This window comes from Arthrobacter sulfonylureivorans (genome assembly GCF_047607445.1).
GTDB lineage: Bacteria > Actinomycetota > Actinomycetes > Actinomycetales > Micrococcaceae > Crystallibacter > Crystallibacter sulfonylureivorans_A.
The window spans coordinates 1-57,671 of the sequence record NZ_JBLKRT010000012.1 but is presented as its reverse complement, the minus strand read 5'-3'; the positions used below and the strand labels follow the sequence as shown (position 1 = coordinate 57,671).

Sequence of the window (57,671 nt, the reverse complement as noted above, 5' to 3'; positions counted from 1 at the left end):
CACGCCGCGGACGGCGAAGTCGCCGTCCAGATGCACGCGCGGTCCGCGTGCCCAACTGGTGCGCAGCCGGAAGTAGGCCTGCTGCGGTGCGGTGCCGAGGACGGGCCGCACATCCAGCACGGCCCCGACGGTTCGGGAGCGGAGGCGGTACAGCCTCCCGTCCAGCTGGGATTCGGTGCTCAGCGGTGTGCCCGAGGTCAGCGGCAGTTCGGCCTCCCGGCCACCGGCCGCCAGCTTTAGCCGCAGCTCGTACGTTCCGGCAGACAGCCCGGCCAAATCAATGCCGCGCTTGTTTGGGGAGGTGAATTTCGCCAGTTTGTAGTCGCAGGCTGCTTCCTCGTAGTACCTGAAAGGAATCGCCGGATCACCGGCCCCGACCAACTGGTGCTCCTGTCGGAACTCATGGCCGGACAGGACCAGCGCGGCGGCCTGCGAGGAGCGGCTTTTGATCTCCTGTCCGCGCATGAACCCCACGCCCTCCGGAAACAACACCGCACCGGCCAGCCGCACACCGGTGAGGCTTGCGACGGCGGCGCCGGCCTGCCGCTGCCGCGAGAGAACCTCGCTGCGCAGAAGGGACGGCATCCGGTTGCCGTTGCGCACCCGGCCGAACCGCGGCGGGGTATTGTCGGCCACCGCCGCCATGATGGAGAGCATCAGCGGCAGGTTGTAGCGGATTTCCCCGGCATGGTCCCAGACCAGGTCCGAGTCCGTCTCGATGTAATTGAAGTTCGGATACTTGGCGAACAGCGGCAGCGCCCGGCCGGCCTGCGCGGCATGGGACTGGTCCTGCAGCGAACTGAAGAGATAGATGTTCTTGTCCGTGCCCTGGTCCGCGGCCACGGCGACCGGAATCAGCGCGTCAAGCACCTCTTGCTCCCGGTCCCCGCCGTCCCCGGTCATGTGCGCAAAGGTTTTGGGGCGGTTCCGCCGGGTGTGCGTGCCGACGTAAACCTGCGGGGCGCAGGCGATGATGTTGCCGAAGTTGTACTTGATCCCGTAGTACAGGGCGGGGAAGCCGCCCTTGGAAATTCCCGCCAGCGTGCATTCATTCCGGCTCAGGCCCAGCCGCTGCAGCTCCGCGTCGATCAGTGCAATCACTGCGTCCTCGATGGCAAAGTCCATGTTCCGGCACAGCGTATAGGCAGGCTGGGGCCCGAACTTGTCCTTGATCCACAGCCAGTTGGCCTGGTTCTCCTGCGTAGACTGACCGTCGAAGTCGTAGGTGTCCCGCGGGCGAAGCCCGGTGAACATGACAATCAGGTGGCGCCGGTCCTGCTTGGCTTCGCGCGTCTTGTATTCCACCAGGACGCCGTTGTGCAGAAAATCCTGTTCGCGTTGGGGCATGCCTGCGAAGCTACTGCGCCCGAATGAACGCCCGGGAAACACCTGCCAATCAAGGGGTGGCCCAGTTACCGCCGGGCCAGTCGATGTTCGATGTGTCGTTTGATCCGCCGCCGGAGCGCCGAGGGGGTCAGGCGGACGATCCCGCGCTGCAGGTCGCCCGGCCGGAATGCTGCCGGTCCGGCCGCGGCGTCGGTCATGGTGGCGGTGGTGCCCGCGGTGGGCTTGCCGGCCGCGTCTGCGGTAGTTCGGATTTGGACGGTTTTGCCGGTGGGGAGGGTGTAGAGTCCGCCGGCGCTGCTGAGGCTGATGGAGGCGTGGTAGGTGCCCGGCGGGAGCTGGGAGACGTCGACGCCGGTGCCTTTGCGGGTGCCGAAGTGTGCGCCGGAGTAGTCGCTGAGTGCGTCGCCGAAGACGTTGGGGTCTGCGCGGAAGCCTCCGGCGGCCAGGGTGAAGGCGTGGATGCCGGCGGGTCCGTGCAGCACCAGGTAGTAGCGGCCGGCTTTGCTATCGGGGATTTCCACGCCGCGGACGGCGAAGTCGCCGTCCAGATGCACGCGCGGTCCGCGTGCCCAGCCGGTGCGCAGCCGGAAGTAGGCTTCCTGCGGCGCGGTGCCGAGGACCGGCCGCACATCCAGCACCGCCCCGGAAAGCCGGGAGTGGAGGCGGTACAGCCGTCCGTCCAGCTGGGATTCGGTGCTCAGCGGTGTGCCCGAGGTCAGCGGCAGCTCGGCCTCCCGGCCACCGGCCGCCAGCTTCAGCCGCAGCTCATACGTTCCGGCAGGTAACCCGGCCAGATCGATGCCCTGATGCTTCCGCGAGGAAAACCTAGCCAGCCGATAACTGCAGTACGCCTCCTGGAAGTACCGGAAGGAGATGCCTGCGTCCTCGTTCCCGCCCAGCACGAACTCGTATCGGCCATCGCCGGCCAGCACCAGCGAACTGGCCACGTCCGCCCACTGTTCGGTGGGGTACCCGCGCAGGAAACCCACGCCCTCCGGAAACAACACCGCACCGGCCAGTCGCACACCGGTGAGATTGGCGACGGCGGTGCCCGCTTCCCGCTGCCGCGCGAGCACATCCTTGCCCAGTTGGGCTTCCATCGGGTTGCCATTGCGCACCGTGCCGTAACGCGGCGCAACGTTCTCCGCCAGTGCGTAGAGCGTGGCCAGGATCAACGGCACGTTGTAGCGGGTCACATCCGTGTGCTCGTTGACCAGATCCGAATCGGTCTCGATGTAATTGAAGTTCGGGTACTTCGCGAACATCGGTAGTGCGGGCACTATCTGCGCCGCGTGGAACTGGTCCCGCGGGGAGCTGAACAGGTAGATGTTCTTCTCCGTCTGGGTATCCGCTGCCACGGCGTCGGGCAGCAGCCGGTCCAGCTCCTGCAGCTCGGCCTGCCCGCCGCCACCGGTCAGATGCGCGAAAATCTTGGGCCGGTTCCCGCGGGTATGCGTGCCAACGTACACCTGCGGGGCGCTGGCCAGGATATTGCCGAAGCCGTACTTGATGCCTAGATACAGCGCAGAGAAGCCGCCCTTGGAGAAGCCAGCCAGGGTACATTCATTCCGGCTCAGCCCTAGCCGCTCCAGCTCGGCATCGATCAACGCGAGCACGGCCTGCTCAATGGAAAAGTCCATGTTCCGGCACAGATAGTACACGTGCTGTCCGTCGAACTTGTCCTTGATCCAGAGCCAGTGCGCCTGGCTGTCGCTGGAAGCCCTGCCATCGAACTCGTAGCTGTCCAAACGCCCGACGCCCGCAAACATGACGATCAGGTGTCGGCGATCCAGCTTCGCCGCACGCCGTTTGTACTGCACCAGCACGCCGCCATGGACAAAATCCAACTCTTGTTCGGACATGCGCCCCCAACGCCTCCATCAATGCTCAAGTACCCGGACGCACCGAAACTACGTGGCCTTGGTGAACGTCAGGCAAACTCGCACCAACCCGGTGATCGACCAAGGGCCGCCAGGCAAGTAATCCGGTGATCGACCAAGGGCCGCCAGGCCCAGCTTCCTCGGTAATCGCCCAAGGGCCGTTTGGCAAGTGACCCGGTGATCGACCAAGGGCCGCCAGGCCCGCGTGGAGATCTACTCGCCTAGAACAATGTTCAGCGCGTGCGCCTTGCGCGCGTAGCCGTCCACCATTTCGGCCTGCCAGACTTCCTGCGCCGCCTTCAACAGCGCGGCCGGCGTCTCCGGAGCCTTGCCGCGGCGGGTCAGCAGGTGCCGGGCCAGTTCGCCGCGGGTGTGCTTGGCAAAGTGGGAGACGACCGTGCGCTTGCCGTTCCGCTCCTGGAACACGTTGACCACCACGGTGCGGGCCGGTTCCGGTGTCCGGGCCGCGGCATAGGTGCTGGATCGGCAGTCCACCAGCAAATGTCCCTCGGCGTGCGCATCCAAGGCTACGGGGAGCCGCTTCTTCCAGTAGGAGGCCAGCTTCCCGGTTTCCGGGAGCCCTACGGACATGGACAGGCGGTAGGCGGGAATGCTGTCCGCAAAGCCGATCGCGCCCCAGAGCGCTGAGATAACGACGACGGTGGCGTCCGCCTTGCGTTTCTGCGTGGCCGTCATGGTGCGGTAGCCCAGGGCGTCGTACAGCACTCCGGAGTAGACGGTGTGCGCCGGGGCGGACGGTTCGTCGCGCAGCCGAGTGTTGCGCTCTACCTCCGCAGCCAACGATGCGCCGACGCCTAGCTGCGCCAGGGCGTCCGGACTGTTGCTGATGTGGGCGAGCGCCGTCAGTACTTCCTCACGCGCCGGGTTCAGTTCCGGGAACTGGAGTTCCTGCAGATCGAAGGGATGTCCCTTGGCGGCAGCGGTCTTTCCTTCGGAAGGCGGAAGCAGAATCAGCACCGTAGCAGCCTACCGTCGGACGGCAGCGCCGCACGAAAAGGGGAGCACCGCCGTCGTCATGCTCTCAAACGGACAGAAGCGGGCAGATTACGGGCTGCGGGGGAGCAGGCCGTATCCTGAAGGCGGGACGGGTTGGCTGGGCGATCGCGTCGGGCGGGTCTGCGAAGATGCGTCCGCCGAGGAAAGTCCGGGCTCCGCAGAGCAGGGTGGTGGGTAACGCCCACTCGGGGAAACCCGCAGGCTAGTGCCACAGAAAACAGACCGCCAGGGCTGCCTTGTGCAGGATCTGGTAAGGGTGAAACGGCGGTGTAAGAGACCACCAGCGCGCCGGGCGACCGGAGCGGCTAGGTAAACCCCACCCGGAGCAAGGCCAGACAGGGCACGTTCGAGGGCTGCTCGCCCGAGTGTCCGGGTAGGCCGCTTGAGGGCACCGGCAACGGTGCTCCTAGATGGATGATCGCCACCCGGCGGCGGGCAACTGCCGCAGGTGACAGAACCCGGCTCATAGGCCAACCCGTCCCACTGATATTGGCCATGGATCATTCAACGCGGAGCGCGTCTGCAAGCATCCACGGATCATCTGTGAAGACACCGTCAGCGCCAGCCTCCAACAGCAAGACTGCCTCCACGGGATCGTTGACGGTCCACGGCCAGACGGTCAGTCCAGCTTCCTTCATCGCAGCGATGCTGGCTCCGCCTACGTCCTTGTTCGGACCGACATAGGAAATGCCGTCGCTTACGACCTCGGGCGGATCAATCTCCTGGTCGGGGCTTAGCAAGTAAAGGACATTCAAACCTGCGTCAGCCAGATCTTTGGCCACCGTGTAGTCGAAGGACTGAGCGATGACGTTGCCTTCGATCTTGCGGTCAAGAATGGACTTGGCAAAACTGTCTAAATCGATGTTCGAGTCTTTAATTTCGGGTACGAGCACGTGGTCGCGGCCGTACTTGGCAGCGATCTCATCCCAAGTAATCGGTGTGCCGTGTGCTCCATCTACCGGGTGCTGAACTGTCGCGCTTCGCCACTCGGCGATACTGATATCCTCCGGCTCTCCAGCGATCCCGGTCATCGTCCTGTCGACGGTCGCATCGTGAAGCGGTACGAGGGTCCCGTCTTCGAGAGCCCGTAGATCCATTTCAATGGGAAAATCGGTCTTGGCTACAGCTTCGAATGCTTCGGCTGATGATTCGGGATAGACCAAAGCACCGCCGCGGTGGGCTACCATCGTGGGTCCTTCGGGTACTGAGCATCCGGTTAGAGCAACCATGAAACCGCTCAGAAGAGGAATAACTCGTTTCACCAGCCAATCGTAAGGTGATCGCGAAATCCCACGAAGCAGCCCCGCCGTGTTGGGCGCCGACGGGGCCGCTTCACCTGCCAAACGCAACCCCTGTGTGGGGGCAATGGCTGCGTTCGATAATGCACAGTTTCGCAGTGCCCCGGTGAGCCTGGTATCCCCAAAGTCAGCGTCGGACACCCCCAAAGTTGGTCAGTCCACATTGGCCGTTCAGTGGCCGCAGCCCACCATGGTGCCACCAGAGAGCTGCCGCGCTGAAGCTGCGCCCGGTGAACGGCTTCCGCTGCACGCTCAAGGACAACGGCTGCGTCCGTACCTACGCCCCTGGCCCCGAGCAGTAAGCGCGTCGGCGTTTTGCTGGACGCCCAGAACTGGGCACGCAGCATGGACCTTCAGTACCAGATCTACAAGAAGTTCAACGCTATCTGGGCATGAGCGGGGGACGATGGGCTACCCGATCGCGGATATGAAGTGTGGCCTAAAGGCGAAGGGATGGTCTTCCAGAACGGAACTATCGCCTATCATCCGTCACCGGCGCACGGACTCTGACGGCACAGACAACATGTGGTTCTATATGCGGCTGCCCACGGGCGACTATCGCCAGGCGCGGTGATCGACTATAGGTGATCGACTACAACAGCGGTGAGTATCTACAACAGGGGGACCGGGGCAAAAATTAAGCAGGGGCAAGGATTCGCCATCTTCCTGCATGCCGACCCCCGGCGACCGCATCGTCATGGGCGTCCGTAAAGACATCTTTTTTAAGGCCTGACCGATTCAGCGGCGACGGCGGCGCTCCGCAGGATAAGGAGCGTCGCCGTCTGTGCGTCCACCTCGCAATCGCAGGTTACGTGGCGACGGGTCGACGCCCGATAAACGTGAGGCAGTTCACCCGCAGACGTACCTCGATGCTCCCGGCAGTCCCTAGAATGGTTAGCAGGTAGGCGTGATCGGCGTCGCTTGGGTAACCAGCGGCCAGACAACGCAGATCTCTAAGCTTCCCGCCGGCAGTTGGCGGTGGCGTGCCGCTGGAACCAGACTGTCTGGCGAAAGCGGCGTCGTCGTGAAAATCCACGGCGGTGACAACCGGGCTCGAGGGAGAACCCGGCTGATGTAGGAAGGTAATTCTGTGAACCAGATGTCAGAGTCGGCCCTGGATGCGTGGAGCAACCGCCAGGCCCTTGCCGAAGCGATGATCCCGATGATCGGCCGGTTGTACCGGGAAAACAACGTGGTCACCTCCATCCACGGGCGCAGCCTGATCAACCAGTCCGTGGTGGGCATCCTGAAGGCGCACCGGTTCGCCCGCCAGATTGACGACGCCGAACTGCCGCTGGAAGAAACCTTCCCGGTGGTCCAGGCGCTGAGCGAGTTGGAACTCGGCGCCGGCTCGGTCGATCTGGCCCGCTTGCTGGTGAAGTTCAAGAGCGAGGCTGCCGGCATGGACCTGAAGGACTTCGTCCGTGCTGAACTGGCAGATATCGTCGGCAAGCACGGCGCGGACGAGCGCACCAGCACCGATGTGGTGCTCTACGGCTTCGGTCGCATTGGCCGCCTGCTGGCCCGCATTCTGGTGGGCCACGCCGGCGGTGGCCACGGACTGCGCCTGCGCGCCGTGGTGGTCCGCAAGGGCAGCGACGACGACCTGATCAAGCGTGCCAGCCTGTTGCGTCGCGACTCGGTGCACGGCCCGTTCGAGGGCACGATCTCCGTGGACGAAGAGAACAACACCATCCAGGCCAATGGCACGTTGATCCAGTTCATCTACTCCAACGACCCGGCCTCGGTGGACTACACCCAGTACGGCATCGAGGACGCCATCGTGGTGGACAACACCGGCAAGTGGCGCGATGAAGCAGGCCTGTCCCAGCACCTGCAGTGCCCGGGTGTCTCGCGTGTGGTGCTGACCGCACCGGGCAAGGGCGGCTTGAAGAACATCGTGCACGGCGTGAACCACACGGACATCACGGACGACGACAAGATCGTCTCCGCCGCTTCCTGCACCACGAACGCCATTACACCGGTGCTCAAGGCCCTCAACGACAAGTACGGCATCGCGCACGGCCACGTCGAGACGGTGCACTCCTACACCAATGACCAGAACCTGATCGACAACTTCCACAAGGGCACCCGCCGCGGCCGCTCGGCGGCGCTGAACATGGTGCTGACCGAGACCGGCGCCGCCAAGGCGGTGGCCAAGGCCCTGCCGGAGCTGGAGGGCAAGCTGACCGGCAACGCCATCCGCGTTCCCACCCCGGACGTCTCGATGGCCATCCTGAACCTGAACCTGGAACAGGACGCCACCAAGGAAGGCCTGAACGAGTACCTGCGCGGCATGTCGCTGAACTCGGACCTGCGCAAGCAGATCGACTACGTCAACTCGCCGGAGATTGTCTCCACCGACTTCGTCGGCTCGCGCCGTGCCGGCGTGGTGGACGGCCTGGCGACCATCGCCAACGGCAAGAACGCCGTGCTCTACGTCTGGTACGACAACGAGTTCGGTTACAGCTGCCAGGTCGTCCGCGTGCTGGAGGAGATCGCCGGGGTCAACCCGAAGATCTTCCCGGCCGTTATGGAGCCGGTCGCGGAAACTGTCTGACCGGACGCATCCAACAATAATGACGGCGAAGGCCGGCGGCATGAATGCCGCCGGCCTTCGCTATGGCTTTAGCCGGACGGCGTTCCTACAATTGCGGCATGGTAGAGATGACGCGATGGGAACAGGCGCAAGCCAACCACAAGGAAGCCGAGCGGCTGCTGCATGCGGCGGAGGACGCGTATGCCCGCGGCAGCGTCCCGGAGAAGCGCGTTGATGAGCTCAAACGATTGCGCGACATAACTTTGGAGGACTTGCGCCGCTGCGAAAAGGACCACAAGTCCGGTCTCACTGACAGTTAGCGGTCCCGGCTGCTGCCGCTGATCGGCAGTGCCGTGGCGGTGATAAGAGGCCGGCTGGCAGTCCAGGGTCAGTGGCCGAACGGGTCCGGGTCGACGCCCGGCAGCCAGGTGTTGCCGGGGACGCCCCAGCCTTCTTTCCTGATGTTTTTGCGGGCGCGTTTGCTCCACCGGTCGTTGAGCCGGTCGATGTACAGCTTGCCGTCCAGATGGTCGTATTCGTGCTGCATCACGCGGGCGAACCAACCCGTTGCCTCGAAGTCCACGGGGGTGCCGTCCGCATCGAAACCGCGGACTCGGGCCCATTCGGCCCGCTTCAGCGGGTAGCTGTGGCCGGGGACGGACAAGCAGCCTTCGGTTTCCTCGTCAGGGTCCGGTTCCGCGCCGGAGACCTTGCCCAGAACCAGCGTCGGGTTGACCAGCACGCCGCGGGAGGGGACGTCGTCGTCGTTGGCAAACTCATAGGTGAAGATCCGCAGGCCCACGCCTACTTGGGGAGCAGCCAGGCCCACTCCGTTCGCTTCGTCCATCGTCTCGAACATGTCCGCTATCAAGGCCCGGAGTTCGTCGTCGAACGCCTCCACCTCGACGGCACGGCGGTGCAGCACCGGCTCGCCGGTGACGGTGACTGGGCGGACAGTCATTCTTCTCCTTCATTGGGATGGCTTCAGTGGGTGTTGCCACCGCTACGTCAATCGAGGCTATGGAACGATACAGCTACATATATGCGAAGAGCCGTCCCGACGTGCGGGACGGCTCTTCTTGCCGGCTGCTGCCGGACCTTCGGGGTGAGTAACGGGGATTGAACCCGCGACCTCCTGGACCACAACCAGGCGCTCTGCCAGCTGAGCTATACCCACCATGTGCCCTCTTGTTCCTCCCGACGGGCCCCGCTCAAGCGGTTCCTGCCGGTCTCCAACCAGTAAGGCAACGCAGACCAGTTTACATGCTTTTCATCTGGCTTTTGCCACTTTAGACCATTCCCGGCGGGAAAGTGGCGCACCTAACAATCTAGGGCGTCTGAGTGGCATTGATGCCGGCTGCGATCTTCTTGGCAGTAGCGGAATCCGGGCCGGGGGAGGGGACGAAGACTGCCTCACGGTAGTACCGAAGTTCGTTGATGGAGTCCTTGATGTCTCCCAAGGCGCGGTGGCCGCCGCTCTTGGCAGGGGACTGGAAATAGGCGCGGGTGAACCAGCGGCGGGACAGCTCCTTGATGGTTGAGACGTCGATGATCCGGTAGTGCAAATGGTCGACGACGCGCGGCATGTCCCGGGCCAAAAACGTCCGGTCCGTGCCCACGGAGTTGCCGGCCAACTGTGCCTTGCGCGGTTCCGGGACCCACTTCGTGATGTAGTCCATCACCTTGTCTTCGGCCTCAGCCATGGTCATGCCGTGCGGGAGTTCGTCCAACAGCTTGGAAGTGGTGTGCATGGTTCGGACGAAGTCATTCATCTGGGCCAAGGCCTCGGCGCTGGGCTTGATGACAACATCGACTCCCTCGCCCAGGACGTTGAGTTCCGAGTCGGTGACCAGGACGGCAACCTCGATCAGCGCATCCGCCTCGAGGTCCAGCCCGGTCATTTCGCAGTCGATCCAGACAATGTGTTCGTTAGAGATTGGCACCCGTCAAATGTATCGCGTCTGGGTCTTGCCGCGCGGGTCCGTTCTCAGGGGGCCGGCCGGGGGCCCGGTGCTAACATGCAGAAAGCAGCATCAGCCGCCGCCTGCTGATGCTGTGTCCGCCTGACCGTTCTGAGGCGTGCGGACCACCGCCGAGACGATGACCGCACCGGACCAGGTGTACCGACCCCGGAGTGATTGGACCGCCGAGACGATGACCGCGCAAAGACCTACGGCCGAGCCCTCCGTACCCGGGGGCAGAAGCGACGTTAAGGAGCGGTCCAGCCTGAGCATCGTCGAGGGCACTGTGGGTTCGTTCATGATGTTCTTCGGTTCTCTGGGCGTTGGCTGGCTGGCATCAGTGTCCGAACTACGCCGCTGGCCGTTGCTGATCTTCCTGCGTGTGGAACTGGTAGGGGTCATTCTGTCGGTGATCCTGCTCGCTTTGGGCGGCATGATTTTGGTTCGCGCGTGGCTGCGTCTGGGCCAGCAATTCACGGTTTGGGGTGCTGAGACGCGCCGGGCCACGCTGACCGCGATCGTCGCCTGGGGAGCGCCTCTGGCGCTGAGCATCCCGCTGTTCAGCCGCGATGTGTACGCCTACATTGCGCAGGGCAAAGTCATGGTTAACAACCTGAATCCGTACGTGGACGGGTATGACCAGTTGCAGAATTACCTGCAGACCGGCGCCGACGACCTGTGGGCGCGCAGCCCCACGCCCTACGGCCCGATCTTCCTGTGGATGGAAGAGTTCATCGTCTGGCTCAGCGGCGGGCACCCGGAATACTCCATCGTGATGTTCCGGATCCTCGCGATTGCCGGCGCCGCCATGTGCGTCTACTACGGTCCGAAACTCGCGGAGCTGCACGGGATCAATCCAAACCGCGCGCTCTGGCTGGCCTGCGCCAACCCGCTGTTCCTGACCACATTAATTGCCAGCATCCACAACGACGCCCTGATGCTCGGACTCGCTCTGGCAGGCCTTTACTATGCGGCGACCCGCCGGGCGCTGCTGGGCATTCTGCTGGTGACACTCTCCATAGGCATCAAGCCGATCACGCTGATCTTCCTGCCGTTTATCGGGCTGCTGTGGGCGGGCAAGGGGGCCAGTTGGCCGCGGAAGTTCGGCTATTGGACCATGACCGCAGGCCTGTCCTTCGGGCTGCTTGCAGTGCTGGGAGTGATCAACGGTCTTGGTTTCGGCTGGATCGGAGCCCTCAGCCAGCAGGGCGCCGGCCTGATGATCTGGTACGCACCGGTCGGACTGCTGGGGATCTTGCTAGGGCTTGTGGCCGGGGGACTTGGGTTCGACGGGGCTGCGGTGCAATCGGCGGTCTACACGGCCGGAAAAGTCGCGGCGGTGCTCATAGTGCTCTACACCATGTTCCGAGGCAGCTACGACCGGATCGTCCGGCGGTTGGCGCTGGCGCTGGCCGCAGTGGTGCTGCTGGGCCCGATGATCCAGCCCTGGTACATCGTCTGGCTGCTGCCGCTCTTCGCCGCCACCGGGATTCGGAATGACTGGCAGGTGCGCACCGTCTACGCGGTGACGTCGTTCCTCATGATTTACGCGATCACGGACCAGCTGGATATCTTCCCGTACATCGAGTTCAACCTCGACATGGCCCGGCTCCTTGCCTGCATCGTGGCGGTCGCCTTCGCCCTGTACCTGGTGTTCGTGGACCCGAAAACCCGCAAACTCTTCCGCAAGAAATACGCCGATGCAGACGACCAGCGCCTCTTCTGAGGCCCTGATCTGCGTCCGGCAGCTACCTAGGAGATTGTAGGCCTCATGACCAACGACGCCGAACACATCATCGCAGCGGACTTTGACGTCACCGACTGGGTTCCCGAGCCGTACGAAGTCGAAGGAACCAACTCCGATCTGAGCCGCGTACTCGTGACCAAGGTTTTTGACGGGTTAATCACAGGAACCAGTCGCGCCGAGTTGCTCATGGCCGGGAACGCTACCGGTGCCGGCTACGTCGCGTCCGAGGTCTTCACCGGATCTGTGGACGGCCGCGAAGGCACCATGGTGATCCAACACTGGGGCCTCGCCGAGGGCGAAGCCGCGGCCAGCGACGGTCACATCATCCCGGGTTCCGGTACAGGCGCCCTCGAAGGAATCGTGGGCAAAGCCATCTACGTGCAGGACGCAGCAGGGCAGCACAGCCTAGAACTGCGGGTGTTCTTCCGCGAGGACGAGTCCGCGGTTCGGAGTTGAATCAACTAAACTCGGTAGGTGCACCGCCGGTCCCCCTGGGATGGCGACGCTGCCATCCAAGCGTGAGTAAGGGAAACTACCTGGCATGAGCCTTGCCGAATATGCGAGCGAGAACCGCCTCCACCGAGTCGGCGCCCGGCCCTCGCTGTTCCGATACCTATCGGAAGCATGGACCCGTCGCGACTTCGCCGTCGCCATGGCGCGGGGCAAGATCGAGGCGTCCAACCAGCGCAACAGGCTCGGCATGCTCTGGATCTTCATTAAGCCCACGTTGAATGCACTGATGTACGGGGCGATTTTCGGCATCCTGCAAGGCGCTAACCGCCCTGAAAACTTCCCCATGTACGTGGTGATCGGCGTTTTCCTCTTCGAGTTTTTCGCCACCTCCATGAACAACGGCGCCAAGTCCATCACCGGAAACGGCGCCTTGGTTCAGTCGTTGGCCTTCCCACGCATCACGTTGCCCGTCTCCACAGTGCTCCAGAACCTGATGACGCTCGTGCCAATGCTGGCCGTGATGTTCATCTACATCCTGATCTTGGGCGCCCCGATCAGTGTGGAATGGCTGCTGATTATCCCACTGGTTGCCATCTTCACGGTCTTCAACTTGGGTGTTGCACTCATCGCCGCCAGGCTGACTGTCCATGTTAGGGACCTGACCCAGCTACTCCCGCTCGTGACCCGGATCTTGTTCTATACGTCGGGCGTCCTATTTGCGATCGACCGCATCCTGGCATCCCATCCTTGGGCCGTCAGGATCTTCGACTTCCATCCTTTGCACGAAATCCTCTCCATCGCCCGAGGGATCCTGATGCCGGGGATGGACTACGACCCAATGTACTGGCTCTACTTTTCCGTCTGGTCGGTGGCGGTTTTCCTTGCCGGGGTCCTGTTCTTTTGGGTAGCTGAGGAGCGGTATGGCCGAGTTGACTGAGACAGGAGAAGAGTTGATCGGCACAGAGGCGACATCCGACGGACGGAAACCCGTGGTTGTCGTGGACGACCTCCACGTGAAGTACCACGTCCATGCCGGTGGCAAACCGGTCAAGGGAACGGGACGTTCACTGCTGCAGAGGGCCGCCGGCCGAGTGCGGACAGTCCACGCCCTGAAAGGGATATCGTTCACAGCGTACGAGAACGAGTCCATTGGAGTCATCGGTTCCAACGGTTCCGGAAAGTCCACCCTGATGCGGACTCTGGTCGGCCTCACCCCGCCTGCCCAGGGCGCCGTTTACGCCACCTCTCGTCCTAACCTGCTGGGTGTTGGAGCTGCCTTGATCCCCGACTTGTCGGGCGAAAAGAACATCCAGCTCGGTGGTTTGGCTCTCGGGTTCTCTAAGCAAGAGATCAACGAGCTCCGGGACAAGATCGTGGAGTTCGCCGAGCTGGAAGACTTCATCGATCTGCCTATGCGGACTTATTCATCCGGCATGCAGGCACGGCTGAAGTTCGCCATTGCAGCCTCGAAGCAGCACGAGATTCTGATCGTCGACGAAGCCCTCGCCGTGGGGGACCAGCGCTTCCGCGAACGCAGCGAGGCACGAATCCGGGAGATCCGCGAGAACGCCGGCACCGTGTTCCTGGTCTCGCACTCCATGAAATCCATTCTGGACACCTGCAGCCGGGTGATCTGGATCAATAAGGGTGTTCTGGAAATGGACGGCGACCCGAAGGAAGTCGTGAAGGCCTACCGGGAGTCCAGGAAATAGTGGCCTCTACATCCGCCCTGCCTCCGTTGGAGGAGCGCCCCGGCGTTTCCTACATCATGCCGGTTCTCAACGAGGCTGCGCATATTCAGGATGCCGTCCAGAGCATTCTGGGGCAGGAATACGACGGGCCCAAAGAGGTGGTGGTTGCCCTCGGCCCTTCAACGGATGGCACCAACCGGATCGTTGCCGAACTTCAAGCTCAGGAGCCGCGGCTGCGCAGCGTCGCCAGCCCTACCGGCCGGACGCCGGCCGGCCTCAATCTTGCTCTTCAGGCCTCTCAGTTTCCGGTGATAGTTCGGGTGGACGCGCACACTGAACTGGAACCGCACTACACCGCGCGCGCGGTGGAAACCCTCCGCCGGACCGGTGCGGCAGATGTGGGCGGGCTCATGGACGCCCAAGGGAAGACCGCGTTCCAGCGGGCGGTAGCCGCGGCATACGTGTCTCCGTTGGGACTCGGCGGCGCCGCGTACCACAGCGGTGCGCCCGAGGGACCGGCCGAGTCGGCATATCTTGGAGTCTTCCGACGCGAAGTCTTCGACGAAGTAGGACTTTTTGAAGAGACCCTGTGGCGCGGACAGGACTGGGACATGTGCTTGCGGCTGCGCCAGGCCGGCTTTGACGTCTGGTTCGACCCAGAGCTTAAGGTCACTTACTGGCCGCGAGCCAACTTTGGCAAGCTCGTACGGCAGTTCTACGCGGCCGGCATTTGGCGTGCAGAGCTTGCCCGACGGCACCGGGAAGGCAAGTCCCTACGGCACTTCATGCCCCCGCTGTTGGTGGCGGGCTTGGCGGCCGGCGCTTCCGGCGCTGTGCTCTCGGCAACGGGGGTCACCCGCCACTCTCCTGCCTGGTTGAAGTACCCTACGGCTGCCGCCGGCCTGATCCCGGCTCTCTATGGTGCAGGCATCGCCTACGCGTCCGCCACCATGGCGGGCGGTCTAGGCAAGCCGGAACGACTTCGTTTGCTGGCGGTGCTGCCCGGCATCCACGTCAGCTGGGGCTTGGGCTACCTTCGCGGCCGGCTCTTCGGCGCCGCTGGCACTGTCGACACCAGCCGGAGGAAGTCGTGACCGGTACCACCCGCCCGGCGCGTCCCACGCTCGAGCAGTTGCGCGCCGTCGCCCAGCCGCCGGAGGTGCGCAGCCGCAAGAATGCGGAGCACTGGACCGCCGAGCTGTACCTGCGGCACATCTCCATCTACCTGACCAGCGCGCTGGTGCGTACCCCCATCAGCGCCAACGGCGTCACCGGGCTGATGATCCTGTCCGGCTGGGCGATCTCCGCCTGCCTGCTCATCCCAGGCATCTGGGGTCCGCTGCTGGCGGTGTTCTTCTCGCAGCTTCAGTTGTACTTCGACTGCAGTGATGGGGAAGTGGCGCGCTGGCGCGGCACGCAGAGCCCAAAAGGCATCTTCCTGGACAAGATCGGCCATTACACCACCGAAGGCTTGATACCCATCGCGCTGGGACTGCGTTGCCTTGGGGACCTTGGCCTGCTTGGCAGTGATCCGGGACAGGCGTATTTCCTCCTATTCCTTGGCGCAGTGCTGGCGTTCCTGATCGTGCTGAACAAGGCGCAGAACGAGATGGTCCACGCCAGTCGGGCGCTGGCCGGACTGGATAAGCTGCCGGACACCGCCGCGGCGAAGGGAGTCCCGTCAGCGACTCTGGTCGGACGGTTACGCCGATTGGCCCGGTTCCTGCCCTTCCACCGGGTGCTGCATTCGGTGGAAATGAGCCTAATGATCTTGGCGGCCTCAGTGGTTTCGGTGGTTGCAGGCGTTCCGGCACTAGGGGAGCGCTGGCTGCTCTACGTAATGGTGCCGGCAGTTCTGTTGGTCAACATCGGCCACTTCGTGGCGATCATGGCGTCACCGAGGCTGCGAAAGTGAGCGCTACAGTGCCGGAGAAACGTTCAACAGCGCCACGAGACTCCACTATGGCGCCAACCTTCGGTGTTGTCATCTTGACCCAGGGCACGCGGCCGGATGATCTACAACGCGGCTTTGCCTCACTTCAATCCCAGCGTGGCGTCAGCCTGGACGTGGTCGTGGTCGGTAACGGTTGGATGCCCGAAGGGCTGCCCCCAGGCTTCAAGTCGCTGCACTTGGAAGAAAACCTGGGAATACCGGCCGGGAGGAACGCGGGCGTTCCGCACGTCTCGGGGGACTTCCTCTTCTTCCTCGACGACGACGCCTGGTTGCCCGACGAAGACTTCCTCGTTTCCTGCGCAGACTTGTTCCGGGACCGGCCAGACATCGGCATGATCCAGCCGCGGATCGAAGACCCGGCGGACCCTGACGCGCCGCAGAGGTGGATCCCGCGGCTCCGCAAGGGCAGCGCCCACGCATCCAGCAACGTGTTTTCCGTCGTTGAGATGGCCATCGCCATGCGCCGCGACGTGTTTGATCGCACCGGCGGCTGGCCCTCTACCTTCTGGTACGCCCACGAAGGCATTGAATTCGCCTGGCGGGTCTGGGACACCGGTTTCCGCACCTGGTACGCCGGGGATTTGCGCGCAGGACACCCGGTGATTGATCCTCGCCGGCACGAGGAATTCTTCCGCCTCAACGCCCGCAATCGGGTCTGGCTTGCCCGGCGCAACCTGCGGTGGCCCTTCAGTTGGGCGTACGTAGGATCTTGGACGCTGGTCCAGGTCCTGCGCTCCCGAAAAGATCTGGGACAGCTCAAGCCGTGGTTCGCCGGTTGGCGTGCCGGCTGGCAGCAGGATCCGTGGGGGCCGGGGGAGAACAGGCGAAAGCTGAAGTGGTCCACCATCATCCGGATGGGCGCCTCAGGTCGCTGGCCGGTGATCTAGGCAACTCAGCTGTGCAATGGCTCCGGTTCGTCGAATCGTTAGCCTAAACTCTTAACAGGCAAATTAAAGGTTAATTCAAGGTTCGAGGTGTAGGCGTGGGCAAGACAGTCCTCACATACGGGACGTTCGACCTGTTCCATGTTGGTCATCTGAACGTCCTCCGGCGCTTGAGTGAGCTGGGGGACCGGCTGATCGTCGGTGTTTCTACCGATGACTTCAACGCGGTCAAGGGCAAGAAGCCTATCGTCCCTTTTGAGCAGCGGATCGAAATCGTGCGGGCCATCCGCTATGTCGATCTGGCGATCCCTGAGGAAAACTGGGAGCAGAAACGCCAGGACATCGAGAAGTACGGCGTCGATGTCTTTGGCATCGGCGAGGACTGGCGCGGAAAGTTTGACGACCTCAAGGATAAGGCCGAGGTCGTCTACCTGCCTCGGACCAGCGGTATCTCCACGACGGAGATGAAGCGGGTGCTGAGCGCCTTCGACGAACGCCACGTCGAGGAGCTGAAGCGGACTTTGGACAGTATCAGCCAGATCGTCAAAGAGCTGAGCTGAGCAACGTGCAGCATTCGCAAAGCACTGCTGCAGCTTGTGCCGGACGAATTGATTTAGGAGAGATCCATGGTTAGGAATTCAGTGCAGAGGGTGCTGCGCAGGGTTCATTCCGAGGCATCGAAGCAGGTTTCGGCAAGGGCCTTTGTCAGGCATGCTCGCCGGTCCGGACTGAGTGAGAATCACCGCATCCTGACTCACTTCCGGGTCCCGTTGATCTGGCGGATGGATCCCGAGCTGCGACTGCCGGAGCAGCGGCTGAAGACCTTTAAGTTGGTCAGGGACATACTCCACGACGCCGGGATCCCCTTTTGGGTGGTACCGCGACGGAGTAACCAACCCTCCGCTATCGGCGTCGCGGCTTCCGACAGAGGCCGAGTCTGGAGCGTCCTGCAGGCCTCGAATCAGCTTGGCCAATGGTATTGCGCGGCTGTTTCTGAAAAGAACCACGCGGCGCCCATAGTGAAGCGCGTAAGTTCCGGTGCCGCTGGCTCTCCGCAGGCGATTCGGATATGGGAATACGTGCGTGCCAATGTGCAAAGTTCTTTCACGGCCGGCCCTCAACAGGGCGTAGACATCCAGTTCTGGGACTTGGACGAGCAGGGCATCCTCCAGCCGCCGGTGTGGACTGAACGGGCTACGTCCCTGTCGCGGGTCGAGGCAGCGGACTGTGATGACCAAGGCGTCCCCAAAGTTTGGTCTGCTTATCAGCATTTGGCCTGGACACAGCTCAAGGTTGACGTTGTCTACACTTGGGTGGACGGCACTGACCCGGCTTGGCTGGAGAAGAAGGCAGAAGCAGCCGGCGTTGCGGACGTAGCTGCCTTTACCGAGCGCGCCCACCACGACGCCCGGTTTGCCGACCATGACGAGCTTCGCTACAGCCTGAGGTCACTTGAACAGTTTGCCCCGTGGGTCAACAACATCTGGATCGTTACAGCTGGCCAGACGCCGTCGTGGCTGAACACGGACAACCCCAAAGTACACATAGTGGACCACAAGGACATCTGGCCGGATGAAACCGGACTGCCGAACTTCAACTCGCATGCGATTGAAGCCTGCCTGCACCGCATTCCGGGGCTGTCAGAGTACTTCCTCTACCTCAATGACGACATGCTGCTGGGTCGGCCCGTTGCCTCCGAGCTCTTCTTCCACCCGAATGGCGTCGGCAAGGTTTTCCAGTCCCGGGCTCTCGTCGACTTCCGTGCGCCTGTAATTGGCGAGATCGCTTCGTCCACTGCCGCCAAGAACGCGCGTGAGATCCTCATCCAAGATTTCGGAGTGGTCCAGACGCAGAAGTTTTTCCATACGGCCGCTGCCCTGCGGGTGTCGGTCATGGAAGACCTTGAGGACCGCCATCCGGCCGCCTTCAAGGAAACGAGGGGCGCGGTCTTCCGCACCACAAGCGATATTGCCGCAGCTGGTTCGCTATATCTCAACCATGCATTGGCGAGCGGTGCTGCCGTTCCTGGAAGGCTCCGTTACGAATACGTGGACCCAGCCACCGAGGACGGGCTAAAACGCATGAGCGCCATCGCCCGCAGCCGTGCCTACGATGCCTTCTGCGTGAACGATGGAGCCACGGAGCAGACAGACGAGGAACGCCAAGCTTCGGACCGGCTAATCCGGCGGTTCCTGGCCTCCTATCTTCCCGTACCGAGTCAATTCGAAAGAACCAGTGACAATGACGGCAACTAGCCTTGATCTGAGTGCGTCAGCAAGCGACGAGCCAAAGACGACAGCCAACACCCCCGACCGGGACAACCACGGGGGGTTTTCCCTAGTGGTCGCGATGTACAACATCGGACGATATCTTGACGATTTCTTCCGTTCGTTGGAACAGCAGAACTACGGCTTCGAGAAACTCGACGTAGTTCTTGTCAATGATGGTTCGACAGACGACACGGGTTCAATTGCCGACGCTTGGGCGGAACGGCACTCGAATGTCACTGTGCTGCACAAGGAGAACGGCGGTCAGGCTTCGGCCCGAAACCTCGGACTCTCCGCGGTTAGGCATGAATGGGTTTGTTTCGTCGATCCGGACGACATGCTGGACGCAGACTACTTTGCTGAATCGCATAAGTTCATGGTTAGCAAGGACCATCGCGAGGCAGTACTGTATGCCACCAACCCAATTTTCTTTGAGGAAACTACTGGTGAAGTCAGGGACGGGCATCCGTTGCGCGGCCGATTTACGGGTGGCAATCGCGTCGTTGACTTGCGCGGTTATCCCAACTCCATCCAAATGCAGGCAACAACAGCGTTCTTTCGCGTTTCTGTGCTGAGAGAGCATGAGATCTACTTTGGTGAGCAGATTCGTCCGAAGTTCGAGGATGCACACTTCGTTTCCAACTACTTGCTTCGTTCCGAACTCCCGCTGATCGGGATAGTTTCCTCGTCTAAGTACCTGTACCGCCGTAGGTCTGACGGTACTTCCACACTGCAGACCAGCCACGGCAATCCTGGGAGCTACACCGACGTGCCCCGGTATGGCCTCCTCGACATTCTCCGCCGAGCCAACGAGCTAAAAGGCACTGTGCCGCAATGGCTGCAGAATGTGGTGCTTTACGATGTCTTCTGGTATCTCAAGAGTGACCAGGCGATTTTCTCGGCAAGTGCAGGGCTACCCGATGAGGTGTTTGACGAGTACCACTCTCTGCTAACTGAGATCCTCGGTTACATAGATGAGGAGTCGGTCATGGCTTTCGATGCTATGCCGATCGCACTGTGGATGCGGCAGGCCCTTATTTGGGGCTACGACTCCGCTCCATTTGTCACGGACTACGCCATAGTCCGTCCGCTAGACCCCCTGCAGAACCTCGTCAAGCTGACGTATCGGTATACAGGCGAGTTGCCCGAGGAAGAAATTTTCGTTAAGGGTCGCCGGGTTCAGCCAAGGCACGCAAAAATTCAACATTTGAACTTTTTACGGCGAACGGTTTTGAAGGAACGTACGCTTTGGATCTCCGCGGAAGGCACGGCAAAGCTTCGGCTCAATGGCCGCTTGGTTCGGTTCGTCCAGAATGAACCGAATCGGCCCGATTCGACTCTTCACGTTAGCAAGCTTTCCGCGATGCGTGAGGCGATGATTCGCGCGACTCCGGTCCGGTATCGTAAGAGGGAATCCACGCGCAAACGATACTTCCTGCGCTGGGCCAAAGCCCAGACCAACAGGACCACTCGGGCGTTGACCAAGGAGAATCTTCTCGATGTGTGGACTGCCTGGTTGCTGAGGTCTCCCGCGGTCAAAGCCAAGTATGGGTCCGCTTGGGTGTTAATGGACCGGGACAACGAAGCCAATGACAGTGCCGAAGAGCTGTATCACTGGTTGCGTGCCAATCGCCCGAAGATCAATGCGTGGTACGTTTTACGCCGCGACGCTCCCGACTGGGACAGGCTCCAGAAGGCTGGCGTGAAACTGGTCGAATATGGTTCCTTCCAGTGGAAGCTGCTGATGCTCTCCGCCGACCATTATGCTTCCTCGCACATTGACAACTATGTAGTAAAGCCCCTGCCGCAGAAGTACGGATCCCGGCAGTGGCGGTTCACCTTCCTCCAGCACGGGATCATCAAGGGAGATCTGTCTCGTTGGCTGAACCCGAAGTCAGTGGACCTGTTCATCACTTCCACCAGGGACGAATACAACAGCATTGCCGGGGACGGATCGCCCTACCGGTTTAGTTCCAAGGAGGTCAGGCTCACAGGTCTGCCCCGTCATGACGCGCTGCTGCGCAAGCGCCAAGCCGTAGAACGTCCGAATCTGATACTTATTGCACCTACCTGGCGCAGCTACTTGGTCGGCCAGACACTGACCGGCTCTGCCGCGAGGGAGCATAACGATGGCTTCACAGAAAGCGACTATGTAAGGAACTACAAGGCGTTGTTACATTCGCCAAAGCTCCGGGCCGTAGCCGAGGAGTACGACCTAACTATCGCCTTCATGCCGCACCCCAACACCCAACCGTACATGGACGCTTTCGAGGTCCCCGAGTACGTCGAGATCAAACGATACGGCGCCGACGATGTGCAACAGGTGATGGCCGAGACCGCAGTGATGGTCACCGACTACTCATCGATTGCCTTCAACATTGCGTACCTGGACAGTGCAGTCGTCTACTTCCAATTTGATCGTGATGAATACTTCGGCGGGGGACACACGGAACGCCCCGGCTATTTCTCCTACGAAGAAAACGGCTTCGGTCCTGTTGTAGAAAATGTCGAGTCGGCCGTGGAGGCGACGTCCTACATCGCTGCCCGTGGTGGGCCAGAACAGCTCTACCAAGACAGAATCAAGGCCACCTTCCCCGTCCGGGATGGCAGCAACTCTTTGCGCGTCTTTAACGCTATGAGGGACAGCGCGAAGCCGCTGAGTTTTAAGAAAGCAATTAAACCATTTGATTCGGGTCTGGATAAGTGGCTTGCGCCTGTGTCCCCATCCAGGCCGATGCCGGTTGAAGGGACGAAGTGAAGGCGCATCGCGGCACTGTCCAAGAGTTGAGCGCCAGCGCATCAGGACGTCGGGATAGTTATATAGATAATCTCAAGGCCGTCCTCATCGTTCTGGTAGTGGTCGGACATGCTGCTGGCCAGACGCTTGGTTCTTTCGCTCCCAGCGGTTTTCTATACACATGGATATATTTTTTCCACATGCCGGCGTTCGTGCTGCTTTCAGGCATGTTGACGCGTGGTATAAAGATTGCAGACAAGGAAGTCGGTAGCTTAGTCCGGACCTTGCTTGTGCCTTACGTGATATTCCAAGCGATTTATATGGCCTACTATGACTATAGAGGATACCCCGTTGATTGGAATATCGACCGGTTTCTGTCACCGATGTATCTTCTGTGGTTCCTCCCTGCGTTGTTGATTTGGCGGTGGATGGCCCCGATCCTTCTCCGGATTCCATTCGTCATTCCTATTTCGATCCTAATATCGCTAGGAGCTGGACTGACCGGAAGTCTGGATAACACTCTTGCGCTTAACCGAGTATTCGCTTATCTGCCTTTCTTTGTCATCGGTCTTGTAATCGGCAGAGGTCGACTGCCCAAAAGTCGCGGTCTCGGCATAAAAACAGCGGCTGCGCTTGTACTAGTTGCGGCCATGCCATTTGCTATGGTGTTTCATGAAAAACTCGGTATCAACTGGCTATACTGGAATCTGACCTACGAGAAGCTCGAGGTCTCGACTATGTCTGGGATCGGGATTCGCTTAGGAATGATTGTCCTCGCACTCATCATGACGGCTGCCGTCTGCGTTCTTGTGCCGACTGGGCGAAACATTTTCACTCGATGCGGCGAGAATTCCATGTACGTCTACGTTCTTCACGGATTCATTACGTTAACCTTCGGACTATCGACAATAGACAGCCTCGTTCGTGAACCTTGGCAATTTGTAGTCGTCGTTGTGCTGGCGATCGTGATTTGCTTGCTACTTGCGAGTAATAGCGTGAAGACTATATTTCGCTTCTTGGTGTCGCCTCAATATGTTCCAGTCAGCCTGAAGGACCAGGACCGAGCTGTAAATTGAATTAGGAATTGGCGTAGATAGCCTGCTGCAACATAAAAACGTCATTAGTGATTTGAGCATAATGAATCAAGTAGATCTGTTTTCGGCCTTCAAGGCATATGACGTGCGGGGCATCGTCGGCGAAACCCTTACCTCCGCCACTGCCGAGGCGATAGGGGCGGCCTTCGTGGACGTGTTGGGTTTGGACGGGGAGGAGGTTTTAGTGGGCGGCGACGCGCGACCGTCTTCGCCGGTGTTCGAGGATGCATTTGCTGCCGGTGCGGCTGCCCGCGGGGCAAACCCGGTTATGCTTGGGCGGATCTCCACCGACCAGTTGTACTATGCCTGCGGAGTCCGGGCCGCGGCCGGTGCCGTTTTCACCGCCAGCCACAATCCTGCGCAGTACAACGGGATTAAGTTGGCCCGCCCCGGTGCGGTTCCGGTCTCGGCTGAGACCGGACTGTTTGCTGTACGAGACGCAGCCGCTTCATATCTCGCTGTGGGGATTCCCAGTCCGGCGGGAGTTGGCGTCGTTGCAGGGACCATCTCTGAAGCGGACACGCTTCTCGGCTACGCGAAGCACCTGCGCTCGCTTGTTGATCTTGCCGGGAACCGGACCCTGAAAGTAGTAGTTGATGCCGGTAATGGGATGGCGGGACTAACCACACCGGCCGTTCTAGGGGACAAGTTGCTGCCGGGTTTGCCGCTCCAGATCGTTCCGCTTTACTTCGAGCTCGACGGTACTTTCCCTAACCACCCGGCAAACCCCCTTGAGCCAGAGAACCTGCTCGACCTGCAGGCTGCAGTCGTCGAACAAGGCGCCGACATTGGCCTGGCCTTCGACGGTGACGCGGATCGCTGCTTCGTCGTGGACGAGCGCGGTACGCCAGTCTCTCCATCCGCGGTGACTGCCCTGGTAGCTAGCCGCGAGATTGCCCGCGCTCAGGCGGCAGGCGAGGCAGAACCGGTCATCATTCACAATCTGATCACCTCTCGCGCTGTCCCCGAACTGGTGGCGGCCAAGGGCGGACGCGCTGTCCGCACTCGTGTTGGCCACTCGTTCATCAAAGCCGTGATGGCCAGCGAGGGTGCGGTTTTCGGAGGGGAGCACTCGGCCCACTACTACTTCCGGGACTTCTTCAACGCCGACACCGGGATGTTGGCGGCCATGCATGTGCTGGCAGCCCTCGCCGACCAAGACCGGCCACTTTCGGAGTTGGCGCGCGAATATGAACCGTACTTCGCTTCCGGAGAAATCAACTCGGAGGTAACTGACAAGCTCGCCGCCGTCGAACGCGTGTTGTCATCCTTCCGAGGGGAGGAAGTGAATGTCGAGACATTGGATGGCACCACGGTCTCCGCCGTCAATGGTTCTTGGTGGTTCAACCTGCGACCGTCCAACACGGAACCGTTCCTGCGCTTTAACGGCGAGGCTAGGGAGAAAGCGGTCATGGAACGCTTACGAGACCGAGTTCTATCGCTCGTGCGGCAGGGGGACTGATGCGTCCAGACGATGTGCTTAAGCGCTTCTACAGTGTTATTCCGGCGGGCGGCGTGGGTACTCGGTTGTGGCCGCTGTCCCGGGCGGCTGCGCCGAAGTTCCTTCACGATCTGACAGGCTCCGGATCTACGCTGATCCGAGCAACTTACGCGCGTCTGGCGCCGCTGAGCGGTGGGCGGACAATGGTCGTCTCGGGCCGTGCCCATCGCCGCGCAGTGATGGAGCAGTTGCCTGAACTCGCGGCCGCCAACCTTGTGCTCGAACCGGAGCCGAAGGACTCTGCAGCGGCAATTGGGCTGGCAGCGGCAATTCTGCACTATCGCGACCCCTCGATCATCATGGGCTCCTTCGCCGCGGACCAGGTTATTCACCCGGTGGAGGCCTTCCAATCCGCAGTCCGCGATGCAGTTCACGTCGCAGCCGAGGGTTACATCGTCACCATCGGAATCACCCCTACGCACGCATCCACGGGGTTCGGGTACATCAGGACTGCGGACCCCCTGAATCTAGCCAGTGCACCGAGCGCATTCGCTGTAGCGGATTACGTGGAGAAGCCAGACGAAGGAACAGCAGCCTCATATCTTGCGACCGGCGGTTATCACTGGAATGCGGGCATGTTCGTCGCGCCGGTAGACCTTCTGCTCAAGCACTTGGAAGCGAACGAGCCGGAGTTGCATGCCGGCCTGATGGAAATCGCCGCAGTGTGGGGGACGCCCGCGCGAGCAGAAACGGTGCAACGCGTATGGCCCTCGCTGCCGAAGACGGCCATCGACTACGCGGTGGCTGAGCCCGCCGCCGCCGCTGGTGATGTGGCGATGATTCCCGGCGGCTTTAGTTGGGATGACGTAGGGGACTTCGCCGCGATCGGTCGGCTAAATGCGGCTGCCGAAATGTCCGACTTGACGGTGCTGGGAGAGGGCGCGCGCGTGTACTCCGATACCGCCTCCGGCGTCGTGGTCTCCGACACCAAGCGTGTCATCGCGCTGATCGGTATAGACAATGTGGTCGTGGTGGACACCCCGGACGCGCTGCTGGTCACCACAAAGGAACACGCTCAGCAGGTTAAGTCCGCCGTCGAGCACCTAAGGGCTAGCGGAGACATAGACGTGCTTTAGACCCTGCCGTCGCAGGGCATCTCACTGGCTTAGGCCCTGACTGTCAGCGTCTGATTCGTGCCTCCATAAGGTTTTTCCAAGGTACCTGCTCCACTCTTCACCTAGCCGTGTAGTCCCATGAGTGTTAAGAGGCACTCACGTACCGGCGGGTAAGTGGGGTGGTCGTCGTGAGGTTAGGTCGTATTTTGGCTGTGGTTGCCACAATGGTTCTGGCAACTACCAGCCTTGTTTCGGGAGCACAGGCGGCGTCAGCCGTAACTTATGACGAAAAGAGGGGACCTAATTACTCGAGCCGAGTCATACTAACGTTTGACGACTGCCCAGTGAACTTGACCGACTTTCAACGGGTCATAAAGTATGCGAAGCGCAAGAACGACGGACATGTCTTTGCGCCGACGGGTGTTTGTATTGAGAGATTCCGCCAGAAATATGGAGTAGATCTCGCAAAGCTCGCCCGGAGCTATGGTCAATACGTCATCAACCATAGTGTCAACCATCCGAAAGATCTCCGTAAGCTCAGTTGCGAAGGCGTGGCACGCGAACTCGGTCGGCCTGGTGTCGTGACGAATTACGGGCGGCCTCCATATGGAGGCATTGACGCGACTGTCAGATGTGGTTACGCGAGGGTGAGCATGAAGCCATGGCTTTGGACCGGAAGTACAGGGGACTGGATGGGCAAGTCGAAAGCGGAGATCATCGCAGCAGCCGCGAGGGTGGCGAAGCCTGGAGCGACTATCCTGATGCACATGGAGGACAAGGGTTTCAACCCTGACGCTATAAGCAAGATTAAGGCAAAGTTAGAGGATCGCGGACTGAGACTTTGTCGTGCTTATCGTGGCCTCGACAACAGGGGGGCCATTATTGGCAGCCCTGTGAAGTTGCCGAACCGACTCCCGTGCTGAGGCCGTGGACTTATTCGAGCAGCGGGTACTAGGTGTCAATCACGTCGGATAGCCCGCGATCCTTTGCGGCAAAGGTCCGCCACGCACATGGAAGCCGGCCTCGGTCCTGCCGAACAGACTCCTGGCCAAGCACCTAAACAAAAAGTGTGGCGAGCGGCACCGTGGCAATCCCGCGAGTTCCGACGGTCTCGCTGCGCTAGCGGCCTCTTCTGTGATCGCGAGGTCAGTGCTGTTTCTGCCGCCCTCACACGTCCACAGATGATCGACTACGAGTTGGGTAAAGGGAGTGGATGTCGCTTGATGTGCGGTTCCTTCGTATTCATACCTGACAGCAGTCCGGCGCTGATTGTCCTAGGGCGTGAAGAGGCGCGCAGCGGTTGTTTCCGTTTGAACACTCCTCACCGAATCGATCAATTCTGCAGAACCTCGAGACAACCCAGCCACAACGGCAATACACTGCAGCTAGCATTCCTGCAGGCCGCACCCTCCGAAAGCCACTGTTCACGAGGACGTAGCCGCACACCGAAGGGGGAAACGGTGAGGGTTCGCCAAATTCTGACAACGCTGGCCGCCCTTGCATTGGTGGCCGGCAGCTTTGTCTCCAGTGCACAAGCGGCCTCAGCGGCGACTTACGATGAGCGGCGCGGGCCCAACTACAGCCAGCGCGTCATCCTGACCTATGACGGGTGTCCCACGAGCCTGACGGCCTTCAAGACGGTGCTCAAGTACGCCAAGAAGAAGAACGATGGCCTCGTTTTGGCTCCCACCGGGAGGTGCCTCGCCAAGTATCGAGAGCGGAACGGTGTGGACCTGGCCAAGCTGGCGCGTGCCCATGGCCAGTATGTAATAAACCACAGCATTACCCACCCCAAGAACTTCGACAAGCTCAGCTGCGCCGCCGTCGCTCGAGAGCTGCGGGCTCCTGGCGTCGTGACTAACTTCGGCCGCCCACCGTACGGCAAGCTGGGTGGATCAGTCCGCTGCGGATACAAGAAGGTTGGGATGAAGCCATGGAACTGGACCGGCTACACCAAAGACGCACAGGGAAAGTCCAAGGCGCAGGTGGTTTCAGCCGGCGCGAAGTTGGCCAAACCGGGAGCCACCATCCTGATGCATATGGGGTGGAAAGCCTTCAACCCGGACGCCATCGCTAAGATCAAGGCTGGGCTGGAAGACCGCGGTCTGAGGGTTTGCCGGGCCTACCGCGGTCTGGACAACAGAGGCGCCATCGTCACTAGTCCTAGGAAGCTGCCGCAAAGGCTTCCCTGCTGATTTTGGGCTTCGGCCTGCCGCGGATGGCCCGCGGCAGACGAAAGCTGTGGACTACAGGCTGCGCCAGTCCCGGATGAACGGACCGTAGCCGTTGCCCCAGGGCTTCTCTGTGTCCCGCCAGTTGACGATGCTCGGATCCTGGTTCTCACCGATCAATGCGGAGTGGTTCCAGTCGTCGGGCAGGACGGCGCGGTCGGCTCCGACCACGGCGTTGAGGGCCTCCCCGAAGTCCATTTCATAGTTGAGTAGCAGGGTGGCCACGCGGCGGGCCAGCCCGGACTTCCGAGCAACCTCAAGGTCCAGTACGAAGACCGACGCGTCAAAGACCCGGAAATCGAACTGATGGGCAGCGTGCGTCACAGCGACCATCTCCATGGCCTTGCGGTGATTCTGGCCGTGACGGCCCGAGATGGAGCGCAGCAACGCGAAGCCGCTCTGCCGCCCCTTACGGTGCTCGTCCCGTGCCGCCAGCGGCCGGTCCTTCAGAGGCAAGGCGGCCATCTTGGCCAGATCCCCGCGCACTAGGGTTGCGGCGTTGAGAAAGACCGCGCGCTTCGCGCCGGCCAGAAGCTCCGGGACCAAGGCCAACAACAATTCCCGATGCTTCAGGCTCGAGTTCTCGCGGATGAGGTGATCGTCGCGCAGAGCCTTGGCAGACAACCAGACGACCTCCAGGCGGGGATCTATCGCTTCAGCTTCGGCACGGGTTGCGGCCGGGACGTCATCCTCCATGATCCAGACGCGCACCTTCCCCTCTGTGTGCTCCACCACGGAGTGCAGCAGTTTGGGCAGGTGCGGTGCGCTGGCCTTGCCATGGTCCAGCACGACGTCAGTGGCGTCATGCTGGGCGGGCACACCAGTCGGCGCGGCAGCAGCGACAAGCCGCGCGACGTCGTCGTCCTTTACCTCAGTCTCCGGGGCCTGGGCGAGGAACTTGTCCGCCTCCGCCATGGCCGGCGCGCAGACCTCGGCCCATGTCCGGTAAACGTCCTCCTTGGCGGCTCCGGACGTGATCAGCGGGATGATCGCCGCGACCTTGTCCAGAATGCCGGTGCGGATCGCGTCGAACTCTGCCTGGGAAGTATCGATCAGTCCGCCAAAGCGCACGTCGGAGCGGTTCTTCGGCATGAAGTCGACTTCGCAGCCCACGGAGCGTGCCGGAAGGAAGCAGTGCAGCCGCGAGGTGCTGATGTTCTTGTAATCGGTGTGGTAGCCCTTGATCCAGGTCCGAGCCGTTTCAAGCTTCTTCGCGAACGGCATCTCCCGCATGCCCTTCTGGGTCTGCAGCAGGATGTCGCCGGGACCGGTCTGGGGCGCGTCCACAAATGCGGTCTTGGACCGCTCGTCCCGGCCGTCCCGCCGGAAAACGGTGTCCACGGTGGTGGTGATGCAGCCTGAGAAGAACGCGGGGATCCCGGCAGCACGCAGCAGGGCCACGGTCTGCCAGTCGCGGCAACCCACCGGCCCATGCTCCTTCAAATAAGCGATGGCCTCCGGTGTGAGCATTGCGGGCTTGTTCACATGGAAGGAGACGAAGATCGGCCGGATGTTCGGGTGGAACGGGAAGTTGAAGTGCTGGCCGAACGTGTGGTGCATGTACCAGCCAAAGGCCAGCATCCAGGTGTTCTTCGGGATGTCCTGCAACGGGCTGCTATCCCGGTGGGTCTCGACGACGGCGACCGTTGCGGCCGGCCCGTCGATGCGCCGCTCGTCCTTGACCTGGGACTGAATGTCTTTCAGGAAGCCCACGAGCGCCGGATCGCCGACGAACTTGAGGTTGGCGTGGCGCACCAGGTGGCCCATGGAGGCCAGCGTCTGGATGTAGTCGCCGACGTTTCGGGACCAGGCGTCCGGCTGCTGGTAGCTGAGCACGCCGAACGTGGCGTCCGCGGCAGGGACCTGGATGGGCTGGCGTCGCGCACCCTCCGGGAACCACGTCTGAAGCCGCTCGAACTCCCTTCGGACGTGCCCGGTGTGGGACGGTGCCGCGTCGCTGAGGCCGAAGGCGGTCAACGTGCGGGCCGAGTCCAGCTCGCCCCGGGCGAAGGCTTTCTGCGCCACATGCAGCACAGCCAGCGCGGTCCACTCCAGATGCGCCTCGTCCGCGAGCAGCCGGTCCAGGACCTTTGCAGCCGTCTCTGGCGCCTGCGAGAAGGCTGCCGCAAAATACTCGTCCGGGCACAGGGTGATGATCCGGTCGTCGCCCAGCTGCTCGAACTGCCCCCACGCCATCTCGGGGCCGGAGATCTCCAACAGGGCCATGCCCTGCAGTGCATGCACGAATTCATGGCTGGCACCGGCGTCGCGCAAGCTGTAGCTCGCCGCAAGAACCAGTTGGGCGCTGCCAGCAGCGATGTTTTGCCGGGCATCACCAATGAACTCCGGCACCAGAGTGCCGCCGCCCGAAACTGCGGTGATCAACGACGGCGAGGCTGCAGCCGCTGGCTGCTTAGTCTTGGCCCACGCCTCGGGGGCGGTCAACGGCACCGCTGGCGCTTGAGACGCGCCGGCGACGTTGGATACTGCGGGCAGGATGGCCCGCGCGGCCGGCTTGAGGGTGGTCTTCAGATGGCGTTTGCCGGTGCGCAGGACACGGCCGGCAAGGGAGTCTCGGTTGGTCAAAGTCTTGTCCTTGGCTGCAGCGGGTGGAGCGTCAGCCCTCCAGTGTACTGGCAACCCAAAGCGGAGCTTGACACGGCGGCCAGCCTTGCACAGTGGGAGCCGCCTGAAGCTATAGAGTTTGTGGCGGGCCGAATGGGCCCTTGAGAGCATGTCACTTGATCCCGCGAGGGGGAACCACCGTGTTGCAGACGCCGTCGGCAGCGTTTGAACCCAGCAAGGCCAGCGTATCCGCGGACGGGTTGTTGACGCTGTCCGGCACAGTGAGCTCAAGCCGGGAGCAGCCGGGTGACTACTCCTTCATCCTCGCGGTCCGTGGAACCAAAGCCGAACGCGAGTACGAAGCCCAGACCTCTCAGGAGACCGGCGGTACTGAGCAGGTAAGCTGCCGGATCCCGCTGGCGGATCTGGGCGCGGCCCCCGGGGAATTCGTGGACCTCTATTTCCAGTCCCGCCATGGCTCCGGCGCGGTGCGGACCCGGGTGAGTTGGCAGCTGCAGTCCCTGCGCTGGCTGCCCTACCCGACGAAATTCGGCAACCTCAGCTTTAAACGGAAGGCTGTGTGAGCACCGTGAACAGGATGAATTCAGTCGCCCGGGCGTCCACCCTGCCTGAGGGCAGGTACTTCATGGTCCTGTGGGGCCTGCCCGAAAGCTTCGGTGGCATGACCACCATGTGCCTGCACCGGGCGGGGGCCTTTACCCGATTCGGTGGGCGGACGGCTTCGATCATCACCTTCGAGCCGGAACCCAGCTATGAGGCCCTGGCAGACCGACTCCGCGAGCAGGGGAAGCTAGCCCGCGAAACCCAGGTACTCAACGTTTTCCAGCACTATCGAAACGCCGAGCTCTCGGCTCTCTCCGCCCTGAACGTGCCGACAGTCCCCGTGGACCAAGGCCTCGCCGGGGACCCCGATGTGGTCCTTGATCCTTCCGGGCAGGTTTTCATGCGCACGTTCATGCGGCCGGATGGAACAACGGTGGCCCACCGCACGTACTACCGCGCGGACGGTACCGAGTTCCTGCGCGACGAGGCCCCCGTCGACTCGGCTGGCACGGCCTTGGGACGCTACATCACGCTGCTCAACGGCGTGGGCCAGGCAGTGGGCCGCTGGCGTTCGGCCGGCGACTTCTACCGTCATTGGATGAAGGAGTTGGCTGCCGGGGACCGTGCTGCCTTCATTGTGGACAGCGGCTTTGCAGCGCGCGTCGTTGCTCCGCTGAACGAGCAGAACATCATCAAGATGGCGGTCATCCACAACAGTCACATCCTTGCTGGCGGAGACCCGTTCATTGGCAAGCTGGCCCCGGGCCGCAAACCGATCTTTGAAGACAGCGCTGCTTGGGATGGGTTGATATTCCTCACACGGAAGCACCGCCAGGATTACGAGGATCGGTTTGGGAAAGCGACGAACCTTTTCACCGTCTCCAATCCCAAGCCGCGCGCTGATGTTCTGCCGCCTTTCGAAGGGCGGGACCGAAACCGGGGTGTCATGGTGGTGCGCCTGGAAAACCAGAAAAACGTAGCCCACGCCGTCGAGGTTATGGCGTTGGTACACCAAGAGCTGCCCCATGTCGTCTTGGACGTTTACGGCACCGGTTCGCTGCAGGAGCAAGTGCAGGCCAAGATTTCGGAACTGGCGATGACCGACGTCGTACGGCTCCACGGACATACGCCGAATGCTGCCGAGCAGTTTGAGACGGCCGGCTTCTCCTTGCTGACCAGCCGTAACGAGGGCCAGCCGCTGGCGTTGATGGAGAGCCTGGGCCGCGGGTGCCCACCGGTGTCCTATGACATCCGTTATGGTCCCAGCGATGTGATCGAGGACAGCGTCAACGGCTTCCTAGTGCCGGCTCAGGACATAGCGGCCGCTGCCGAACGTGTGATTAAGCTCTGTACAGACCCTGAGTTGGCCCGCGCTATGGGCCAGGCGGCATGGGAGAGCAGTGAGCAGTTCTCTGATCCGGCGGTTGTCGGTCAGTGGGCAGGGGTGTTGGAGCAGGCGTGGCGGCAGGTGCCGGATCGTGTGGTGCTGTCCCGCATGGATTTCGTCCTTGAGGAAGTCGGACTGCCGGCCACCGGTGGATTGGAAATCCACGGCGAACTCACCTGGCGGCAGAGCTCCGGCCCGGCCGCAGAAGAACTGCTGCGCGCCCACTTGGTGATTGGCCGCCGGACCGAGGGCGGACCGGCGTTCATTCCTGCCGAGGTGCTGGAGCATGCACCCGGAAAGCTGCGGCTGCACGCCGCTGCCACTGATGGGCAGCTGGACGAAGGGGTTTCCGAAGCCAACGGCTTCTTGGACATCTTCTTGCAGGTGGAGGGCAATAACGTGCTGCGCACGTTCAGGATCGGCTACCCGGGCGCATCCTCATGGCGGCCGTATGCCACGCAGCACGGTTCGCTCAGCCTGCAATTCGCGTAGGCGGCCGTAGCGTCACGGCTCGGTCCGTGAACCGCCTTGGCCTAGTTACCGGCTGGCTTCAACATCCTCAGGGCGTTCCAGGCGCCGCGCGGATCTACCAACGGGCGGGTCAGCAGGACAATGGGCCGGGAAACGGTCGAGGCGCTGAACAGCACCGCAGAACCGATGACCACCAGGGCGCGAGCGGTCGGGCTGCCGGCGTCTAGCAGCGAGGTTGCCCCCACTATTGTCAGCAGGGGCAGATGGAGCAGGTACGGGCACATGGTGTGCTGGCCCGCCCGTGCGGTCCAGGCGCCTAGCCGCGTCGGTGCCCCGGGTCTTCCGGGCAGCATCAGCATGAACCCGGTGGCCATGATCGTGCCCACTGCCAGCACGACCAGCCGCCACACCATGCCCTCGACATCGCCCACCTCGAGCGCCTCGTAACCGATATCGCCAAGGAAAGGCGGCCGCCAGAAATCGTCCTGAAGCAAGAGAACAGCGGCAGCACCGAGGCCGACGACGGCTGCTCCCGCAGCGCGCAGCCGCCAGTCCTGCCGCCACTCCGAAACTCGGTCCACAATCCAGGGGCCCGCAAGGAAGACCGGAAGGAAGACCAGGATGCGCGAAAGCGAGAGGAAGCCATCGATCGCCGGACTCAGCCCGGCCAACAAAGCAACCACGACGGCGATTGGGATGGCGAACCGCAGTCCACGGAACCAAGGCGCCAGCAGGCGCCAGCCAGCCAAGGCCACCAGGAACCAGAGCCCAAAAGTCTGGGACGTAAAGGTCCAACTCGGTTGATCGCCCTCGAGCAGGTAGTTCGCGAGGAACGCGATCAGCTGGAAGATCACATACGGCACCAACAGTTGCCAGAAGACCTTAGAGAGTGTCTTACCGTCGGCTTGAGCCCTGCGCGCACCCCAGCCGGCCAGTAGGATCAGGACAGGGATATGGAACATGTAGACGAAGTTGGAGACGACCAGGGCCACCCCGCTCTCGGAGCGCAGCATGCCAACCCCATGGCCGACGACCACCAGGATGATCGCGGCCCAGCGAGCCTGGTCGATCCAAGTCTGGCGGACGCCCTGCTGGGCTGGGGCTAAGGCAACGGCGGCACTCAAGCGATCGGTCCTTCAAGGAGTCGGGGGCAAAACGCAGTCCAGTCTACCGGGGGAGGTCGGATGGCTTGATTGTTCTTCCCCGCGTGCTCGGTGGTTGGCTGGGTCCTGAACTACGGCGAAACGGCACGGGCCGCGGATTCCGGGGACCTCCCGGCGGCGTGCGCCCGGGCATCCGACTTTGCCTGAACTTCCCCGAGCGCCGCGAGGATGGGACCGCGGAGATATGGCGCCAACGTTCGGGCATAGGTCGCCGTGATGTGCGAACCGTCACGGTAAGCGACGATGGAGCCGATCACGGCAGGACACACATTATCGGCACAGAAGAAGCGGTCCAGATTGACCGCGGTGATGCCCGGGGCGCCCAGCTCCCGGACCGCCCGGTCCAAGGGATCCATCCAGTACCAGCTTTTCGGCGTGCCGGCGCATGCTAATGGCTCGTCCGGGTGGGCGGCCAGGCAGTCCGGGATTGAGCTGATCGTGGTGCCGGGGAAGGGGGAGTCTCTGAGCACCAGGACCTTGGTCCCGGACGCCGCCCATTCGGACAAATAAGTTTTGTAGCCCTCGACTGCCGGCTCCTCGGTTGTCTTCCAGCTCTCGCCATCGACGGTCACAGACTGGCGTGCGGACGTGACTACCAGGTCGAACTTCTCGCCCTTGGTTTGCTCCATCACCCATTTCCCGTACGCCAGGCAGTTGCGGGTACGTTCCGCGTTGTTGAAATCAAGTGGGACGGTTGTCAGGTTGCAACGGGTGATCAGGTAGGTGGACAGGGTCCAGTCATTCTTCTCTGCCAGCACCTGCAACGCAGGCAGCCACTGGGCCGCGTGTGAGTTGCCCACCAAGGCCACCTTGGTTTTCCCGTTGCCGTATGTGCACACCGGCCGCTCCGTGAAAGCACGCGAGGACCAGCAGCCGTCCGCGTAGGCGTCTGGAAGGTCGTCCTTGGCGAGTGCGGGCTCCGGAACCATGCGCGGCGGCGTCTCGGGCTGGCACTCCCCAGGCCCGCGGGCCATCGCAGCAGCGCCGATGCACGGGTCGCGGCTGGTCTCGACTGACGCCAACTGTTCCTGTGCCAATTGATTGCGGTAGCCGACTTCGGCGAGCTGCAGGCCGCCGAGCGCCATGACGGCGGCCATGCCGACGGCGGCGAAGCGGTAGGTTGGCAGCAGACGCCGGGCGGGCAGTCTGGAGCGGAACCTGTCCTCGACGAAGACCTTGGTCAGCGCGGCCAGCCCGAGCGACAGGACAAGAATGCTCATCCTGCCAAACCAGTCGAGCGCAGCACCGGTGGCGAACGGTACCAGCAAGATGAGCGGCCAGTGCCACAGGTATACCGAGTAGGAGACGTCCCCGAGCCACTGCACGGGTTTCTGCCGCAAAACTCCGGTGGGGGAGTACGCCCGGCGCGACCCGGCGAGGATAACCAGCGCTGTTCCGAGCACCGGGAGCAGCGCCGTGTAGCCGGGGAACGGCGTCTCACCGGTGAACGTCACCCCGGCGGCGACGATGGCGGCTATGCCAGACCAGGCCAGCAGCGCCGTTGCCGGTCCGGGCAACCGCGTGGCAGCCAGCGGCACCACGGTGGCGACCAAGCCACCCACGGCGAGCTCCCAGACCCGGGTGGGGGTGATGAAGTAGGCGCGGCCGGCGTCGTCTGCGGTAGTCAGAATGGACACCGCCAGGGAGACTGCGATCACGGCCGAGATGACAACACGGGCCAAGAGGTCCACGGGGAGCTTCCAAGCGCCGGCACACCAGACGACCGCCAGGATGACCAGAGGCCAGAAAAGGTAGAACTGCTCCTCAAGCGAGAGGGACCAGAAATGTTGCGTGGGCGTCGGCGCATTATCGGCCGCCAGATAATCCACCGCAGTGTCGGCGAGTACCCAGTTCTGCACGTACAGGGCGGAAGCCATGATCTGGCGGGCGATCACTTCCCACTGTGTGGGCACAACGAAGAGGCGGACGGCCACAGCCGTGACTGCGAGCACCAGAAACGACGCCGGCAGCAGCCGCCGGATCCGACGGCCCCAGAACTGGGCCAGATCCCGGACGGTCCGTGGCTGACGTCCGATGAGATGTGCCGTCATCAGGAACCCGGAGATGACGAAGAAGACGTCCACCCCGACATAGCCCCCGGTCAGCAGCCCGGGCCAAAGGTGGTAGATCAGGACCAGCGAGACGGCCAAGGCACGCAGTCCTTGGATGTCCTCCCGGAATCCGGTGGCATCGGGTGCTGTACTGCGCGGGGCTGGCTGATCTTGCGTGCTGGCTCCTGACGGTAGAAATTCCCCAATTTCCGTCTGCGGGCCATTGTACTCAGCGCCCTAGGAGCAGGGAACTGCCTGGCGTGGAGTAGCGACCTGTGCCGGGTGACGAGTGCGTTCAGCCGTCCAACGCGCGTTCCACGGCGTCCAAGAACCGGCGCGTGCTGGCACCGGGAGTGGTGTCCCCGAAGTGATGGTGAATCAGGTCAAGCTGGGCCTGGCCAACGGGACGGGACAGCAGGTCGCCAATGATGTGTGGGGCACGCCCGGCGTCTTCCGCCTTCAAAAGTGGCACGGCGCCCGCTACGCCATTCTGGTCGACTGCGGCGGCCGGATCGACGGGTCGGGTGAGCAGAAGGGGCTTTCGCCGCGGCAGCCAGTCCATGGCCATAGCAGAAAGGTCGCAGACGCATACATCCGCCTCAGCCATAGCGACGGTGAAATCCGGTCGCCGGTCCACGTAGTGCCCGGCGCCCGGGGTCCGCCTTCCGGCGTCCTCTATCAGGGCGCTGATGTCCTTGGCGGCGGCCCGGTGCGCCGGCACCCGGACGCCCGTGCGTGGATGCGGCCGGAAGATCAGCCGGTACTGTGGGTCGGCCAGGATGGCCTCCACCATCCCGACTCCGTGAGACAACAACGACCCATACGCCATGGCCGGCCGGTCGCCTTCCCACGTGGGCGCGTAGAGCACTGTAATGCGATTGCTGACGGTAGTACCGGCCCTGTCGCGCTTGCCGTCACGGTCCTCTGTTTCGGGCGCCGCGCTGTCCAATTGGGGACGCCCGACCTCGACCAACTTTGCCGGGTCCATCCGCCGGACGCTGCCCATAATGCGGTCGCGCGAGGCCTGCCCGGCGATGAAGGCGTAGTCGTAAGCCTTGAGCTGGTTGGAGGCCATGGAGATCTTGTCACTCTCGCCGTGGCTGAGGTGGACGTGGACCTGCTCGGTCAGGCGGAGGACCGTGAAGTTGTCTCTGTTGTTGTTGACGTAAAAGACCAGATGCACGCTCTTGTCCTGAATGAACTTCTCCACTTGGTCGATTCCCTGGGCCAGGAAGATCGGGAGCGGTGAGTCCTTAAGCAGTTCGGCGGCCGTGGTGGGCCGGTGCACCAGCAAGGCCACCCGGTGTGTGCGGGCGAGCCGGGCCAGAGGAGCGAACCATTGCCGGAGCTGATAGGCGCTGGAAGGCTCGTCCGCAAAGTAGACCACGCAGTCGAAGCGCGTAGGGCCGGCGGAGTTCGCTGAATCCAACTGCGCCCGGACGCTTCTCCCAACCACGGCGTTGGTGGCGTGGTTCCCGACGAACTTAAGCGCGCGACGGGCGGTGGCGGTGAATGGCACTAAGCACTCCTGTAGCGGTCGGGAGCTTACAGCCTATCGAAACCGCCGGGCGCGGCACGGCCTTTTATCCAGCTTTTTGTCAGGCTTGGGTTGCTAAACTGTATCGACTCTTGCCCCGGGGACTGGGACTCATTACGGTTCGCCAACCGCGGGGCTGCTTATGTTGCCGGATGAAAGGATCCGATGATCGCCGGACTGCGCGGAACTCTCGCTCGGGTGTTGCCGCAGCCAGCTGTCCAAGGACTCTTTGACCTTCGCCACGGCAGGACCTCCTTTCAGCGCCGCGCCGCCGACGCCTGGCGCTCAGCTCAGACTCGGCGGGTGATGGTCGGTATTGACGCCGACGTCGTTCCAGCCTCTGTCCGCGGGCGGACAGTCCTGACTAAACCTGTGCGCCGTTTTTGTGCGAACGACGTGGCCATGTCCAACCGACAGTTAGTCGTGGCGGCAGCGCAGGAAGCCGGCGTCAGCTTCGGCGAAGAAGCCGATGGCCCGCATGGCGGTACAAGAATCAGCGTGGCGTCGTCGGATTTGCCAGCCCTGCTGGAAGCGGTGCGCCGAAGCGCCTCCGGGCGGCCCGTCTACGGAGCCACAGATGGCCAACGGCCTCAGCTTGCCCGCGACGCCGCCCTCGTTGCCCAGCGGGACGTGACCTTTTTCGAGTATGAATCGGCGGACTCGCAGGTGCTGGCCGACGAGCGCCTCGGATGCACAGTAGTTGTAGCGCAGGCCACGACGGGCGTCCACAACCCGATCACAGAGTTCACCGAGCCGGTGGATCTCGTCTACACCTGGGTGGACGGCGCCGACCCTCAGTGGCGGATTGCTCGGGACGAGGCCTGGGCCAGCGTCCACCCGGGCGAACTGAACGAGTTCGCTGGCAATGAGGAACGGTTCCGCACCCACGACGAACTGCGGTACTCTCTGCGGTCGGTGGACTACTTCGCCCCTTGGGCAAACCACATCTACCTCCTCACCGCAGGGCAGGTGCCGGAATGGCTGGATACCGCCAACCCGCGGATCACCGTGGTGGACCACAGCGACGTCTTTGCCGACTTGGACGCACTGCCCACATTCAACTCCCACGCGATTGAGGCCCAGTTGCACCGCATTCCTGGCCTGAGCGAACATTTCCTGTATTTAAACGACGACGTGTTCTTCGGCCGCCCGGTGACGCCGAACCTGTTCTTCCATGGCAACGGCATCGCCAAGTTTTTCTTATCCGAGCAGCGCGTCGGGGACGGCCCGGCAGGACCCGGGGACCTGCCGGTGGACAGCGCCGCGAAACGGAACCGGGCCCTGATCGAGGAGAAGTTCGGCAAGAGCCCCATCTACAAGTTCAAGCACGCGGCCCACGCCCAACGGGTAAGCACCTTGAGGCGGCTTGAGCAGGACTTCGAAACCGTTCACTCGGCGACGTCTCACGCGCGTTTCCGCACGCCTGCGGACATCTCAATACCGTCGTCACTGGCGCACTACTATGGCTATGGCATTGCTGTGGCCGTTCCCGGAGAGATCGCCTACCGCTATTGCGATATCGGTGAAGCCAGTGCCCAGGCGAAACTGCTGCGGCTGCTGCGGGACAGGGACGCCGACGTCTTTTGCCTCAACGAAGTCGGCGCCGCCGCCATCGACCGCCATGAGCAGGAACTGATGGTCCAGCGGTTCCTCCAGTCTTATTTCCCGGTTCCCAGCTCTTTTGAAGTAGGAATGTAATGCCGAATCCCCAGTCGGTCCTAATGCGGGCCAAGGCGAAGGCCGAGCGACTCCTCGACCCGCGTTCCTCCGCTGCACGCCGCGAATTGCACCGGCTCTCGGTCGGCCAGTCTGGCTCGGAACTGCGAGTTGGGTTCACCCTCGCGCCGGAACTGGTGCCCCGCGCCCTATGGGCCGGCAGCGGCGAGGGCGCCGTGCGGTTGACAGCGGTCGAAGCGTTGCCCGGGGCCGAGACGAGGGAGGGGCGGGACTACCAAGCCTCGGTGGGGCTTGAACCGCTCGCCGCCCACACGCCGGCCTCCTCGTACGGTGAAGAGGGTGCTGCGCTTCGGCTGTTCGTCGAGGTCGAGGCAGAAGCAGCGAACCTGCCCCGATATGGTCGCGACATTCGGCCGACGGCAGAGGCAGCGGAAGCAGGAAAAATGCACGGCGCCGTAGTCGAAGGGGCTGTTGCCGGGGAAACAGGCCAGGACTTCGCGGACTTCCGGGCTGCGTTGGAAGCCGGCATCATCGGACCCGCCCTTCGTTACCGTGCTTGGATTCCGGTCGGCAGGTTTTTGGAGACAGTGGTGGGGCAGTTCCATGCTGTCACGGCGGGGGAGTCGACGCTTGAACCCTACGTGAACCGGCAGGGTTATCTGAGCCTCGCGGTCAACCGCCCGTTGAAACCGTACAACGTCGTCTACGTCAAGAAGTTGTCCGTGGCGGGCGGCGAAGTGGAACTGACCGGACGTCTGGTGACTCGGCACGGCGAGGCCATCAGGGCGCAGCTGGTGCTGCTTGGCCGCCAGAGCGGTCGGAGTTACACCGCGCCGGCGGAGATAGCATTCGATGCCGAAGCTACGTCGCAGAAGTACGGCCTGCGCGAGTACTCGGTAGAAGCGCGGCTGGATCTGGCCCGCATCGCCCTGCAAGACCTTGCGGAGGACGACATTGTCGACCTCTGGCTTGAGGTCTGGGACCGGGTGGACGAGCAGCCGCATAGGGCGCGCATCGGCAAGACCCGGTACGTTACGCGCAAGCTCACCAGAGCCGGATGGCAACGGCGGGGAGCGAAGACCGTGTGCGTCACGCCTTATTACACCTTCAAGGCGAAGAACACCTCGCTGCTTGTGGAAATCCTCGATACCGAGGCTTTCGATTACTTGCAGCGCCGGACTCGGATCCCGTTCCGGAATCACCGCGGCTTCGTCGGCAAACCGGTGTGGGTCGTGGGGGAGCGGCCTTATAAGGCACAGGACACGGGGCTGGCCTTTTTCCGCTATCTGCGGCAAAACCATCCCGAAATCGACGCCTACTACGTCATCGACCCGTTGTCGCCCGAGGCCCGAAACCTGGAGGGGCTGGACCATGTGGTGGCCTACCGATCCAGGGAGCATGTCGAGGTAGCGCTGAAGGCAGAGCGTTTCATTGGCTCGCACCATCCAGACTTCCTGTATCCCACCCGGTTGCCGCAGTTCCACCGCGCCGTCGGCGGCGTCAAGGTGTTCTTGCAGCACGGTGTCATGGGGACCAAGTGGATGGTGCCCAACTACGGGAAAAAAGTCCGTGGCTTCGAAACCGACCTCTTCTTGGTCAGTTCCGAGCGGGAGAAGGAATACATTGTCAGCGACTTCGGGTATGCACCCAAAGACGTGAAAGTCACGGGATTGTCCCGCTTTGATGCGCTGTTCGCCGACGATGTCGAGGTCAAACGCAACCAAATATTGGTGATCCCCACGTGGCGGGACTGGCTGGCGGACCCGTCGCTGTTTCCCGAATCCGAGTACTTCCATGCATGGAAGGACCTCCTGGACGACCCACGGCTGCGGCGGCTTACCGAGGAGCACAACGCGGAGATCATCTTTTCGCTGCACCCCAACATGCAGAAGTTCAGGCATCATTTCGAGGACGCGCCGGTCCGCGTCATCTCCCAGGGTGAGGTGGATGTGCAGCACCTGCTCAAGGAGAGCGCCCTGCTGGTGACGGACTATTCCAGCGTAGGCTTCGACTTCAGTTTCCTGGAGAAGCCGGTGCTCTACTACCAGTTCGACCGTGAACGGTTCCTGGGCCCGCGGGGTTCGCACCTGGATTTGGATGAGGAGTTGCCGGGCCGGATTGCCTTCGATCGTGGGCGGCTGTTGGCCTATCTGGAAGAGGCGCTCGAAGCCGGCTGCGTTATGCCCGCCGACTACGTCCGCCGGGCGCAGCGGTTCCTCAAGTACCGCGACCAAGAGAATTGCCGGCGAATATTCGAGGCCGTCCGCAGCGCCAAGCCCGCGGAACCGAGGGTCCGCCGGCTGGTGGATCCGGAGATCTTTGAGCGGGCGATGGGTCGGTTCCGCCGTAGCCGGTACTACTTCCCGGCAATGCAGCGGATGTTCAAGCTGGTGTCCAGGACCGCCTTGGACAAGGACCTGATCATCTTTGAAAGCGGCTTGGGGAAGCAGTACGCGGACAGTCCTCGGTACATCTACGAGGAACTCCTTCGCCGGGGGGACACACGTCGCAAGGTCTGGGTGTATGACAAGAAGCTGCCCACGTCGGACGCGCACACCCGCGTGGTCAGACGTCTCTCGCCGGAGTACTACTGGTACTTGGCCAAGGCTAAGTACTGGGTGAACAACCAGAACTTTCCGCACTACCTGCGCCGCCGCAGGGACGCGGTGTTCATTCAAACTTGGCACGGCACCCCGTTGAAGCGCATGCTCCATGACATAGACGAGGTCTACGGGCGCGCGGACGACTACCTGCAGCGCGTCTCGCAGGCGGTCAAGCAGTGGAGCGTTCTGCTGTCTCCAAGCCCCTACGCCACCGCAGCGTTCCGCAGCGCCTTCCGCTACGAAGGAAAGGTGCTGGAGGAGGGCTATCCGCGGAACGATGTTTTGGCACTCGGGAAGGACTCGGGCGCCGGTTTGGCGATCCGCGAGAAGCTGGGCATCCCTGCCGACCGGAAGGTGGTCCTGTACGCCCCGACGTTCCGGGACGATCAAAGTGCCGGGACCGGGCGCTTCAGCTTCGACTTGCCGCTGGACTTGGAGAAGTTCCACGAGCGCTTCGGATCGGACACCGTGTTGTTGCTCCGCATGCATGTGCTGGTCAGCAGCAGGCTGGAGATCCCCGAGAGCGCCAGCGAGAGCGTCTACGACGTTTCGGCGTACCCAGAGATCCAGGAACTGCACCTGGCCAGCGACGTTCTGGTCACCGACTACTCCTCGGTGTTCTTCGACTTCGCTATCCTGCAGCGGCCGATCGTGTTCTACGCGTACGACCTTGAGCGGTACCGCGATACCTTGCGGGGCTTCTATCTGGACTACGGCACGGAACTGCCCGGCCCCGTGGTCCAGACCGAAGACGCACTCTTTGCTGCGATCGATGCAGCACAAACACCCGACCCCCAGCGCCAGGCGAAGCTGGAGGCGTTCGCCGCCAAGTATGCCCCGAAGGACGACGGCAATGCGGCCCGTCGGGTGGTGGATCAACTCCTCTAAGGAGTCCAAAAGGAGAGGGCGACGGCGGATGCCGTCGCCCTCTCATTGCGGTGTTAGAGTCGGCCGACCGACTTGCGTGGCAGCAACCCTCCGTTGACGAACCGCGTGCCGTCGTAGCGCCACATGAACCCCGTCTTCGTGGTGGCGAGCAGGTCTACTTTCTTGTCCGAATTGAAGTCGCCGGGTCCAACAATCCGGTTGTAGATGTTCCAGCCGCTGCTGCCGATTTTCCGTTCGGGGGCGAACCAGCCGGAGGAGTTGGACTTCCGCCCGGCGAGGAGCCACAGCGTGCCGTCCGGTTTCCGGGCCACGATGTCGGCGGTGCCGTCGCCGTCATAGTCGCCAACGGCCGTCAGGTAGGAGTACCGTTGCCACCCGGCAGCGATGGTGGACGCCCTGCCGTGCTGGCCGTTGCCCGGACCTGCGTACAGCCGAACCGCACCGTCCGGACGTACCGCCAGCAGATCGGTGCGTCCGTCCCTGTTCACGTCTCCGACGCCCAGGAGGCGGGAAAACTGGTTCCAGCCGCCGTTGCCGATCTTGACGCGGCGTTTGTAGCCGTGGTCGCTGCTGTTGACCCTGCCGGTGCCTGCGTAGAACCACAGCGTGCCGTCCTTCTGCCGGGCCACCAGGTCGTTCTTGCCGTCCCGGTTGTAGTCGCCGACGCCGAACACGGTGCTGTAGATGTGCCAGCCGTATCCGATCCGGACCCGCGAGCCGTAACCGCCCTTGCCGTTGCCGGCCGCGAACCACAACTGTCCGTTGGGCTTGCGGCCGATCAGATCAGCCTTGCTATCCCCGTTGAAGTCGCCGGGGGTGATGATTTCGCTATAGCTGTCCCAGATGTCCGTTCCGGTGGCCACGCGGGGTTTCATGCCTGAGGAGTCTTTGAAATGGGTGCCGGCATAAAAACTCAGGGACTTGTCTGCACCGATTCCGAGCAGATCGTTTTTGCGGTCCCGATTGTTGTCCCAGACGCCGAGCACTGTGCTAAAGGTTTGCCACCCGGACGAACCGATCTTCTGCGCGCTGGTGAACAGACTTCCCATGGCTCCCGGTTTTGCGGTGCCCCGCAGCAGCCACAATGTGCCGTCCGGTTTACGGGCCACCAGATCGTTCTTACCGTCGCCGGTGAAGTCCCGGGGCGAAACCAGTTGGCTGTAGACCTGCCATCCGGAGGCCACCAGGATGCGACTGCCGACGCTGCCCGTTCCTGTGCCGGCGTAGAAGTACACGGACCCGTTGGAATGCTTGGCCAGCAGATCGGCACGCTTATCACCGTTGATGTCTCCAGTCCCGATAATGTCCGGATACTGGCCCCAGCCCGCGCTGCTGCCAATGCGCACACGGGGCTTGAAGGTGCCAGTGCCGGTTCCGGCATAGAACCACAGCGAACCATTGGTCTGCCGGGCCACCAGATCGGACCGACCGTCACCATTCAGGTCACCAACACCGATAAGCGAGTTGAAGATCTCCCACCCTCCGCCAATCTTCCGCGGAGTGGTGTAACCGCCGGATCCATTGCCCGGGTGGAACCAGAGTGAGCCGTCGGTGCGGCGGGAGAGCAGATCTCCGCGGCCGTCTCCATTGAGGTCGCCAGGTGCAGCGTAGTCCTGCTTGACGTTGGTGCTCTGACTGCTACTCGACCCAATGTTGTAGGCAAAGTTGCGCAGCGACGTCATGGAGCCGTTCCACACGTTGGAGTCGCCGGTGAAGGGCCCGGTGGAGCTGTACTGCCAGATGTCATACGAGGTCCAGCCCGCGGGCAGCCTCGGCTTGTCCAGTGTGTAGCCGGCGTAGGGATAGTGCGCAATGTGCAAGGGGTGGTTCTTGAACGCTGTGCTGTTGCCAGTGCACTTGTTCCACCAGTCTGCCGTCGTGTAAATCGCGGGCAGGCGGCCGGTCCGCGCTTTGATCGTGTTGGAGAAGTCCTTAATCCAAGCCACCATCTTGCTGGCGCTCATGCTGTAGCACGTGTTGCCCAGCTCCGGATAAGGGTTGTACTCGATGTCCAGAAGCGGAGGTAGCGTTTTACCGTCGGCGGACCAGCCACCGCCGTTGTCGACGAAGTAGTTCGCCTGCCGCGTGCCGGAGGAGACGTTGGGGATGGCGAAGTGGTAGGAGCCGCGAATCATCCCGACCTTGTAGGAACCGGTGTACTGGGACGTCCACCTCGGGTTCATATAGCTCAGAGCTTCGGTGGATTTCACGTACGCGAACCGGGCTCCGTAGTTCCATTCCGTCTGCCAGTTGACGCTCGGCTGGTGGCTGCTGACGTCAATGCCTTGAACACCCTGAGGTCGCCACATGTCTCGTTTATCGGCCGGCAGGGCGGCGGGTGCCGCTGCGGGCTGCATGGAAACGGTTCGTTCAATGTCCAAGACTTCCAGCTGCTGTTCCAGCTCTTCCTTGACTTCCGGCTCTTGCAACTCTTCCAACCGTTCGTCACGCTGTTGCAACCCTTGGCCCATTTCGGCGCCATGCTTGCCCTGCAACGCGGCCAGCAGTTCCAGCAGTTGTTGCTCGGACATTTCATCGACGGGGACCTCCACCTCCTTCTCAAGAGTGGATGGGTCCTTCGGCTCGGAGTCTGGCAGCGTCGCTGGCGTCGACTCAACCGGGGCAGGTTCGGACGGAGCCGATTCGGGAGGAGCCGGTTCGGAGGGGGAAATGGAAGGACGTGCTTGCTCCGTGTTGTCGGCGCTGGCATCCTCAGACGCACCGGGCGTCGGTGCCGCCAGCGTGTCAACCAGACTTTCGTCCACCGAGGAAAGTTGTTCCACCGGTGGCGGGGGCGTGCTGGCCTCTGCTGACGGAACGGGCCCTGTTGCCGTTGCCGGCGGCGCCGTGATCAGCCCGGAGATAGCGACCGACAGGACCGCCAGGCCGGTAGCAAACTTGGTGGCGCCTCGGTGGGCATTGGCGGATCGAAGGGGTATCAGGTGGCGAGTGCTCATAGCTTAGAACTCCGGTTGAGCCCTTCATAGCGGAGGGCCTTTAGCCCTGCTGCGCAGGGCTGTGACGGCAAAAGACGCTTCACCCTAACACCGGGGTTAAAAGAGTGACCAGAGTGACCTGCGGTGCAGTTTGAAAGTAACCAGAAATTTATCCAGCAGTTCGATGAAAGTCCCTCCGTCTTCAGAATCGGAACGCCGACAATGTCCCCCGAGGGTCCATTCCTCCAGTCGCACATAGTAGGGGGGGGCATAGAGGGTAGTAAGGCCGTTGACACGGGTGTTCCAGGAGGTCCAAACTGCTTCAACCTGCGAGGCGCCGACCGAACTGCAAATAGTTCCAGCCGCGCGGGAACTGGGGACAGCGGGTGGCAATATGGGGGCACACAACCACGCGTTGGTGGCTGCTGCCTTGCTCATGGCCCTTCTCATGCCGGGACCGGCTCCCCTAGGCGGCGACGTTGAAGCTGTGCACTTCTCTGCCCCGAATCTCATCTGCCGCCCAACTCGTACCGACGTGGTGCCGGACATTCGAGTCATGTCGTTCAATATCCACAACGGCTCGGACGACGAGGATGAATTGGACCTGGCAGCCATCGCCCGTGATATCCATGCCAGCGGGGCTGACATCATCGGACTGCAGGAAGTAGACCGGCATAAGTCCCGCAGCAAGTTTGTCGACCAGGCGGCATGGTTGGCCCGGCGTTTGGGCATGTACTTCGTATACGGAGTCAACGTGGAACGGCCACCGCGGGACGGGCAGAAGAAGCGCAGTCAGTACGGCACCGCCATTCTCAGCAAGTACAGGATCGTCAGTTCGCGAAATTATCTGCTCCGGAATATCCGTTATAAAGAGGATCCGTCCCAGCAGCGGGGCCTACTCGAGGCAGTCATCGACCTAGGCGGAGTGCAACTGAGGTTCTACAACACGCACTTGGACCATCGGCGAGCCGAGCAACGCAGGCTGCAGATCAATCAAGTCCTGGCGCTTGCCGGGGCATCGGACCTGCCCACCGTGCTGGCGGGCGACTTTAACACGGTCCCCGGAGCGCCCGAGATGCGGCAAGTCACGGCGAAGTTTATGGACACCTTCGCGGAGCGAGGCCACGGCACGGGCTTTAGCTTTCCAGCCGAGCGACCCTCTAGGCGCATCGATTACCTCCTGATCAGCGGTCAATTTCAGGTAGTGAGGGCGAGCGTTATGGACACGGACTCTTCCGATCATCGGCCAGTCGTCGCTGACTTGACCTGGCCGCATTGTGCTGTAGGCACCCCGGCTGTTGGACCGCAGCCGGTCTGGTTCTAGGGTTCCCAGTCGTTTCGCCCGCGTGGCCTTCCCCAGGACGGTGACAGCGCGTAAGGCTGCAGGCAGTCAGCCCTGTGTTAGGCTCACCGACATTACAGTGCCTGATTGAAGGTTCCATCCGGGGGAAAAGTTGAAAAAATCGCTCTATGCCAGAACTGCGGCCATCTGCCTGGCTGTTGTCATGGCATTCGTTGCCTCAGTGCCGGGGACGGCCTTGGCGGCCTCCGCTGCCCAGCCCGCCGTATCCGTTTCACCCTCCCCTCCGGCACCGAAAGCAGTCAAGATCACGCGTGGGTCCATCGGATTGCAGTACGTTGCCATCGTTAATGCCCATCGTTACACCGTGCGCTACAGCACCCGCTCTGATTTCCGTGATTCCTCTGTAGTGACAAAGTACAAAACGTGGAATTTGCGCGGTTTGAAAGACGCCACCACGTACTACATCCAGTTCCAGGCGCTGAACCGCGATGGGAAGCCAGTCAGCGGCTGGTCTGGAACTTTGAAGGCACGAACCCTGGCGTTCTTCCCAGGAGAATTCTCATCCATCAAGATCAAGCGGGGCCAGGACAAGATCACGGTGTCTTGGAACAAGACCGCGCACACGACGCACTACAGCGTCAAGGTGGCCGACAACTTGGCCATGACGCGCCACGTGCGAACGTTCCGAGATATTAAGGGCACTAGCTTTACCGTGGACCGGCTCAGTCACGGTTCCCGCTCCGGGATGCCGAACTTCGTCCGAATCTATGCGCATAACAAGGATGCGAAAACCCGCACGTCGAAGCGGTACACCACCTTTGCCGCGGCGCCCAAGGTCAAGGGCACCGAAAAGCTGTCCGTGGCGAGCTATAACCTCCTGTGTGCTCTCTGCAAGGGAGACCCGGGTGCGAATCCGCCAGCCTGGACCACCCGGGTCACCACCATCATGAAGACCATCTCGGCGAAGAAGCCGGACGTACTCCTCCTTCAGGAGGCGTCGAACTACAAGGTGCCCGGTACCAAGAAGACACAGTCGATGGTGGACTTCCGGAAGCGGTTGAAGAAGGCCGGCTACACAATGGACCGCGCCCCGGAGAAGCTGGGCAGTTCCCACTATTCAAATCGGATCGCGTATAACAGCAAGAAATACAAGCTGGTTAAGAAGGGGACGTTCGCGCTGCCCACTGCCGAGGGTGCGAACAAGCGCGGGGCCGCATGGGCGGTGCTGAAGTCCCGGAAGTCCGGCAAGCAGTTCTATGCGCTGTCCTTCCACGTTGATCCGAAGATTCCGCTGTCCGGCAAGGGTTCCAAGACCGAGACCATGCGATTGATTGACCGGAAGCTCGATGCGCGGAACACCAAAAACCTGCCGGTACTGATCGGCGGCGACATGAACAGCCACTATTACCAGCGACCCTCCAACATGCCCCACGAGACGATGATGGGGCTGGGGTGGACCGACGCGGCCTCGAGCGCTGTTAAGAAAAACTTCGCTTATTCAACTTTCAACGGCTATCACAAAAGAATGGAGACCTCGTGGTCGCGGATCGACTACATCTTCACAAAGAACATCCGCGGGACTCTTTCCTACGAGAATGTTGTCGACGTCGACAAAACGGGGCGGTTGCGGTCGGTCCCCGGCTCTGACCACAACATGGTGCTTGCGAAGGTTAAACTCCCCTAATTCTTGGGCCAGCCCTGTCTGGGGACTGCGGGGCGCTTGGGCCGCCCGTCGTCGCTGGCCGGTACCCGTCGGCTTGACAGCTAAGATGTTGAAGGCCCAGCTCCACCGACTCAAGGACTGAAATGCACGTCAATGACCAAGAATTTGTCTACCAGGGACTCTCGGTCACTTACAAATTTCGACGCGCGCTGCAGGACCGCCGGCACCTGCTTGTGGTCTTTTCGGGTGGGTTCGGCCCGAAAAGGGGCTACGACCTCAACGGGTCGGTGGTCGACGGCATCCGCACCGACATCCTATGGATCCGGGACACCTTTGACGGCGACTTCTCTTATTACATCCGCACACACCGGCGGGGAACGTTGGTTGCCGAGGCTGTCGCCGCTCTGATTGACAAGATCCGACTTGAACGCGGCCTCGAAAGGCACCACTGCACCTTGTTCGGGATCTCCAAGGGGGCCAGCGGGGCCTTGTACCACGCTCTGGCCAACGACTATCCGAACGTCATCGCGGTGTCTCCACGCATGAGGATCGGCAGCGGAAACCAACGGCTCAGGCCGGACATCCTCAAGCAAATGGTCGGCGATGCCACCGATGACGCTGTGGCGCAGTTAGACGACGTGCTGCCGTCCCTACTGATGAACGACCCCAACAGGACCCGGAACGTCTATCTGTTCACGTCGCCGTCCGATGGGCAGTATAAGACGGAGATCCTTCCGTATCTCGCGGAATACGAGCGCTACGAGAACTTCAACTTCATCTTGACCGACTCGCCACTGGTACAGCGACACCGGGACGTTGCTTCGTACAACATTCCGCTACTGCTTGCCACGATAGCCGCGCTCGGAGAGGGCGCAGTTCCGCGTTACGGGCAGGTGCGGAACGGAATCAGGGCCTTCGAGTCGTCCGTGCCTCAACCGTCCCTCGCGGCGGTGCGGGAACGGCACGAGACGGTGTGCATGTTGACGTCTCTGACTCTTCGGGACAATCGGTTTTATCCAGAAGGGCTCCTCTTTGTTAAGGGTCAGAGCACTAGGGGGCCCGGACAGCTGTCCCGCAAGCTGGTCCTCGCCTCAGATAAACGCCGCAAGACCTACGGCCTGGAGAGTGTTCCGGACGACAAGTTAAGCCGGACTTACTTCGAGAATGAATTCTGCGACTACTCTCGTGGCAGGTTCGCCACCCGGAAACGCAGCGGCATCGACGTTTCCGCGCTGCCTCCAGGGCGCTACTCGCTCGGCCTGATACTTGGGCAGGGCGGCGAGTCCGTAACCGTCGATGCCGTACGGGCAGAGCCTCAGGATGCCGCGCTAGTGAGCGGAAAACATCTCGTGCGGCTGCACTCGACGGGGACCACCGTGGAATTGTACAAAGGATCGGTCCTGGACGAGGAAGTGCCGGGCAGTCTCTTCGAAATGGGCTCATCCTGGGCCCGCGGTAACAGGGTGCATCTGGAGGGCAGCTATGTGCTGCCGGGCTTTCGGAGCCCCCGGCGCAATGATGTCCGTTACTACCTTGTCCTCGCCAAGGCCGGGTCCCGCACCGCGGTGGTTTCGTATCAACTCGCCACGAGCCGCAAGGATTTCGACGGGGGGAAGCTGGGCGATCCGCTGGGCAACTACGGGTTCACATGCTTCGGGACGCCTTCGGGGGCTGGTCTCGAATTGAACAACGTCGGCTCTGGTGAATACGACCTTTATGTCACCGCCGTGGCCGGCAGCGTCGCGTCCTCGCACGCCGCAGGTTTGCGCCTCACCATTACGGGTGTCCAAGACGACGCCGAGTGTCGGCTACAGGCAACCAAGCCAGTGCCAGGAGGCAGACTGGCTGCGGCTTGGGTGGCCGGGAACAGCCCGCGTCTGGCGCGCAGGATCCGTCGCGATCTTGGCCGGGTTAAGCGACGAATCCTCTCGGTCAAGCGCTAGACGGGAGCTGGCGGAGAGCCCGCCCTCGCAAGATCGCTCTCCAACCGGTCAACCGGTCCAGTCCGGTGTTACGCAGACTGGGTTCCCGCTCCAGCAGGTCAGGGCTTTCTTCTAGGTGGCTTCCAGCCGCCCTGGCGGTGAGGGGCCAGAGCGGGGTGCCACCCTTTCTGCGGAAATTCTCCAGTGGATTAAAGAGGGCTGTTGTCCTAAAGCAGCCGCAGGAGTAGTGTGCGGGCACTATCGCATCTTGGGGTTGCGTGCTGATTCGGGGGAATCATGAAGAGCCTATTTTCTGCTGCCGCAATACTTTCTCTTTCGCTGGGTTTGGTCGTATCACCACCCTCTTTGCCGCAGGCCAGCGCGGCTACCGCAACACTGGCAATTGCCGACGGCGGACCGGGAACCGCTGCAAAGGCAACGGCTCAGTTCAGCCCGGCGGTTCCGGGTCAGGCTGCCAAACTGCAAGCAAAAACGATCGTCACCTCCATGACGACTGAAGTCACGTCCTCGACGTGGAAGACGGTTGCCACCGGGACACAGGATTCGAATGGGAAGGTGAACTTCACCATCGCCAATCCGCTGGAACTCAAGCACCAGTACCGGGCGGTGACCGGCGCTGGCAGTACCGAAGCGGTCTCCAGCACCGTCAAATATGTGGCCAAGACTCCCTTTAGGAAGCTCGGGCTCCCGGCAGTTTCCCTTAACACCAACGAGGGCAATTCGATCAACACCCGCAGCCGCTATTTCGAAGGCCGCTTTGCCATTAAAGCTGGTCCCGGCTGCTCCGCCGTTTCGTCGCAGTTGGCGGCAGCCAAGGGGCGGGGTAACTCCTCCTGGACCTTCGACAAAAAGTCGTACACGGTCAAACTCGACAAGAAGGTCGACCTGTGCGGGCTGGGTGCCAGCAAGAAATGGGCTCTGGTTGCCAACCACTACGACAAGTCGCTGCTGCGCAACTCCCTTGCCGGCTATATCGGTTCGAAGATGACCAAGCTGGCGTGGACCCCTAAATCCAAGCCGGTTGATCTCTATGTGAACGGGTCCTACCGCGGTTCGTATTTGTTGATCGAGCGGATAGCAGTTACCGATCCGGCGAAGAAGAAGCCCGGGGAGGCGGTCCGGGTCAGCGTGCCCGAGTTGGATTCGAGTTCGACCAACAACACCGGCGGCTATGTCCTCGAGTGGGACTTCCGCAAAGGGGCGGATCACAACGTGACCGTCGGTAAACACGGCTATGTGGGCATCAAGGAACCCGAAAACGATTATGGCGAAGCCGGCAAGGACACCGGAAAGGGCATCACGCCGGCGCAGGTTAAATATATTGACGGGTATCTTGCTGCCGCGGACAAGGCGCTGTTCGGCAAGAGTTTCAAGTCCTCGACCAAAGGCTGGCGAAAATATATCGATCAGCGTTCGGCCGTCGACTACTACATCGCCATGGAACTCATGAAGCCGCTCGACGGCAACATGTTCGCGAGTGTCTACATGTACAAGAAGCCCAATGGGAAGCTGTATTTTGGACCCCTGTGGGACTTCGACATGTCGGCCGGGAACGCAAACAAGGCCGGCAGGCTCGACAACACCAACACCTGGTACCTACGCGATCCGCTAAAGATCTCGTCGCGCCAGTCGGCGGAGACTTGGTTCAACCGGCTGAATGACGATCCCGAGTTCCGGAAGGCTGTCAGCAAACGTTGGACGCAGGTCCACGCCTCGCTGAAGAAGAGCGATTCATTCCTGGCCAGCCAAAGCAAGCTCATCTCGAAATCCGCCGCGGCGAACTTCAAGAAGTGGAACGTCAAGGAAAAGCTCCGCAACTACCACATCGTCAAGGGCACCTGGTCGAAGGAAGTCAGCTACCTGCGCAGTTGGGTGAAGAGCCGGATCAGTTGGATGAACAGCCAGTATAGGTAGCCGGCACATGCTCGGGTCTCTTCGTCCGGCAGCGCCTCGAGGTAGGCAAAAGCCGGAATGGCTCCCGCGGCCGGGCGTCCGGCGCCCAGCCGCGGGAAGGGACGTGCTACTGGCCGGTTACGGCCTCGCCGCCGCCATCTGACGGTCCGCCCTGCTCGGCTGGGGCAGGTTCCGGCGTCTCTTCCGGCGCCGGGGCCTGAGTCGATTCCGGGGCAGGCTCGGCGGTCTGGCCCGTTGCCGGTGCCGGGGCCTGGCCCTGTTCGGTGCCGTTCGATTCGGTGATTCCCGGCTCTTCGGCTTCGGTTGAGCTGGTGCCGTCCACTGCGGGATCATCCGTCGCCGCAGTGTCGTCGGTTGCACCGTCTTCGGTCTTCGCGGGGGCGTCGTCCTGTTTGGCGGGTTTGTCCGTTTGTTCCGCTGCCTCCTTGCCGCCCAGGGAGCCGAGGGTCGTCTTATAGGCGCTCGATGCACGGTCGATCCCTGTGGCAGACGAGACCAGGCTGGAGATCGGCTGGCTGGTGCCGAATTCGACCGCGGTAATGCCGATCATCGCGATAGCGAAAGCCGCCGTGCTGGCCAGTCCAACCTTGAGCCACGTCATCGGCGTGATGGGCTTCTTGGCGCGTTTGTCCTTCCGTCTGGTCGGCTCGGCCTGCGGTTCGATCGCCTCGGATGGGGCGCTGGCGGCCACCTCTTCGACTTCCCGCAGGGCGCGCACCCGAGCCTTGGGGATTTTCTTCATGGCCACAGTGGCGGCGGAGCTCAGCGTCCGGGCGTAGAGCGCAGCGCCCACCGTGGCGACGATGGAACCAATCGCGGCGCCGATCAGCGTTCCGGCGACGCCGAGAAAGGAACCTACCAGTGCGGAGGTCACCGCGGCCATCGCCGAGCCTATAGTCTGGGTGCCACTTAGCCCGAGCGCTTTGGGCTTCTTGTCGTCGGCAGCGGAGTCGTCAGCCATATGTCGTACCTAGTTCAATCAGGGGATTATTACGGATAGGTAACGATACCTGTATCCGACCGGTTCCCAGGACCGTCGTGAATATTTGAGACGCTGCTCACTTGGAGCGCCGGGATGTGGTTTTAGTGGGCCCAGGATGTGGTTTCGGCGGGCCGTTGTGCGGAACGGCGGCTTGCCTCGTCTTGGTGGCCCGTCTCCGGTTGGTGCCCCGGCACCTGGATCGGCGGGCAAGGACAGAAATCTGCCGTCATAGTCTTATTGCGCCCCGGACAGGAATCGAACCTGCGACCAAGAGATTAGAAGGCTCCTGCTCTATCCGCTGAGCTACCGAGGCTGGCGGTTTCGGCCCGGGCCGCTGCGCACGCGTCCGGCTCGGGACAAATCCAGGATTTACTCTATCAAGCCGTCCAGTGCCCGGGAGGCGGTGAAGAGGGTCTGTTCGAACAGTTCGGCATACGTGTCCAGGGTCAGCTGGGCGGAGGAATGGCCGGCGATCCGCTGCGCCAGCTTGACGTCCTTGGTGGAGTGCAGGATCAGGCTGACGGCGGTGTGGCGCAGGTCGTGGAACGTGGGGGCCGGGTCCAGCCCGGCCCCGGCGGCAGCGGGGCGCAGCACGCGGGCGGCGAAGTTCGAGTGGTGCAGCCGTCCGCCGGGAACCCCGCCGCGGCCGGGGGAGCGGAACAGCAGTCCCTCGGCCGGCCGGGCGCCGAGCACCATGGCGGCGACCTTGTCCGGAACCGGGACGGTGCGCGTGCCGCCGTTCTTGGTGTTGGGCGACGGCGCGCCGGCGTCGCCCTCCTTCCAGGAGCGCAGCACCTCCAGCAGCCAGCCGTCGGGCGTGCTGCGGAAGTCCCGGGCGTGCAGCGCGGTGATCTCTCCCCAGCGCAGTCCGGTGGTCCCGGCGAGCATGATGAGATCTGTCCACGGCGCACAATGTCCGGCGAGGTCCTGGAGTTCCGGCATCGACAAATAAATGCGCCGCTTCTCCACCGGGGCGCGGGGCACGTAGCCGGCCCGGCCGGTGGCATCGGTGGCCGGGTTCTCGGGCAGCAGTTCCAGGTAGACGCTGTGGCGCATCAGCCGGATGAACATCAGCGCCACCCGGCGGCGGGTGTTGTTGCCGGACTGGCCGCGGCTGCCGGCCTGCAGGCCGGCGATCCACTCGCCGACGTCGCGCCAGTGCACCTGGTCCACCGGCGTGGACGACCAGCGCGGCGCGATGTGCCGGTGCCAGTTCTTCCGGTAATTGGCCGCCGTGCTGGCCGCGATGGGCCGGCCGCGCAGCCCCTGCGTGGTCAGCAGCCGCATCCAGTCGGCGTACAGCGCGCCGACCGTTATGTCCCGCGCCCGGGGTGCCGTTCCGGGACCGGCCGCGGCGGGGCGGGCACGGCCCCGGTAGCCGCGGCGCCCATGGGTGCGGGAAGAGATTGGATCCACGCCTAGAGGCTAGGGCCAGCGGGCCGGCCCCTGGCTCCCGGCCTCCTCCGTTGTGGACAACCCGGTGCCGTGCCGAGTGCGCCTACACACCCGGGCGCCGGCAAAGAGCCGTCCACAGCCGGGCCGGGGCCGCTTTTGCCCGCCGTCCGGCTTGGGCAGAGTGGCTGCTGCCGGCGGCACCGCCGGCTTGGAGGAGATCGGAGGCAGGAGATGAGCGACTACATCACGGTCCGCGGCGTGCTCGGCACGGAGGTGCAGCGGAAGCGGACCAAGAAGGGGGACGCGGTGGCGGAGTTCAGGCTGGCGTCGTCCGGGGATTGGCTGAACCGCGACACCGGCGAATGGGTCAAAGGAGTGACCAACTGGTACACGGTCCAGGCCTTCCGCGGCTTGGCGGAAAACCTGTGGCGGAGCCTGGCCAAGGGCGATCCGGTGGTGGTCACCGGCAAGCTGAAGCTGCGCCAGTGGGAGTTGCAGGACGGCCGCCGCGGCACCTCCCCGGAGATCGACGCGGATTCCATCGGGCATGACCTGCGCCGCGGCACCGCGGAATTCATCAAGAACTGGTCGGCAGCGCCAACGGGCGCGGCGCCGGACGGCACGGATGCGCCGCACCGGCGCTCCCTGGACTACCGGTCGATGGCCTTGGCGGATCCGGATCCGGCTGCTTCCGTCCCGGACGCGGAAGCAGGCAACCTCCAGGAAACGGTCCAGCCGGCCATGGCGGCAGCGGCGGAGGAGGCTGCCGGCGGCGACCGGGAAAGCGGGGAGGATTTGCCGATGGCCAGCTGAGCAGTCCGTGGCGGGCGGCGGGCCGCCTGCCCGTCACGGGATTGCAGTTGTCCTGAATGTGTGATCGCGGGGCGCACCGACTAGCCTTGAGGGCATGGCGGAATTCATTTACACGATGACCAAGGCCCGCAAGGCCGTTGGCGACAAAGTCATTCTGGACGACGTGAGCATGTCGTTCTTCCCCGGCGCCAAGATCGGCGTCGTCGGCCCCAACGGCGCGGGCAAGTCCACGATCCTGAAGATCATGGCCGGGCTGGACACCCCGTCCAACGGCGAGGCGCGGCTGAGCCCCGGCTACACGGTCGGCATCCTGCTGCAGGAACCGCCGCTGAACGAGGAAAAGACCGTCCTGGGCAACGTCCAGGAAGGCGTCGGCGAGATCTACGGGAAGATCCAGCGCTTCAACGAGATCTCCGAAGAGATGGCCAGCCCGGACGCCGACTACGATGCGCTGCTGGAAGAGATGGGCAAGCTGCAGGAGGCCATCGACGCCGCCGACGCCTGGGACATCGACTCGCAGCTGGAGCAGGCCATGGACGCGCTGCGCTGCCCGCCGGGCGACGCCGACGTGACCGTGCTCTCGGGCGGCGAGCGGCGCCGGGTGGCGCTGTGCAAGCTGCTGCTGCAGAAGCCGGACCTGCTGCTGCTCGACGAGCCCACCAACCACCTGGACGCCGAAAGCGTGCTGTGGCTCGAACAGCACCTGAAGTCCTACCCGGGCGCCGTCCTCGCCGTGACCCACGACCGGTACTTCCTGGACCACGTGGCCGAATGGATCGCCGAAGTGGACCGCGGGCACCTCTACCCGTACGAGGGCAACTACTCCACCTACCTGGAAAAGAAGCGCTCCCGCCTCGAAATCCAGGGCAAAAAAGACGCCAAGCAGGCCAAGCGGCTGGCCGAGGAGCTGGACTGGGTCCGCTCCAACGCCAAGGGCCGGCAGACCAAGTCCAAGGCCCGTCTGGCCCGCTACGAGGAAATGGCGGCAGAGGCGGAGCGCACGCGGAAACTGGACTTCGAGGAAATCCAGATCCCGCCGGGACCGCGGCTGGGCCAGCAGGTCATCGAGACCACGGACCTGCGCAAGGGGTTCGGCGACCGCGAGCTGATCAACGGCCTGTCCTTCTCGCTCCCGCGCAACGGCATCGTCGGTGTGATCGGCCCCAACGGCGTCGGCAAGACCACGCTGTTCAAGACCATCGTGGGCCTTGAGCCGCTGGACGACGGGGAGCTGAAGATCGGCGATTCCGTCAAGATCTCCTACGTGGACCAGTCCCGCGGCGGCATCGACCCGAACAAGACGCTGTGGGAGGTCGTCTCCGACGGCCTGGACCACATCCAGGTGGGCCAGGTCGAAATGCCGTCCCGCGCGTATGTCTCCGCCTTCGGGTTCAAGGGCCCAGACCAGCAGAAGAAGGCCGGCGTGCTCTCCGGCGGTGAGCGCAACCGGCTGAACCTGGCGCTGACCCTGAAGCAGGGCGGCAACCTGCTGCTGCTCGACGAGCCGACCAACGACCTGGACGTCGAGACGCTGTCCAGCCTGGAAAACGCGCTGCTGGAATTTCCCGGCTGCGCCGTGGTGGTCTCGCACGACCGTTGGTTCCTGGACCGGGTGGCCACCCACATCCTGGCCTACGAGGGCACCGACGAAGAACCCGCGAACTGGTACTGGTTCGAGGGCAACTTCGACTCCTACGAGCAGAACAAGGTGGAACGGCTGGGCCCGGACGCGGCCAAGCCGCACCGCGTGACGCACCGCCGCCTGACCCGCGACTGACGGTAGGTCCAGACTGCTGCGGGCGGCTCCCGGTTCCGGGGGCCGCCCGCTGCATTTTGGCCGTCGGGGGGAGGGGGAGAGCCGGCCCGGCCGCCTGTCCGCACTGAAGAGTTGGTGCAATAGCGCCTGCGGATCCGGCCGAAAGCCGCTTCCTCAGTTCGTCGCCTTCTGTACACCGGCCGGCCACTTGGCCAGCGCCGGTGCTTCACCGTTTGACCATAGCGTGAGGTGGTCATCGAGTCAGCGGTACAGAAAGAGCTACATTGACCACGCAAGCTATGCCTTCCAATATTCCCGCCGGTGCGCCGGCTCCCGTCGCGATCGGTGATGTGCAGGTCGGTGCCGGGCAGCCGGTCTATGTGATCGGCGAGATCGGGATCAAT

At 62.5% G+C, this 57,671-nt stretch carries 40 protein-coding genes, 2 tRNA genes and 1 other RNA gene (1 of these 43 running past the window's edge); 28 read left to right on the top strand and 15 right to left on the bottom strand.

All coding sequences use genetic code 11. The annotated features are described in order from the left end of the window. The 3 genes from ACMX2H_RS07760 to ACMX2H_RS07750 all read right to left on the bottom strand — a co-directional run. On the bottom strand, nucleotides 1-1,347 hold the 5' portion of the coding sequence (locus ACMX2H_RS07760; RefSeq protein ID WP_414959949.1) for an accessory Sec system protein Asp2. It extends 417 nt beyond the left edge of the window; only the first 1,347 of its 1,764 coding nucleotides appear in the window; it begins with the start codon at nucleotides 1,345-1,347; its stop codon lies beyond the left edge, outside the window. Between the two features lie 65 nt (nucleotides 1,348-1,412). Then, on the bottom strand, nucleotides 1,413-3,209 hold the full coding sequence (locus ACMX2H_RS07755) for a hypothetical protein (protein ID WP_414959948.1): 1,797 nt from the start codon (nucleotides 3,207-3,209) through the stop codon (nucleotides 1,413-1,415). Between the two features lie 231 nt (nucleotides 3,210-3,440). Next, a complete protein-coding gene (locus tag ACMX2H_RS07750; RefSeq protein ID WP_414959947.1) occupies nucleotides 3,441-4,205 on the bottom strand; it encodes a YaaA family protein in 765 nt (254 codons plus the stop codon). Between the two features lie 128 nt (nucleotides 4,206-4,333). Here ACMX2H_RS07750 and rnpB point away from each other — a divergent pair. Further along, nucleotides 4,334-4,726, top strand: an RNA gene (gene rnpB / locus ACMX2H_RS07745) — RNase P RNA component class A. 18 nt (nucleotides 4,727-4,744) lie between these two features. Here the strand turns inward: rnpB and ACMX2H_RS07740 are convergent. Beyond that, on the bottom strand, nucleotides 4,745-5,506 hold the full coding sequence (locus tag ACMX2H_RS07740; RefSeq protein WP_414959946.1) for a glycerophosphodiester phosphodiesterase: 762 nt from the start codon (nucleotides 5,504-5,506) through the stop codon (nucleotides 4,745-4,747). A gap of 1,135 nt (nucleotides 5,507-6,641) precedes the next feature. Between ACMX2H_RS07740 and ACMX2H_RS07735 the strand changes: the two genes are divergently transcribed. Beyond that, nucleotides 6,642-8,102 (top strand): glyceraldehyde-3-phosphate dehydrogenase, encoded by a 1,461-nt coding sequence (locus ACMX2H_RS07735; protein ID WP_414959989.1) that lies wholly within the window; start codon nucleotides 6,642-6,644, stop codon nucleotides 8,100-8,102. 98 nt (nucleotides 8,103-8,200) lie between these two features. Then, nucleotides 8,201-8,401 (top strand): hypothetical protein, encoded by a 201-nt coding sequence (locus ACMX2H_RS07730; RefSeq protein WP_136786978.1) that lies wholly within the window; start codon nucleotides 8,201-8,203, stop codon nucleotides 8,399-8,401. Between the two features lie 68 nt (nucleotides 8,402-8,469). On the opposite strand, the gene def is transcribed toward ACMX2H_RS07730, so the two are convergent. From def to orn, 3 genes are all read right to left on the bottom strand, one after another. After that, a complete protein-coding gene (gene def / locus ACMX2H_RS07725) occupies nucleotides 8,470-9,042 on the bottom strand; it encodes a peptide deformylase (protein ID WP_414959945.1) in 573 nt (190 codons plus the stop codon). Nucleotides 9,043-9,185: 143 nt separating this feature from the next. Next, nucleotides 9,186-9,258, bottom strand: a tRNA-His gene (locus tag ACMX2H_RS07720). Nucleotides 9,259-9,409: 151 nt separating this feature from the next. Then, a complete protein-coding gene (orn, locus tag ACMX2H_RS07715) occupies nucleotides 9,410-10,024 on the bottom strand; it encodes an oligoribonuclease (RefSeq protein ID WP_414959944.1) in 615 nt (204 codons plus the stop codon). A 211-nt stretch (nucleotides 10,025-10,235) separates the two neighbouring features. Between orn and mptB the strand changes: the two genes are divergently transcribed. The 15 genes from mptB (at nucleotide 10,236) to ACMX2H_RS07640 (ending at nucleotide 27,620) form a co-directional block, all read left to right on the top strand. Further along, a complete protein-coding gene (gene mptB, locus ACMX2H_RS07710; RefSeq protein WP_414959988.1) occupies nucleotides 10,236-11,768 on the top strand; it encodes a polyprenol phosphomannose-dependent alpha 1,6 mannosyltransferase MptB in 1,533 nt (510 codons plus the stop codon). Between the two features lie 45 nt (nucleotides 11,769-11,813). Then, a complete protein-coding gene (locus ACMX2H_RS07705) occupies nucleotides 11,814-12,245 on the top strand; it encodes a DUF3224 domain-containing protein (RefSeq protein WP_136786981.1) in 432 nt (143 codons plus the stop codon). A gap of 85 nt (nucleotides 12,246-12,330) precedes the next feature. Further along, complete coding sequence (locus tag ACMX2H_RS07700) at nucleotides 12,331-13,179, top strand: ABC transporter permease (protein WP_414959943.1); 849 nt, start codon at nucleotides 12,331-12,333, stop codon at nucleotides 13,177-13,179. Beyond that, nucleotides 13,163-13,954 carry an ABC transporter ATP-binding protein gene (locus tag ACMX2H_RS07695; RefSeq protein ID WP_414959942.1) on the top strand — a complete coding sequence of 264 codons (792 nt, stop codon included), beginning with the start codon at nucleotides 13,163-13,165 and terminating at the stop codon, nucleotides 13,952-13,954. Before ACMX2H_RS07700 ends, ACMX2H_RS07695 begins: the two co-directional genes overlap by 17 nt. Continuing rightward, a complete protein-coding gene (locus ACMX2H_RS07690) occupies nucleotides 13,954-15,027 on the top strand; it encodes a glycosyltransferase family 2 protein (RefSeq protein WP_414959941.1) in 1,074 nt (357 codons plus the stop codon). The genes ACMX2H_RS07695 and ACMX2H_RS07690 overlap by 1 nt, the downstream gene beginning before the upstream one ends. Continuing rightward, complete coding sequence (locus ACMX2H_RS07685; protein WP_414959940.1) at nucleotides 15,024-15,848, top strand: CDP-alcohol phosphatidyltransferase family protein; 825 nt, start codon at nucleotides 15,024-15,026, stop codon at nucleotides 15,846-15,848. Before ACMX2H_RS07690 ends, ACMX2H_RS07685 begins: the two co-directional genes overlap by 4 nt. Before the next feature lie 47 nt (nucleotides 15,849-15,895). Beyond that, entirely contained in the window at nucleotides 15,896-16,774 is an 879-nt protein-coding gene (locus ACMX2H_RS07680; RefSeq protein WP_414959939.1) for a glycosyltransferase family 2 protein, read from the top strand. A gap of 95 nt (nucleotides 16,775-16,869) precedes the next feature. Beyond that, nucleotides 16,870-17,331 (top strand): adenylyltransferase/cytidyltransferase family protein, encoded by a 462-nt coding sequence (locus ACMX2H_RS07675; protein ID WP_414959938.1) that lies wholly within the window; start codon nucleotides 16,870-16,872, stop codon nucleotides 17,329-17,331. Between the two features lie 222 nt (nucleotides 17,332-17,553). Beyond that, entirely contained in the window at nucleotides 17,554-19,026 is a 1,473-nt protein-coding gene (locus tag ACMX2H_RS07670) for a stealth family protein (RefSeq protein ID WP_414959937.1), read from the top strand. After that, the gene (locus ACMX2H_RS07665; RefSeq protein WP_414959936.1) at nucleotides 19,013-21,796 is read left to right on the top strand and encodes a bifunctional glycosyltransferase/CDP-glycerol:glycerophosphate glycerophosphotransferase; all 2,784 of its coding nucleotides are present in this window, start codon (nucleotides 19,013-19,015) and stop codon (nucleotides 21,794-21,796) included. The genes ACMX2H_RS07670 and ACMX2H_RS07665 overlap by 14 nt, the downstream gene beginning before the upstream one ends. Then, nucleotides 21,793-22,851 carry an acyltransferase family protein gene (locus ACMX2H_RS07660; RefSeq protein WP_414959935.1) on the top strand — a complete coding sequence of 353 codons (1,059 nt, stop codon included), beginning with the start codon at nucleotides 21,793-21,795 and terminating at the stop codon, nucleotides 22,849-22,851. The genes ACMX2H_RS07665 and ACMX2H_RS07660 overlap by 4 nt, the downstream gene beginning before the upstream one ends. A gap of 61 nt (nucleotides 22,852-22,912) precedes the next feature. Beyond that, a complete protein-coding gene (locus ACMX2H_RS07655; RefSeq protein WP_414959987.1) occupies nucleotides 22,913-24,331 on the top strand; it encodes a phosphomannomutase/phosphoglucomutase in 1,419 nt (472 codons plus the stop codon). Then, nucleotides 24,331-25,446 (top strand): mannose-1-phosphate guanylyltransferase, encoded by a 1,116-nt coding sequence (locus ACMX2H_RS07650; RefSeq protein WP_414959934.1) that lies wholly within the window; start codon nucleotides 24,331-24,333, stop codon nucleotides 25,444-25,446. The genes ACMX2H_RS07655 and ACMX2H_RS07650 overlap by 1 nt, the downstream gene beginning before the upstream one ends. A 203-nt stretch (nucleotides 25,447-25,649) precedes the next feature. Next, nucleotides 25,650-26,348, top strand: coding sequence for a polysaccharide deacetylase family protein (locus ACMX2H_RS07645; RefSeq protein WP_414959933.1), 699 nt, complete (start codon nucleotides 25,650-25,652; stop codon nucleotides 26,346-26,348). Nucleotides 26,349-26,885: 537 nt separating this feature from the next. Beyond that, nucleotides 26,886-27,620: a polysaccharide deacetylase family protein gene (locus tag ACMX2H_RS07640; RefSeq protein ID WP_414959932.1), complete on the top strand. Its 735-nt coding sequence runs from the start codon at nucleotides 26,886-26,888 to the stop codon at nucleotides 27,618-27,620. Between the two features lie 51 nt (nucleotides 27,621-27,671). Here ACMX2H_RS07640 and ACMX2H_RS07635 read toward each other — a convergent pair whose 3' ends face one another. Then, nucleotides 27,672-30,242, bottom strand: coding sequence for a hypothetical protein (locus ACMX2H_RS07635; protein ID WP_414959931.1), 2,571 nt, complete (start codon nucleotides 30,240-30,242; stop codon nucleotides 27,672-27,674). Between the two features lie 179 nt (nucleotides 30,243-30,421). Between ACMX2H_RS07635 and ACMX2H_RS07630 the strand changes: the two genes are divergently transcribed. Next, a complete protein-coding gene (locus ACMX2H_RS07630) occupies nucleotides 30,422-30,805 on the top strand; it encodes a hypothetical protein (protein ID WP_414959930.1) in 384 nt (127 codons plus the stop codon). Beyond that, a complete protein-coding gene (locus ACMX2H_RS07625; protein WP_414959929.1) occupies nucleotides 30,802-32,664 on the top strand; it encodes a glycosyltransferase in 1,863 nt (620 codons plus the stop codon). Before ACMX2H_RS07630 ends, ACMX2H_RS07625 begins: the two co-directional genes overlap by 4 nt. 41 nt (nucleotides 32,665-32,705) lie before the next feature. Here the strand turns inward: ACMX2H_RS07625 and ACMX2H_RS07620 are convergent, their stop codons facing one another. The 3 genes from ACMX2H_RS07620 to ACMX2H_RS07610 form a co-directional block, all read right to left on the bottom strand. After that, on the bottom strand, nucleotides 32,706-33,767 hold the full coding sequence (locus ACMX2H_RS07620; protein WP_414959928.1) for an acyltransferase family protein: 1,062 nt from the start codon (nucleotides 33,765-33,767) through the stop codon (nucleotides 32,706-32,708). 110 nt (nucleotides 33,768-33,877) lie between these two features. After that, nucleotides 33,878-35,965, bottom strand: a complete 2,088-nt coding sequence (locus ACMX2H_RS07615; RefSeq protein WP_414959986.1) for an acyltransferase family protein — start codon at nucleotides 35,963-35,965, stop codon at nucleotides 33,878-33,880. Nucleotides 35,966-36,152: 187 nt separating this feature from the next. Continuing rightward, the gene (locus ACMX2H_RS07610; RefSeq protein ID WP_414959927.1) at nucleotides 36,153-37,376 is read right to left on the bottom strand and encodes a CDP-glycerol glycerophosphotransferase family protein; all 1,224 of its coding nucleotides are present in this window, start codon (nucleotides 37,374-37,376) and stop codon (nucleotides 36,153-36,155) included. A 420-nt stretch (nucleotides 37,377-37,796) separates the two neighbouring features. Here ACMX2H_RS07610 and ACMX2H_RS07605 point away from each other — a divergent pair, with 420 nt between their 5' ends. Both ACMX2H_RS07605 and ACMX2H_RS07600 read left to right on the top strand, forming a co-directional pair. Continuing rightward, entirely contained in the window at nucleotides 37,797-39,092 is a 1,296-nt protein-coding gene (locus tag ACMX2H_RS07605; RefSeq protein ID WP_414959926.1) for a stealth family protein, read from the top strand. Further along, nucleotides 39,092-42,562 (top strand): CDP-glycerol glycerophosphotransferase family protein, encoded by a 3,471-nt coding sequence (locus ACMX2H_RS07600; protein WP_414959925.1) that lies wholly within the window; start codon nucleotides 39,092-39,094, stop codon nucleotides 42,560-42,562. Before ACMX2H_RS07605 ends, ACMX2H_RS07600 begins: the two co-directional genes overlap by 1 nt. 53 nt (nucleotides 42,563-42,615) lie before the next feature. Here ACMX2H_RS07600 and ACMX2H_RS07595 read toward each other — a convergent pair whose 3' ends face one another. Beyond that, entirely contained in the window at nucleotides 42,616-45,114 is a 2,499-nt protein-coding gene (locus tag ACMX2H_RS07595; protein WP_414959924.1) for a GH25 family lysozyme, read from the bottom strand. A gap of 940 nt (nucleotides 45,115-46,054) precedes the next feature. Between ACMX2H_RS07595 and ACMX2H_RS07590 the strand changes: the two genes are divergently transcribed. The 4 genes from ACMX2H_RS07590 (at nucleotide 46,055) to ACMX2H_RS07575 (ending at nucleotide 52,321) form a co-directional block, all read left to right on the top strand. Continuing rightward, on the top strand, nucleotides 46,055-46,822 hold the full coding sequence (locus ACMX2H_RS07590) for an endonuclease/exonuclease/phosphatase family protein (RefSeq protein WP_414959923.1): 768 nt from the start codon (nucleotides 46,055-46,057) through the stop codon (nucleotides 46,820-46,822). A 181-nt stretch (nucleotides 46,823-47,003) separates the two neighbouring features. Further along, nucleotides 47,004-48,485, top strand: coding sequence for an endonuclease/exonuclease/phosphatase family protein (locus ACMX2H_RS07585; protein WP_414959922.1), 1,482 nt, complete (start codon nucleotides 47,004-47,006; stop codon nucleotides 48,483-48,485). A gap of 122 nt (nucleotides 48,486-48,607) precedes the next feature. Next, complete coding sequence (locus ACMX2H_RS07580) at nucleotides 48,608-50,407, top strand: hypothetical protein (protein WP_414959921.1); 1,800 nt, start codon at nucleotides 48,608-48,610, stop codon at nucleotides 50,405-50,407. Between the two features lie 276 nt (nucleotides 50,408-50,683). Next, complete coding sequence (locus ACMX2H_RS07575; RefSeq protein ID WP_414959920.1) at nucleotides 50,684-52,321, top strand: CotH kinase family protein; 1,638 nt, start codon at nucleotides 50,684-50,686, stop codon at nucleotides 52,319-52,321. Nucleotides 52,322-52,427: 106 nt separating this feature from the next. On the opposite strand, the gene ACMX2H_RS07570 is transcribed toward ACMX2H_RS07575, so the two are convergent. The 3 genes from ACMX2H_RS07570 to ACMX2H_RS07560 all read right to left on the bottom strand — a co-directional run bounded on the left by ACMX2H_RS07570 (nucleotide 52,428) and on the right by ACMX2H_RS07560 (nucleotide 54,719). Next, on the bottom strand, nucleotides 52,428-53,282 hold the full coding sequence (locus ACMX2H_RS07570) for a hypothetical protein (RefSeq protein ID WP_414959919.1): 855 nt from the start codon (nucleotides 53,280-53,282) through the stop codon (nucleotides 52,428-52,430). 261 nt (nucleotides 53,283-53,543) lie between these two features. After that, nucleotides 53,544-53,616: transfer RNA gene (locus ACMX2H_RS07565), tRNA-Arg, on the bottom strand. A gap of 56 nt (nucleotides 53,617-53,672) precedes the next feature. Beyond that, entirely contained in the window at nucleotides 53,673-54,719 is a 1,047-nt protein-coding gene (locus ACMX2H_RS07560; protein WP_414959918.1) for a tyrosine-type recombinase/integrase, read from the bottom strand. A gap of 210 nt (nucleotides 54,720-54,929) precedes the next feature. Here ACMX2H_RS07560 and ACMX2H_RS07555 point away from each other — a divergent pair, with 210 nt between their 5' ends. Both ACMX2H_RS07555 and ettA read left to right on the top strand, forming a co-directional pair. Further along, the gene (locus ACMX2H_RS07555) at nucleotides 54,930-55,511 is read left to right on the top strand and encodes a single-stranded DNA-binding protein (protein WP_414959917.1); all 582 of its coding nucleotides are present in this window, start codon (nucleotides 54,930-54,932) and stop codon (nucleotides 55,509-55,511) included. Nucleotides 55,512-55,605: 94 nt separating this feature from the next. Continuing rightward, complete coding sequence (gene ettA / locus ACMX2H_RS07550; protein WP_414959916.1) at nucleotides 55,606-57,288, top strand: energy-dependent translational throttle protein EttA; 1,683 nt, start codon at nucleotides 55,606-55,608, stop codon at nucleotides 57,286-57,288. The last annotated feature ends 383 nt before the right edge of the window (nucleotides 57,289-57,671 follow it).

What these genes read in the sequence shown, in the direction of transcription:
- ACMX2H_RS07755 (WP_414959948.1), bottom strand. Translation starts at nt 3,209, where the DNA reads ATGTCCGAACAAGAGTTGGATTTTGTCCATGGCGGCGTGCTGGTGCAG.
- ACMX2H_RS07735 (WP_414959989.1), top strand. Translation starts at nt 6,642, where the DNA reads ATGTCAGAGTCGGCCCTGGATGCGTGGAGCAACCGCCAGGCCCTTGCC.
- ACMX2H_RS07730 (WP_136786978.1), top strand. Translation starts at nt 8,201, where the DNA reads ATGGTAGAGATGACGCGATGGGAACAGGCGCAAGCCAACCACAAGGAA.
- def (WP_414959945.1), bottom strand. Translation starts at nt 9,042, where the DNA reads ATGACTGTCCGCCCAGTCACCGTCACCGGCGAGCCGGTGCTGCACCGC.
- mptB (WP_414959988.1), top strand. Translation starts at nt 10,236, where the DNA reads ATGACCGCGCAAAGACCTACGGCCGAGCCCTCCGTACCCGGGGGCAGA.
- ACMX2H_RS07705 (WP_136786981.1), top strand. Translation starts at nt 11,814, where the DNA reads ATGACCAACGACGCCGAACACATCATCGCAGCGGACTTTGACGTCACC.
- ACMX2H_RS07700 (WP_414959943.1), top strand. Translation starts at nt 12,331, where the DNA reads ATGAGCCTTGCCGAATATGCGAGCGAGAACCGCCTCCACCGAGTCGGC.
- ACMX2H_RS07695 (WP_414959942.1), top strand. Translation starts at nt 13,163, where the DNA reads ATGGCCGAGTTGACTGAGACAGGAGAAGAGTTGATCGGCACAGAGGCG.
- ACMX2H_RS07680 (WP_414959939.1), top strand. Translation starts at nt 15,896, where the DNA reads ATGGCGCCAACCTTCGGTGTTGTCATCTTGACCCAGGGCACGCGGCCG.
- ACMX2H_RS07670 (WP_414959937.1), top strand. Translation starts at nt 17,554, where the DNA reads ATGGATCCCGAGCTGCGACTGCCGGAGCAGCGGCTGAAGACCTTTAAG.
- ACMX2H_RS07665 (WP_414959936.1), top strand. Translation starts at nt 19,013, where the DNA reads ATGACGGCAACTAGCCTTGATCTGAGTGCGTCAGCAAGCGACGAGCCA.
- ACMX2H_RS07655 (WP_414959987.1), top strand. Translation starts at nt 22,913, where the DNA reads ATGAATCAAGTAGATCTGTTTTCGGCCTTCAAGGCATATGACGTGCGG.
- ACMX2H_RS07650 (WP_414959934.1), top strand. Translation starts at nt 24,331, where the DNA reads ATGCGTCCAGACGATGTGCTTAAGCGCTTCTACAGTGTTATTCCGGCG.
- ACMX2H_RS07645 (WP_414959933.1), top strand. Translation starts at nt 25,650, where the DNA reads ATGGTTCTGGCAACTACCAGCCTTGTTTCGGGAGCACAGGCGGCGTCA.
- ACMX2H_RS07605 (WP_414959926.1), top strand. Translation starts at nt 37,797, where the DNA reads ATGTCCAACCGACAGTTAGTCGTGGCGGCAGCGCAGGAAGCCGGCGTC.
- ACMX2H_RS07600 (WP_414959925.1), top strand. Translation starts at nt 39,092, where the DNA reads ATGCCGAATCCCCAGTCGGTCCTAATGCGGGCCAAGGCGAAGGCCGAG.
- ACMX2H_RS07590 (WP_414959923.1), top strand. Translation starts at nt 46,055, where the DNA reads ATGTCGTTCAATATCCACAACGGCTCGGACGACGAGGATGAATTGGAC.
- ACMX2H_RS07585 (WP_414959922.1), top strand. Translation starts at nt 47,004, where the DNA reads ATGGCATTCGTTGCCTCAGTGCCGGGGACGGCCTTGGCGGCCTCCGCT.
- ACMX2H_RS07580 (WP_414959921.1), top strand. Translation starts at nt 48,608, where the DNA reads ATGCACGTCAATGACCAAGAATTTGTCTACCAGGGACTCTCGGTCACT.
- ACMX2H_RS07575 (WP_414959920.1), top strand. Translation starts at nt 50,684, where the DNA reads ATGAAGAGCCTATTTTCTGCTGCCGCAATACTTTCTCTTTCGCTGGGT.
- ACMX2H_RS07570 (WP_414959919.1), bottom strand. Translation starts at nt 53,282, where the DNA reads ATGGCTGACGACTCCGCTGCCGACGACAAGAAGCCCAAAGCGCTCGGG.
- ACMX2H_RS07555 (WP_414959917.1), top strand. Translation starts at nt 54,930, where the DNA reads ATGAGCGACTACATCACGGTCCGCGGCGTGCTCGGCACGGAGGTGCAG.
- ettA (WP_414959916.1), top strand. Translation starts at nt 55,606, where the DNA reads ATGGCGGAATTCATTTACACGATGACCAAGGCCCGCAAGGCCGTTGGC.